This window comes from Roseovarius sp. BRH_c41 (assembly GCF_000961715.1).
GTDB lineage: Bacteria > Pseudomonadota > Alphaproteobacteria > Rhodobacterales > Rhodobacteraceae > Roseovarius.
On record NZ_LADY01000060.1, the window covers coordinates 57,672 to 115,342 of the forward strand.

At 61.0% G+C, this 57,671-nt stretch carries 50 protein-coding genes and 2 pseudogenes (2 of these 52 cut by a window edge); 28 read left to right on the top strand and 24 right to left on the bottom strand.

What is annotated here, in order from left to right; translation table 11 throughout:
- Together VR71_RS18730 and VR71_RS18735 are read right to left on the bottom strand one after the other, a co-directional pair.
- A protein-coding gene (locus tag VR71_RS18730; RefSeq protein WP_045686138.1) for a phage terminase large subunit family protein crosses the window boundary here: on the bottom strand, positions 1-538 show its 5' end (the start). The gene continues 1,505 nt to the left of window position 1, outside the view; 538 of the gene's 2,043 nt are visible here — the first part of the coding sequence; its start codon is at positions 536-538; the stop codon falls past the left edge of the window.
- Positions 486-1,019 carry a hypothetical protein gene (locus VR71_RS18735; protein WP_045686139.1) on the bottom strand — a complete coding sequence of 178 codons (534 nt, stop codon included), beginning with the start codon at positions 1,017-1,019 and terminating at the stop codon, positions 486-488. The genes VR71_RS18730 and VR71_RS18735 overlap by 53 nt, the downstream gene beginning before the upstream one ends.
- A gap of 117 nt (positions 1,020-1,136) precedes the next feature.
- Between VR71_RS18735 and VR71_RS18740 the strand changes: the two genes are divergently transcribed.
- Together VR71_RS18740 and VR71_RS18745 are read left to right on the top strand one after the other, a co-directional pair.
- Positions 1,137-1,367, top strand: coding sequence for a hypothetical protein (locus tag VR71_RS18740; RefSeq protein WP_045686197.1), 231 nt, complete (start codon positions 1,137-1,139; stop codon positions 1,365-1,367).
- A gap of 98 nt (positions 1,368-1,465) precedes the next feature.
- A complete protein-coding gene (locus tag VR71_RS18745) occupies positions 1,466-1,999 on the top strand; it encodes a DUF3489 domain-containing protein (protein WP_045686140.1) in 534 nt (177 codons plus the stop codon).
- A 195-nt stretch (positions 2,000-2,194) separates the two neighbouring features.
- On the opposite strand, the gene VR71_RS18750 is transcribed toward VR71_RS18745, so the two are convergent.
- Entirely contained in the window at positions 2,195-3,010 is an 816-nt protein-coding gene (locus VR71_RS18750) for a sterol desaturase family protein (RefSeq protein ID WP_045686141.1), read from the bottom strand.
- A gap of 185 nt (positions 3,011-3,195) precedes the next feature.
- On the opposite strand from VR71_RS18750, the gene VR71_RS18755 reads away from it, so the two are divergent.
- Positions 3,196-4,032 (top strand): AraC family transcriptional regulator, encoded by an 837-nt coding sequence (locus VR71_RS18755; RefSeq protein ID WP_045686142.1) that lies wholly within the window; start codon positions 3,196-3,198, stop codon positions 4,030-4,032.
- Position 4,033: 1 nt separating this feature from the next.
- Here the strand turns inward: VR71_RS18755 and VR71_RS18760 are convergent, their stop codons facing one another.
- The 4 genes from VR71_RS18760 to VR71_RS18775 all read right to left on the bottom strand — a co-directional run bounded on the left by VR71_RS18760 (position 4,034) and on the right by VR71_RS18775 (position 7,709).
- Positions 4,034-5,296 (bottom strand): TRAP transporter large permease, encoded by a 1,263-nt coding sequence (locus tag VR71_RS18760; protein ID WP_045686143.1) that lies wholly within the window; start codon positions 5,294-5,296, stop codon positions 4,034-4,036.
- Positions 5,296-5,865 carry a TRAP transporter small permease gene (locus VR71_RS18765; RefSeq protein WP_296430595.1) on the bottom strand — a complete coding sequence of 190 codons (570 nt, stop codon included), beginning with the start codon at positions 5,863-5,865 and terminating at the stop codon, positions 5,296-5,298. The genes VR71_RS18760 and VR71_RS18765 overlap by 1 nt, the downstream gene beginning before the upstream one ends.
- A gap of 61 nt (positions 5,866-5,926) precedes the next feature.
- Positions 5,927-6,907 carry a TRAP transporter substrate-binding protein gene (locus VR71_RS18770; protein WP_045686144.1) on the bottom strand — a complete coding sequence of 327 codons (981 nt, stop codon included), beginning with the start codon at positions 6,905-6,907 and terminating at the stop codon, positions 5,927-5,929.
- Positions 6,908-6,950: 43 nt separating this feature from the next.
- Complete coding sequence (locus VR71_RS18775) at positions 6,951-7,709, bottom strand: SDR family NAD(P)-dependent oxidoreductase (protein WP_012187095.1); 759 nt, start codon at positions 7,707-7,709, stop codon at positions 6,951-6,953.
- A 183-nt stretch (positions 7,710-7,892) separates the two neighbouring features.
- Between VR71_RS18775 and VR71_RS18780 the strand changes: the two genes are divergently transcribed.
- Positions 7,893-8,369, top strand: coding sequence for a TIGR02444 family protein (locus tag VR71_RS18780; protein ID WP_296430596.1), 477 nt, complete (start codon positions 7,893-7,895; stop codon positions 8,367-8,369).
- Here the strand turns inward: VR71_RS18780 and VR71_RS18790 are convergent.
- Both VR71_RS18790 and VR71_RS18795 read right to left on the bottom strand, forming a co-directional pair.
- Positions 8,350-8,943, bottom strand: a complete 594-nt coding sequence (locus VR71_RS18790; protein ID WP_045686145.1) for a UbiX family flavin prenyltransferase — start codon at positions 8,941-8,943, stop codon at positions 8,350-8,352. The two genes, VR71_RS18780 and VR71_RS18790, sit on opposite strands and share 20 nt — an antisense overlap.
- A 124-nt stretch (positions 8,944-9,067) precedes the next feature.
- Entirely contained in the window at positions 9,068-9,982 is a 915-nt protein-coding gene (locus VR71_RS18795) for a LysR family transcriptional regulator (RefSeq protein WP_045686146.1), read from the bottom strand.
- A gap of 127 nt (positions 9,983-10,109) precedes the next feature.
- Between VR71_RS18795 and VR71_RS18800 the strand changes: the two genes are divergently transcribed.
- The 14 genes from VR71_RS18800 (at position 10,110) to VR71_RS25590 (ending at position 25,838) form a co-directional block, all read left to right on the top strand.
- The gene (locus tag VR71_RS18800; RefSeq protein ID WP_045686201.1) at positions 10,110-11,519 is read left to right on the top strand and encodes a UbiD family decarboxylase; all 1,410 of its coding nucleotides are present in this window, start codon (positions 10,110-10,112) and stop codon (positions 11,517-11,519) included.
- A gap of 38 nt (positions 11,520-11,557) precedes the next feature.
- Positions 11,558-13,015 (top strand): aldehyde dehydrogenase family protein, encoded by a 1,458-nt coding sequence (locus tag VR71_RS18805; RefSeq protein WP_045686147.1) that lies wholly within the window; start codon positions 11,558-11,560, stop codon positions 13,013-13,015.
- 160 nt (positions 13,016-13,175) lie between these two features.
- The gene (locus VR71_RS18810; RefSeq protein WP_296430598.1) at positions 13,176-13,985 is read left to right on the top strand and encodes an AraC family transcriptional regulator; all 810 of its coding nucleotides are present in this window, start codon (positions 13,176-13,178) and stop codon (positions 13,983-13,985) included.
- Between the two features lie 99 nt (positions 13,986-14,084).
- Positions 14,085-17,036 carry a molybdopterin cofactor-binding domain-containing protein gene (locus VR71_RS18815; protein WP_045686149.1) on the top strand — a complete coding sequence of 984 codons (2,952 nt, stop codon included), beginning with the start codon at positions 14,085-14,087 and terminating at the stop codon, positions 17,034-17,036.
- Positions 17,033-17,860 carry an FAD binding domain-containing protein gene (locus VR71_RS18820; protein WP_045686150.1) on the top strand — a complete coding sequence of 276 codons (828 nt, stop codon included), beginning with the start codon at positions 17,033-17,035 and terminating at the stop codon, positions 17,858-17,860. Before VR71_RS18815 ends, VR71_RS18820 begins: the two co-directional genes overlap by 4 nt.
- Positions 17,848-18,357 carry a (2Fe-2S)-binding protein gene (locus VR71_RS18825; protein ID WP_045686151.1) on the top strand — a complete coding sequence of 170 codons (510 nt, stop codon included), beginning with the start codon at positions 17,848-17,850 and terminating at the stop codon, positions 18,355-18,357. Before VR71_RS18820 ends, VR71_RS18825 begins: the two co-directional genes overlap by 13 nt.
- Positions 18,350-19,885, top strand: a complete 1,536-nt coding sequence (locus tag VR71_RS18830; RefSeq protein ID WP_045686152.1) for an AMP-binding protein — start codon at positions 18,350-18,352, stop codon at positions 19,883-19,885. Before VR71_RS18825 ends, VR71_RS18830 begins: the two co-directional genes overlap by 8 nt.
- A 26-nt stretch (positions 19,886-19,911) precedes the next feature.
- Positions 19,912-20,715, top strand: coding sequence for an enoyl-CoA hydratase/isomerase family protein (locus tag VR71_RS18835; protein ID WP_045686153.1), 804 nt, complete (start codon positions 19,912-19,914; stop codon positions 20,713-20,715).
- A 23-nt stretch (positions 20,716-20,738) separates the two neighbouring features.
- The gene (locus VR71_RS18840; RefSeq protein WP_296430600.1) at positions 20,739-21,911 is read left to right on the top strand and encodes an ABC transporter substrate-binding protein; all 1,173 of its coding nucleotides are present in this window, start codon (positions 20,739-20,741) and stop codon (positions 21,909-21,911) included.
- A 20-nt stretch (positions 21,912-21,931) separates the two neighbouring features.
- Complete coding sequence (locus VR71_RS18845; RefSeq protein WP_045686154.1) at positions 21,932-22,816, top strand: branched-chain amino acid ABC transporter permease; 885 nt, start codon at positions 21,932-21,934, stop codon at positions 22,814-22,816.
- Entirely contained in the window at positions 22,809-23,837 is a 1,029-nt protein-coding gene (locus tag VR71_RS18850; RefSeq protein WP_045686155.1) for a branched-chain amino acid ABC transporter permease, read from the top strand. The genes VR71_RS18845 and VR71_RS18850 overlap by 8 nt, the downstream gene beginning before the upstream one ends.
- On the top strand, positions 23,834-24,574 hold the full coding sequence (locus VR71_RS18855; protein WP_045686156.1) for an ABC transporter ATP-binding protein: 741 nt from the start codon (positions 23,834-23,836) through the stop codon (positions 24,572-24,574). The genes VR71_RS18850 and VR71_RS18855 overlap by 4 nt, the downstream gene beginning before the upstream one ends.
- 4 nt (positions 24,575-24,578) lie before the next feature.
- Positions 24,579-25,277, top strand: a complete 699-nt coding sequence (locus VR71_RS18860) for an ABC transporter ATP-binding protein (RefSeq protein ID WP_045686203.1) — start codon at positions 24,579-24,581, stop codon at positions 25,275-25,277.
- Positions 25,278-25,709: 432 nt separating this feature from the next.
- Positions 25,710-25,838 carry a hypothetical protein gene (locus tag VR71_RS25590; RefSeq protein ID WP_367118663.1) on the top strand — a complete coding sequence of 43 codons (129 nt, stop codon included), beginning with the start codon at positions 25,710-25,712 and terminating at the stop codon, positions 25,836-25,838.
- 54 nt (positions 25,839-25,892) lie between these two features.
- Here the strand turns inward: VR71_RS25590 and VR71_RS18870 are convergent, their stop codons facing one another.
- From VR71_RS18870 to VR71_RS18900, 6 genes are all read right to left on the bottom strand, one after another.
- Positions 25,893-27,149 carry a site-specific DNA-methyltransferase gene (locus VR71_RS18870; RefSeq protein ID WP_045686157.1) on the bottom strand — a complete coding sequence of 419 codons (1,257 nt, stop codon included), beginning with the start codon at positions 27,147-27,149 and terminating at the stop codon, positions 25,893-25,895.
- 523 nt (positions 27,150-27,672) lie between these two features.
- A complete protein-coding gene (locus tag VR71_RS18875) occupies positions 27,673-28,329 on the bottom strand; it encodes an HNH endonuclease family protein (protein WP_045686158.1) in 657 nt (218 codons plus the stop codon).
- Between the two features lie 60 nt (positions 28,330-28,389).
- Positions 28,390-29,740, bottom strand: a protein-coding gene (locus VR71_RS18880; protein ID WP_296430601.1) for an IS3 family transposase whose coding sequence is annotated in 2 segments (ribosomal slippage) — positions 28,390-29,404 and positions 29,403-29,740 — 1,353 coding nt in all. Because the reading frame shifts where the segments join, the coding sequence is not laid out codon by codon here.
- A gap of 430 nt (positions 29,741-30,170) precedes the next feature.
- Positions 30,171-31,232: a hypothetical protein gene (locus tag VR71_RS18890; protein ID WP_045686161.1), complete on the bottom strand. Its 1,062-nt coding sequence runs from the start codon at positions 31,230-31,232 to the stop codon at positions 30,171-30,173.
- 502 nt (positions 31,233-31,734) lie between these two features.
- Positions 31,735-33,915, bottom strand: a complete 2,181-nt coding sequence (locus VR71_RS18895) for a molybdopterin cofactor-binding domain-containing protein (RefSeq protein WP_045686162.1) — start codon at positions 33,913-33,915, stop codon at positions 31,735-31,737.
- A 1-nt stretch (position 33,916) separates the two neighbouring features.
- A complete protein-coding gene (locus VR71_RS18900; protein WP_296430603.1) occupies positions 33,917-34,381 on the bottom strand; it encodes a (2Fe-2S)-binding protein in 465 nt (154 codons plus the stop codon).
- Between the two features lie 210 nt (positions 34,382-34,591).
- Between VR71_RS18900 and VR71_RS18905 the strand changes: the two genes are divergently transcribed.
- Positions 34,592-35,587: an AraC family transcriptional regulator gene (locus tag VR71_RS18905; RefSeq protein WP_296430605.1), complete on the top strand. Its 996-nt coding sequence runs from the start codon at positions 34,592-34,594 to the stop codon at positions 35,585-35,587.
- Between the two features lie 411 nt (positions 35,588-35,998).
- Here VR71_RS18905 and VR71_RS18910 read toward each other — a convergent pair whose 3' ends face one another.
- The 3 genes from VR71_RS18910 to VR71_RS18920 form a co-directional block, all read right to left on the bottom strand.
- Positions 35,999-36,814: an oxidoreductase gene (locus VR71_RS18910; protein ID WP_009817391.1), complete on the bottom strand. Its 816-nt coding sequence runs from the start codon at positions 36,812-36,814 to the stop codon at positions 35,999-36,001.
- Between the two features lie 144 nt (positions 36,815-36,958).
- Positions 36,959-37,450 (bottom strand): PaaI family thioesterase, encoded by a 492-nt coding sequence (locus VR71_RS18915; protein WP_296430607.1) that lies wholly within the window; start codon positions 37,448-37,450, stop codon positions 36,959-36,961.
- A complete protein-coding gene (locus VR71_RS18920) occupies positions 37,447-38,049 on the bottom strand; it encodes a TetR/AcrR family transcriptional regulator (RefSeq protein ID WP_045686165.1) in 603 nt (200 codons plus the stop codon). The genes VR71_RS18915 and VR71_RS18920 overlap by 4 nt, the downstream gene beginning before the upstream one ends.
- 85 nt (positions 38,050-38,134) lie before the next feature.
- Here VR71_RS18920 and VR71_RS18925 point away from each other — a divergent pair, with 85 nt between their 5' ends.
- Together VR71_RS18925 and VR71_RS18930 are read left to right on the top strand one after the other, a co-directional pair.
- Positions 38,135-39,247 (top strand): efflux RND transporter periplasmic adaptor subunit, encoded by a 1,113-nt coding sequence (locus VR71_RS18925; RefSeq protein WP_045686205.1) that lies wholly within the window; start codon positions 38,135-38,137, stop codon positions 39,245-39,247.
- Positions 39,247-42,366: an efflux RND transporter permease subunit gene (locus tag VR71_RS18930; RefSeq protein WP_045686166.1), complete on the top strand. Its 3,120-nt coding sequence runs from the start codon at positions 39,247-39,249 to the stop codon at positions 42,364-42,366. Before VR71_RS18925 ends, VR71_RS18930 begins: the two co-directional genes overlap by 1 nt.
- Before the next feature lie 101 nt (positions 42,367-42,467).
- On the opposite strand, the pseudogene VR71_RS18935 reads toward VR71_RS18930, so the two are convergent.
- The 3 genes and pseudogenes from VR71_RS18935 to VR71_RS18945 all read right to left on the bottom strand — a co-directional run.
- Positions 42,468-42,894: pseudogene (locus tag VR71_RS18935) on the bottom strand (transposase); the annotation flags it as partial.
- Positions 42,895-43,075: 181 nt separating this feature from the next.
- Complete coding sequence (locus VR71_RS18940) at positions 43,076-43,564, bottom strand: CAP domain-containing protein (protein WP_296430609.1); 489 nt, start codon at positions 43,562-43,564, stop codon at positions 43,076-43,078.
- Between the two features lie 151 nt (positions 43,565-43,715).
- A complete protein-coding gene (locus VR71_RS18945; protein WP_296430612.1) occupies positions 43,716-45,170 on the bottom strand; it encodes a hypothetical protein in 1,455 nt (484 codons plus the stop codon).
- A gap of 781 nt (positions 45,171-45,951) precedes the next feature.
- Here VR71_RS18945 and VR71_RS18950 point away from each other — a divergent pair.
- The 5 genes from VR71_RS18950 to VR71_RS18970 all read left to right on the top strand — a co-directional run bounded on the left by VR71_RS18950 (position 45,952) and on the right by VR71_RS18970 (position 52,632).
- Positions 45,952-46,800: a PhnD/SsuA/transferrin family substrate-binding protein gene (locus VR71_RS18950; RefSeq protein WP_045686168.1), complete on the top strand. Its 849-nt coding sequence runs from the start codon at positions 45,952-45,954 to the stop codon at positions 46,798-46,800.
- Positions 46,801-46,803: 3 nt separating this feature from the next.
- Positions 46,804-48,234, top strand: a complete 1,431-nt coding sequence (locus VR71_RS18955) for a HAMP domain-containing sensor histidine kinase (protein ID WP_045686169.1) — start codon at positions 46,804-46,806, stop codon at positions 48,232-48,234.
- Positions 48,221-49,468: a sigma 54-interacting transcriptional regulator gene (locus VR71_RS18960; protein ID WP_045686207.1), complete on the top strand. Its 1,248-nt coding sequence runs from the start codon at positions 48,221-48,223 to the stop codon at positions 49,466-49,468. The genes VR71_RS18955 and VR71_RS18960 overlap by 14 nt, the downstream gene beginning before the upstream one ends.
- Positions 49,469-49,634: 166 nt before the next feature.
- Positions 49,635-50,153, top strand: coding sequence for an arsenate reductase (azurin) small subunit (locus VR71_RS18965; protein ID WP_045686170.1), 519 nt, complete (start codon positions 49,635-49,637; stop codon positions 50,151-50,153).
- A 13-nt stretch (positions 50,154-50,166) separates the two neighbouring features.
- Complete coding sequence (locus VR71_RS18970; protein ID WP_045686171.1) at positions 50,167-52,632, top strand: arsenate reductase (azurin) large subunit; 2,466 nt, start codon at positions 50,167-50,169, stop codon at positions 52,630-52,632.
- Between the two features lie 113 nt (positions 52,633-52,745).
- Here VR71_RS18970 and VR71_RS18975 read toward each other — a convergent pair.
- Together VR71_RS18975 and VR71_RS18980 are read right to left on the bottom strand one after the other, a co-directional pair.
- Positions 52,746-53,117 (bottom strand): annotated as a pseudogene (locus tag VR71_RS18975) (DDE-type integrase/transposase/recombinase); the annotation flags it as partial.
- A 139-nt stretch (positions 53,118-53,256) separates the two neighbouring features.
- Positions 53,257-54,354 (bottom strand): Fic family protein, encoded by a 1,098-nt coding sequence (locus VR71_RS18980; protein ID WP_045686172.1) that lies wholly within the window; start codon positions 54,352-54,354, stop codon positions 53,257-53,259.
- Between the two features lie 845 nt (positions 54,355-55,199).
- Here VR71_RS18980 and VR71_RS25595 point away from each other — a divergent pair.
- Positions 55,200-55,532, top strand: coding sequence for a hypothetical protein (locus VR71_RS25595; RefSeq protein ID WP_045686173.1), 333 nt, complete (start codon positions 55,200-55,202; stop codon positions 55,530-55,532).
- 169 nt (positions 55,533-55,701) lie between these two features.
- Here the strand turns inward: VR71_RS25595 and VR71_RS18990 are convergent, their stop codons facing one another.
- On the bottom strand, positions 55,702-56,592 hold the full coding sequence (locus VR71_RS18990; protein ID WP_009817408.1) for a LysR family transcriptional regulator: 891 nt from the start codon (positions 56,590-56,592) through the stop codon (positions 55,702-55,704).
- A gap of 112 nt (positions 56,593-56,704) precedes the next feature.
- On the opposite strand from VR71_RS18990, the gene VR71_RS18995 reads away from it, so the two are divergent.
- Positions 56,705-57,671: the 5' portion of a TRAP transporter substrate-binding protein gene (locus VR71_RS18995; RefSeq protein ID WP_296430614.1), read on the top strand. The gene runs 32 nt beyond the window's last position; only the first 967 of its 999 coding nucleotides appear in the window; the start codon lies at positions 56,705-56,707; the stop codon falls past the right edge of the window.

Consider the following 57,671-nt stretch of genomic DNA (forward strand, 5'->3'; position numbering starts at 1 on the left):
CCGGAAACTCCTTGGACAGCATCGAGTTTCCCGCGTCGCGCGAGCGGGCCGGCTGTACCCGCTCCCGCAGCGCCGGGCTGTCTTCGATCAGCGGATCAAGCCGTCCGCGCGAGCTGCGCTTGGTCATCTCCACCGTCGGCAGCACCGCCAGCATCGGCCCCGGCGCATGATGGATGACAAAGCCGATCCAGTTGTTGCCGGCCTCGGTCGCGCCGACCTGTGCGGCTTTCATGAACGAGATGCGCTGTGCCGGGTGCCGCGGCGACAGCGCATCCATGATCTCGCGCAGGTAAGGAGCGCGCGCGGTGCGATAGCGCCCCGGTTCCGCCGAGGCCCGCGACGAGAGCCAGCGATGCGCATCCGCCCACTCCGACACCGTCAGGTCCGGATCGGGCCGCAGACCGCGGCGCCACGCGCGCAGCACGTCCTCGGCCCCGTCGAAGCCGAGGTCGAGCCCGTCCGTCAGATCGTGATCATCCCCTCCCTCATCCAAGCGAGACGCGAAGGTCGGCAAGGGCGTCGAGTTGCGCTCTGACATGGGTTTCCAGCACCCTCTGCAGGATCGCGACCTCGATCATCACCGGCGTGCCCGAGTGCTTCTCCCCCTCCGCTGCCACCTCGGCCGCCATCAGCGCCGCCACCCCGCCGGGCCAGGTGACCCAGGCGTCCCGCTCCTGCCGCGCCAGACGAAACACCAGCGTTTCAGCGCGGGCGCGATCAACCAGCATGCCCTTCCGCTTCTGGATCGCCAGCTGGCGTTCCTGCGCCTGGTAGACCGTCAGCGCGGTGCGGGCCTTGACATAGGAGGAGCTGTCGGCCGGTCCTGAGAAGCCGCTGTCGCCGGTGCTGCGCCGCTGCTGGTCCGGATCGGTCATCTCGGCCCGGCGTGAATCCGAGGCCGCCGCGTTGATCGATCCGTCGCCGTAGACCACCAGTCGCCCAGACCTGCGCGCCTTCTGGACCGCCCCGCGCGAGAGGCCGGAATGGGCGGAATACTCCCGTTCGCTCATCCCCTGCATGGCTTAGGCCGTTCCGGATAAAGCAATGATATTGCTTGTTATTCAGTTGATTATACTTCGTGACAGAGCGAGTCTGGATCCACGAACACGATGCAACTCACCCCCGGAGATCCCGCCATGGCCACCAGCCGCGCCCCAAAACAGAACGACAAGGCCCTTAGCGCCTTTCTTGCCGCCAAGGCCGAGATCGACACCATGCTCGAGCGCCTCAAGACCCTCAGCGAGGAGCATTTCGATGTGAGCCCCGAGGAGATCAACTGGGGCCATGTTGGCACCCTGACCCATTATGCGGGTCTGCTGCGCCAGATCACCGACAGCGCCTTCCGCGAGGGAGAATTCGACGAATGACATCTTCCGCCCGGCTCGCCGCGTGGCCCGCCTCCAGGGCGGGCTTCACCGGGTGGAAGGGCCGGCACAGGGCTGGCCCTCGGAAACCGGAGAGACAGATGCCCAAACTCACTGACACGCAAACCATCATCCTCAGCGCAGGTGCCCAGCGCCCCGACAACCTCGCGATGCCGTTGCCCAAGGGGCTGCACGGCGCCGCCGCAAGGAAGGTCGTCAGCATGATGATCGGGCGTGGCTGGCTCGAGGAAATCGACGCCAACATCCGCAAGGGCGCGCCGCTCTGGCGAGAGACCGGTGACGGGCATGGCACCACGCTGGTGGTCACCGACGCAGGCCTGCTGGCGATCGGGATCGAGCCGGTGGTGGTGAAGACCATGGCTGCGATCCGCATACATGCCGCCCAACCGCCTGCGCCCAAACCGCCGAACCCGCGCGCGGGAACGAAGCAGGCGATGCTGATTGCGTTCCTGGAGCGTCCCGAAGGGGCGTCCATGGCCGAGATCGTCGAGGCGACCGGCTGGCAGGCTCACAGCGCACGAGGTTTCATGTCGGGTGCATTGAAGGAGAAGCTGGGGTTGGTCTTGACCTCGGTGAAAGAAGATGAGCGGGGGCGGGTGTATCGCATCGGATAGCCTGACCAGGACTGGTCCGATGACCGTTTAGAGCCCACAGCGACTGGTGCCGCAGAAAGCGCGAACGTCTGGTTCTACACTATTTGCTCGTTGAGTGAGAGATTTCAGCGTCCGTCCTGGTCGGGACTGTTCGTGGTCAGCGACGGGCGCTGGACGCGATTTCTGCCGCGGCTATTTGGCGACCGCCGCTGCCAGTCACGGGTCAGTGCGCGCGGTGGACGTGTCGACACCGGGCAGCAGCACATCGAGATCTTCGTATTGGAGGCCCTTTTTCTGATGCGCGTCACTATCGCCGTTGAACATCGTTCCCCAGAACCCTCGGTCAAGATCGCTTGTCCCGAAAATCCAGTCTCCGATCGGGAAGGTGAGATTGAAATTCTTGGTCTGCATCAATCCCAGAACGTGATGGATATAGTGCATCCGCCGTATGGTGTTGATCAGCGGCACGTGCCGCAGGTAGGGGCTCTTTTCGTCGTCCAGATGCGACAGCGTATGAACGAATTCGTAGAACAGGTAATAGCCGGACATCGAAATGACGATCAGGTAGGCCGCGTTGGATGAGACCAGCCAATTGGCGAGCAGCGCGGGCGGAATCGAGAGCAGCACGAAGGCGACCGGCGCCAGCGGCGGGAACAGCAGCGCCCGCCATTCCTTGTGGCCCTTGTAGCCAAGATCGTGATGCGTGAAGAACTGGTGATGCGTGGTGCAGTGCCGCTTGTAGACCATCTTCAGCCCCGGCACGGGTCGGTGCATGATCCAGCGATGCGCCGAATATTCCGCCAGGTTGCCGACGAGAGCGAATATCGGGATCAGCGCCCATTCCCAAGGTGCAGGATTGTTCAATTGGCTGATGGAATAGGCCAGCGCGCCTAATGTCAGGACCAGAGTGAATCCAAGATGATAAAGGCCGTGATACCACGACGGCGTATCCGCGACGAATTGCTTGCGGTATTTGCGCTGGCGGTCCTGTTCGCGCGCGTCACGCTCGGGCGATTGGGTGAAATGGGGCATGGCAGTCCTCCGGTATGGTTGATTTCGCATTGGCCTCCAGTGTATCCCGCAGCGCCGGCGCGGTCGTTCTCACCGGGCGCGGGAAATTCTCATCTGGAACTTTTTTTGAACGAACGGACAGGTTTGCAGACCGGGTAGGCGCAACCATCTAGGAAAGCAGGTGCCAATTGGCCTAACCTTGCGCGATGAAGCATTCGATAGACCTGACGGAGGGCGCCGAGATCTTGGCCGGGCGTTTTGGCCGGGCGGCGCTGTTGTCGCTAAAGGATCGGCTGACCGCCCATGCCCATGCGCAGACCCATCTGATCATCAAGCTCGGTGGCCCCGACCAGTTTTTTGTCGTCGATGGCCAGACCGTTCCGCTGACGGCGGACCGCGCCGTGGTGGTCAACCCGTGGCAAGAGCATCACTATACGCCGACCGACACGGATGCGATATCGTCCTATCTCGCGCTGTACCTCAATCCGGGCTGGCTGCGCCGGGCCAGCGACCTGTTCGATGGCTGCGGCCTGCCGGGTTTCTTTGAACGCCCGTCGATCCGGGTTGACGAACGCGCGCAGGGGTTGGCGCGTGAACTGCGTGATCTTATTCACGCACTGGAGGGCCGCAACGAACGGGCCGAGGACGTGATCGTGGCGCTGATGACCCATTTCGTGCGGGCCGAAAATGCCGGGCGCAAGGCCGCGCAGGGTTTTGTCGATTACCGAATACGGCGGGCGGTCGAGCAGATGCAGGACAACCCTGACCAACAATACGATCTGGACGCATTGGCCCGCAGCGTCGGCCTGTCACGATCGCGCTTCAACGTATTGTTCAAGGATACTGTCGGCGTCGGGCCGGGCATCTATGGAAACGCGATCAGGATCGAGGCCGCGGTATCGGCATTGGCCGACCGGGCCAGCGCGCAGGATGTCGCGGCCGATCTCGGCTTCAGCTCGCCGGGGAATTTCAATCGGTTCTTCCGGTATCACACCGGCGTGTCGCCGGCGAAATTCAAACGGGCCCTGCAAGACATCGGCTGATTCAGTCGATCAACACCAGCGTCAGCGCGGGCCATACCGAGACCAGCAAAAGGATCAGCAGCGCCGCCAGAAGGAAAGGTGCGAGCGGTTTCATGATGCTCATCGGTTTGCAGTCCGACACCTGCGCGGTGACGTAAAGCGCGGTGCCGACCGGCGGAGTCAAAAGGCCGATCACGAGGTTGAGGCAGACGGCCACACCGAAATGGAACGGGTCGATCCCATAGCTCAGCATGGCGATCGGCAGCATGATCGGCACCACCAGGATCAGCGCCGCGATGGCGTCGATCACGGTCCCCACCAGCAACAGCATCACGTTCAGCAGCAGCATGAACACGATCGGATTCTCGGTCAGCGTCACCAGATAGGCCGCCAGGTTCTGCGGAATCTTCTCGTAGACGATGATCCAGCCGAACACGTTGGCGGTGGCGACCAGGAACAGCACCATCGACGAGCTGGCCAGCAGGCGCACCAACATGCCCGGAATGTGTGACGGATCGAATTCGCGGTGGAAGACCCAGCCGACGATGATCGCGGCGACAGACGCGACGGCGGCGGATTCGGTCGGCGTGGCGATGCCGCCCGCGATCCCGCCGATGATGACCACCGGGATGGACAGCGACGGCAACGCCCGCAGGATGTGGGAAAGCGCCATGCCCCGCGAATGCCTGGCTTCCTTGGGGTAAGCATAGAAGAAGCCCAGGATAACGACAACGAGGATGAAAGCAGCCCCCATCAGCAGGCCCGGAAAAATCCCGGCGATGAACATGTCGCCGATGCTGATCTGCGCCAGAACCCCGTAGATCACGAACAGCATCGATGGCGGGATGATCGGCGACATCAGACCGCCCGCCGCCGTCACGGCGGCAGCGAAATTCCGGTCATAGCCGCGCTTGACCATCTCGGGTACCATGACATGCCCCATCACCGCGATCTGCGCATTGGTCGAGCCGATGATGGCGGCCATGAACATGTTGGCGACAAGGTTGATATAGGCCAGCCCGCCGCGCAGCGACCCGACAAAGACGCTGGCAAAGTTGACCAGACGCCTGGTGATGCCGCCTTCGTTCATCAGCTCGCCCACCAGCATGAAGAGCGGGATCGCCAGCAGCCCGTATTTCTCCAGCCCACCATACAATTGTTGCGGATAGGACAGGAACAGCACGTCGTTGCCGCTGGCCCAAATGTAGATCATCGCGGTGATCGCCAGCACCAGCGCGATGGGCACGCCGGCAAACAGCAGCAGGCCGAAGGAAAGCGGGACCATTACGCGACCTCCCGATCGGACCCCAGCGGGTCGGTTTCAGGGCCGCCGAAAGCGGTCTGAGCCAGGTTGTTCAGCGCATGAACGAACGCGCCGACGGCAAAAATCGGAACGATGAGCCAGAGCCAGAATTTCGGCACGCCCAATGTCGTGCTGACTTCGGAATAGATGAAATTGAAGGTCGCGCCGGAAAACGCGCCGGTATCGAAGCCATGCCGGGCCAGCGTGATGGGATCGAACCAGTTCCAGGCCAGGGCGAACAGGACGCAAAAGAACACCAGCACGGCCAGGTCCGTTGCGATCAGGAGCGCGCGCGCCACAGGGCCGCGCAGCATGTCGGGCACAAAGGTGACGGCGACGCTCTGGCGATGGTGGATTGCCGCCGAAGCGCCGAGGAAGGTCATCCAGACCATCGACGTTATCGCCGCCTCGTCCACCCAGAACAGCGCCTTGGCAAAGCTGCGGGTGACGACGTTGAGCAGGATCAGCGCCGTCGTGACCGCACCGAGCGCGGCGCCGATCAACACTTCGATCCGGGCGATGCCGGCACTCAATTTACGCAGTATTTCCATGACGCCTGTCCCATCGACCGGTCGGAAGTTTACCCCGACCGGCCTTCTACCAGATTGCGGTTCAGAATGCAGCCGCTTCGGCGCGCAGCGCGTCGATCACGTCTTTCTGATCGGCCCAGACTTCTTCCCAGTGTGACGTGACATCGCCGAAAAACGCCGGGTCAACCTTGCGCACTTCGATGCCAGTCTCTTCGATCTGTGCGATCAGCTTCGGTTCGGCCTCGACGTAGTGATCCATCAGATCGGACAGGGCCGCACGCATGTGTTCGCGGACCATCTGCTTGTCCTCATCGGAAAGGTCCGCCCAGACCCGCCCGGACACCAGCCCGACCATCGGGAACATCGCGTGGTTGGTCAGCAAAAGATGATCGGCGCGTTCGTAGAACTTGAAGTTCACGACCAGCTCGGCGTCGATGTCCATTGCGTCCACTTGGCCGTTGGCCAGCGCGTCGTAGACATCGGGCAACGGCATTGGCGTGGGCGCAATACCCAGCAGGTCGTAGAAATCGCGGAACGGCTTGAACGGTGTGATCCGCATTTTCAGGCCTTCGAGATCGCCGAGGTTCTCGACCGGCGCGGTCGCCATCATCTGCCGCATGGCGGCCAGACCGTAGCCGATGCCGACGACGCCCATCGCCTGCGGAAGCCGGTCAAGCAATGCCTGCGTGGTGTCGCCCTTGAGTATCTTGGCTGCTTCGCCCGTGTCCTCGACAAGGAACGGCGTGTAGAGCGCGCCGAAGGCCGGGATACGGTTTGACACGTCGGCAATGGTCAGAAAGGCGAAATCCAGAGCGCCGGTCTGCAACTGCTGGACCATCTGTTCCTCGCTGCCCAATTGGCCGGCGGGGAACACCTCGACGCTGTGCGCGCCGCCCGATGCCTCGGCAAGATCCGCGGCAAAGGCGCGCGCGGCCTCGTTCCAGGCATGGCCCGACGGCACGATCGTGCCCAGTCGGAAATCCTTGGCCTCGGCGATGCCGACGCTCGAAAGGCCCAGTGTCAGGGCCGTCAGGGCTGCTTTTGAAAAGCGGCTGAAAGTCATTATCTTCCTCCTCCAGAATTCGTTTCAGATGCTGTGGGCATGTTCAGTGCATGACAGAGCCGCCGTCGATCACGGTGACTTCGCCGGTCATGAATGCGGCATCGTCCGAGACCAGGAACAGCAGCGGGCCGACGAGGTCTTGGGGCAGTTGATCGCGCTTGATCGCGCGGCTGGCCATCACCGGTGCACTCAGCTTTTCCAAGAGCTCGGGGCTGGCGACGACCTGTTCGGACAGCACCAGGCCGGGGGCCAGCGTGTTGACGGTGATCCCGTCCTCGCCCACTTCGCGCGCCAGGGCGCGGGTCATGGCAATCACGGCGCCTTTCGAGGTCACGTAATGCAGGAAATTCGGCGTGCCCTTGTAGGCGGTGCCCGACGCGATGTTGACGATGCGTCCGTATTTCCCGGCACGCATATGCGGCACGACGGCGCGGGCGCACAGGAACGGGCCCTTGACGTTGACCGCCATCAGCTTGTCCCATTCCTCGGGCGATATGTCCTCGAACGGCTTGGCGCGCAGCGAGGCCCAGATGGCCGCGTTGTTGATCAGAATATCAACGCCGCCCCATTTCGCGACGGTTGCGTCGACCATCGCCGCGACGCTGCTTTCGTCGCTAACATCAGTCTGCATGAAGTCCGCGGTGCCGCCCTGGGCCGAGATCCGCGATGCGGTGGGGTTTCCGTCGAGAATGTCGGCGATCATCACCTTGGCGCCTTCATCCGCAAGCGCCTGAGCATAGACGGCACCGATGCCCTGGGCCGCCCCTGTGATAATCGCAACTTTTCCGTCAAGCCGAGGCATCTGCCGCTCCTTTCGCATGAGCTTCCGGCAAACTACGGACCGCAAGCGTTAAAGAACAATAATCAATACTTAATATGTCTATCATGAACCGCTATGGCATATCCGTGATCATGGATTGCCGATCCCGGGCGCGTGCGCCATCCTATGGGACAGACGCAAATGCACCGGAGGCGGCGACGTCTTATGTCCGATCACGCTTTCTGGCAATATTCGCTGGACAGATATGGCCGCAAGGGCGTGCCGGAAATTTGCCTGTCGCTTCAGGACGAACGTGGCGCGGATGTGAACCTCGCGCTGTTCGCGCTGTGGCTGGCACAGGAGGGCCGCAGCCTTGGCCCGGACGCCGCCGAAAAATGCGTGGCCGCAGTGCGCGACTGGCACGGTTCGGTCGTGGTGCCGATGCGTGGCGTGCGCCGCTGGCTGAAGGATCGCGATGTCGAGGACACGGCGGCGCGGGACCGCCTGCGGGACGCCGTCAAGACCTGGGAAATCGAGGCGGAACGGATGGAGCAGGACATGCTGTTCCGGCTGATCCGCGACGGTTCGCTGGCGCTTGGTCGCGATGCGCGACCGGTTGCGGCACGCATGGCGGCCAACCTGGCGGCGGTCGGTGTGGTCCGCGCCCCGCAGGTGAACCGGCTTATCGAGCTGTGCCTTTGACGTCGCCATCCTTCCAGCGCCGCACCGTGCCGGTATCAAGGTCGAACTGGTCCAGCACGCGCCCGACGCTGTGGTCGATCATCTCGGCCAGCGAGGCGGGGTTGGCGTAGAAGGCCGGCACCGGCGGCGCGATCACAGCGCCGATTTCGGCAAGGGTTGTCAGGGTTCGCAGGTGGCCCAGATGCAGCGGCGTCTCGCGCACCATCAGCACCAGCCTGCGCCGTTCCTTCAGCACCACATCCGCGGCCCGCGTCAGCAGCGTCGAGGTCACGCCACCCGCGATCTCGGATGCGGACCTTATGGTGCAGGGCGCCACGACCATCCCAAGCGTCTTGAACGATCCGCTGGATATTGCCGCGCCGATGTCCTCCTGCTTGTACCAGACATCGACCAACGCCTTTATGTCGGCGATCTTGCGGTCGGTTTCGTGTGCGATGGTGATCTCGGCAGAGCGGGACATCACCAGATGCGTCTCGACGGGCATGTCGCGCAGAATCTCAAGCAGCCGGATGCCATAGATGACACCCGAAGCTCCGGATATTCCGACGATCAGGCGCGGCGCTGACGAAACCATGTCGATGATCCTCCCTTGACCCTGCGTGGCGTCCTTGACCCTGCGTGGCGTCCGGCGGCGTCGAAAGCAAGAAAGGCGTCGTGATACGGGGGATCACGACGCCCTATATGCCCCGAAAACGCCATCAGCCCACGAGATTGCCGAGGGAATATGAAAACTCGATGATGTCCTCGCGGATCTCGTCGATCAGGATCTGGGCCGCAGCGCTCAGCGGTCGGCTGGGATTGATCTGGTAGACAAGCCGCCGCGAGATCGCGGGCCGGATCGGATAGGCCTTGAGACGTCCGGACCTGAGCGCCCAATTGACCGCGATGGGCGGCAGGATCGTGACGTAATCGGTCGCGCAGACGAAATCCTCGATCAGCTTCATCTCGTCGAATTCCATGGACGGGGACAATGCCAGCCCTTCGCCATTCGCGGCCCGGTCGATGATCGTGCGCAGGCCATGCCGCTGCGACGGGATCACCAGTTTCATCGTTTCGATATCCTCAAGCCGCAGTCCCGCCTTGCCAGTGATCGGCGTGTCCGGCGCGGCGATCAGGCAGAAATCCTCCTTGACGATGTCCACGATGCGCGGATCCTGTTTGAGCGGCGGCATGTTGATGATCGCTAGGTCGATCCGCGACATGCGCAACTGGTCCTGAAGCTCGCCGGTATAGCCGCCCGTCACCTTCACGCTGACATCCGGGTACTTCACGGTGAATCTCTGCAGGGTTTCGCCAAGCGCGTTGTTGGCGGCGGAACTGACCACCCCGATGGAAACCGTACCGCGCACCGGCCCGCCGTCGCCCGATAGCGCATTCAGGGCGGTATCGAGATCGCGGGTGATCCTGACAAAATGTTCATAGGCCTCGATACCCGCCTGGGTCGGGATCATGCCCTTGGGTGCGCGGGTAAACAGCGGCTGCCCGATCTCCGCCTCCAGCTTCTGAAGCTGCTGGCTGAGTGCCGGTTGCACGACATTCAGCCGTCGCGACGCCCCGGTCAGCGACCCTTCTTCGTAGATCGCCAGCAGATACTGCATCTGTCTCAATTCCATCGCACTTGACCTTCAGTTTCGGATCCGCACTGCCCCATCACGAAACGCTATCGCTGAGATTAGCCAATATTAATGGTTTTGATTGCTCCGGGGCAATAGCGTCTGGCTGCCAATTGGGAGTATGAACATGAGCCGAAAACCGACTGCGCCGGGTTCCCGCCGGGACATGCATCTGCGGCAATGGCTCGGCCATCTGGAAACCACCGACCGGCTTGCCGTGACGAAAACCGGGCGAAAGCTGGCCTTTGAAATCGCGGGTCTGGCCAACCGGCATGACGGCAGCCGCGCCCTTGTCGCCCCTGCCCCCGATGGTCATGCCGACGGGGTCGTCATATCGGGCCTGCTGTCGCGCCGCGAATGGATGGCCGAGGCGCTTGGGGTCGAGCCAGGCGCGTTGCTGTCGGCCTTCGAGGAAGCGGCGCAGTCGCCACTGCCCGTGAACGAGGTAAAGGCCGCACCATGTCAGGAGGTCGTGCACAAGCGCGACATCGACCTGACCGCGCTGCTGCCCATCCCGACCCATAATGAACATGACAGCGGTGCCTATATCACCGCCGGCCTGATGATCTGTCGCAACCCGCGCACCGGCATCCAGAACGTCGCCATACACCGCCTGCAGGTCTCCGGCCCGCGCGAGTTGGGCGCGCTGCTGCTGCCCCGGCACACGCTGAGTTTCTTTACCACCGCCGAGGAAGCGGGCGATGATCTGGAGGTTGCGATCGTCATCGGCGCATCGCCTGCCTGTCTGTTGGCGTCGCAAGCCATCGTGCCGATGGATTTCGACGAGTTGACCGTCGCCGGTGCGCTTGGCGGTGCGCCGCTAGATGTGGTGCGCGGTATTTCGGTCGACCTGTTCGTGCCCGCGCAAAGCGAGATCGTGATCGAAGGACGCTGCCGCGCCAACCTGCGCCGCCCCGAAGGCCCGTTTGGCGAATTCCCGCAATATTACGGCGAACGCGCCGACCGTCATGTGATCGAGGTGAGCTGTGTGACCACACGGCAAAAGCCGCTGTTCCACACCATCGTCGGCGGAGGGCTGGAACACCTGATCCTGGGCGGTATCCCCCGCGAGGCGACGATCCTGAAGACCCTTCAGGATATGTTTCCCTGCGTGCGCGATGTCCACCTCGCCCCCGGCGGGACGTGCCGCTATCACCTTTACATCAAGATCAAGGCCAGCCACGCGGGCGAGGCCAAGAATGTCCTTCTAGGTGCGTTCGCCGCGCATTACGACATCAAGCATGCCATCGTCGTCGACGAGGATGTCGATATCCATGACCCCGAAATGGTCGAATGGGCGGTGGCCACCCGGTTCCAGGCGGATCGCGATCTTGTTGTCATATCAGGTTCGCAGGGCTCCAAGCTGGACCCGTCCTCCGACAATGGTTTCGGGGCCAAGATGGGACTGGATGCCACGGTGCCGCTCGACGCACCTGAATTCCGGTTCAAGCGAATTCGCGTGCCGGGCGAACAGGAGCTTGATCTGGACGCGGTGATCGACCCTGACGCCACACTCGCATCCCTGCTCGGATCCTGAGCGATTGCCCGCAGGCCAGAAGCACTTAGGAGAAAGACATGACAACGACTGACCTGATCGCGCGGCACATGATCGGCGGCTCCTATTCGGACGCGGGCGACAAGACCGCGTCGATCAACCCGGCGACCGGGGCGGTCGTGGGGCATGTCCGGGCCGAGGGTGCTGCGCAGGCGACAGCCGCCATTGCCGCCGCGCGGGCCGCATTCGACACCACGCTCTGGCCGCAATCACCCCGCGACCGGCAGATGCCCCTGCTGCGGTGGGCCGACGCGCTGGAGGCCGATCTCGCACGCCTTGCGGAATTGCTCACGTTGACCAATGGCAAACCGCTTGGCGCATCCAAGGGGGAATTGGGCGCGGCGATTTCGGAGATCCGTTACTATGCGGGCCTGACCCGCCACAATCCCGGCCACGCGATGGAAGTGGCGCCCGGCGAGTTTTCGGTGATGCTGCGCGAGCCGGCCGGGGTCGCGGGCATCATCGTGCCGTGGAACGCACCCGCCGTGCTGCTGATCCGGTCGCTCGCTCCGGCGCTGGCGGTGGGCTGCACGACGGTGACGAAACCCGCGCCGCAAACGGCGTTGTTCACCGCGGCCTGCATGGCCCCGCTGTTCGAGGATGCCGCCATCCCCGCAGGCGTGGTCAATGTGGTGTTCGAGGTCGGTCATGAAGCGGCGCAAACGCTGGTCACATCGTCCGATGTCGATGTCATCAGCTTTACCGGCTCGAACGCGGTCGGCCAGCGGATCATGGCGGACGCCGCGCCGACGATGAAGAAACTGTCGCTGGAACTGGGCGGCAAATCCTGCTGCATCGTGCTGGAAGATGCCGACATCGGCGCGGTGGCACCGAAACTTGCCGCCGCGGCCACGATCATCTCGGGCCAGCAATGCACCGCGGCGCGTCGGGTTCTGGTGCACGAATCCCGGCTTGATGCAGCGAAAAGCGCGCTTTCCGCCGCGCTTCAGGCTGTCTCCATCGGCGACGGCATGTCGGACGGCACGGCGATGGGGCCGCTGATCGATATCCAGTCGCGCGACCGGGTCATGCGTGATTGCGAAACGGTCTATGATACCGCCGACGAGGTCGTGCTGCGCGGCGGCCCGCTCGACGGTCCGAAGGGCAGCGCGTTCATGTCGCCGGCGCTGGTCGTGCATGGCGATCCGAACGCCGGTTTCGTACAGGACGAGATTTTCGGCCCGCTTGTGGTGCTTGAGACGTTCCGAGACGAGGCGGATGCGGTGGCAAGGGCAAACAACACCGTCTTCGGCCTGTCCGCATCTGTCTGGACCCATCGCGGCGATGCGTCATGGCGGCTGGCGCGCGCCCTGCGCAATGGCACCGTCTGGATCAACGACCACAACAGGCTTTTCGCCGAAGCCGAAACCGGCGGCTTTCGCCGTTCGGGCCTGGGCAGATTGCACGGTTTCGACGGTCTGCTTGATTTCTGCGAGCTCAAGCACGTTTACCAGAACGTCGGTGTCTTCGGTCACTGAGCGACCCGCCGGGCGCATTCAACCTTGATTCGCAGGTGTTTTGGCGCATATTATGTGGCCAGAACGTAAAGCGAGAAAGCGAGGAGCGCGTTACCGCCGCCTGATGTCCAACGCCCTGAGGATCAGAACCGGAAAATTCGGCCGTGTAGCGCTGCTCGACATGGATCGTCCACTTGTGCGTCACGCCCACCCGCATTGCCATGTCCTGCTCAAGGTCGAGGGTGCCGATACGAGTTTTCTCGTCGGTGACGAGGTTGTGCCGCTGACCGACGAAAGCGCGGTTCTGATCAACGCATGGACGCCGCATGCCTATGTGCATCGGCCCAATGCCCCGCGCACGATCATCCTTGCCCTCTATATCGAACCTTCTTGGCTGGCCGAGTTCCGTTCCAACTGGGTCGCCAGCGCCGGGTCCGGGTTCTTTGACAGAACCGTCGATGCGATCACGCCGCAGATCCGCAAGCAGGCCATGACACTTACCGCGAGCATGGTGCATGCCCCAACCGCCATCGCCGATCATGAGACGCAGCTGGGCGACCTGATGGTGTCGGTGATCGAACGGTTTACCGAATGGCGGTCAGTCGGGCCAAGCTTGCGCGACGCGGCGCAAAGCCAGGCCATCGACTGGCGCGTGTCCAAGGCGATCAGCAAGCTGCACAAGGTTGCCGGAGAGGTGTCGGACATCGACAGCCTCGCGCAGACCGCTGGCATGAGCCGCGCGAATTTCTTCCGGGTCTTCGAACGCTCGACCGGCGTGACGCCACGGGTGTTTTCCAACATGATCCGGCTGGAACGGGCGGTGAGCGCCGTGGTTTCGTCGGACCTCAGCTTCGGTGCGCTGTCCGATCAGCTGGGATTTACCGCACAGGCGCATTTCACCCGATTCTTCCGCGATCATACCGGCGTACCGCCCAGCAGCTTCCGGTCGATCTCGCGGCTTGGGGATACTTCTGATTTCCTCCGTATTTGAGACTCCTCGGTAAATTCTGCGACCCTTGGCAATCGGTTTCATCAATACCGCCCTCTAGTGTCCTGCCACGCCGCTTGACGGTTTGGGAGGAGAGGACGCATGCCAGAGGACGGGCTGCATCAGACGATGTTGCGGGTGGAAGACGCCCCGCTTCTGACCGGGCGCGGCCAGTTCTTTGACGATCTGCCGACGCCGCACGGAACCTTGCATGCCGCGATCCTGCGCAGCCCCCATGCGCACGCAAGGATCACCGACATTTCGACCGATGCCGCCCGCAGGTTGGCAGGCGTTCACGCGGTCCTGACGGGCGAGGATTACGCAAGCGTCGCATCGCCGCTGATGGTCGGGGTCAAGCTGCCCATCGAATGCTGGCCGATCGCGCAGGACAAGGTGCGTTATGTGGGCGAGCCGGTCGCGGTGGTTCTGGCCGAGGATCGCTACCTCGCCGAGGACGCGCTCGACCTCATCGACGTCAGCTATGACACGCTCGCCCCTGTCATTGACCCGCTGAAGGCCCTCGCGGACGACGCGCCGGTCCTGCATGACGAGATGGGCGGCAACCTTGGCGCCGACCGCCATTTTTCCTATGGCGATCCCGACGGCGCCTTTGCCGAGGCCGACCATGTTGTCGAGATTTCGGTGCGCTATCCACGCAATTCCTGCACGCCCATCGAAACTTACGGCGTGCTGACCCGCTGGGATCCGCACACGCGGTCCTATGATATCACCTCGAATTTTCAGGGGCCGTTCTCGATCCATCCGGTGATCGCGCGGGCGCTGAACGTGCATGGCAACCGTCTGCGACTGCGCACGCCCGAGGATTCCGGCGGCAGCTTCGGTATCAAGCAGGGCGTGTTTCCCTATATCGCGCTTCTGTCCGCCTGTGCGCGGCTGGCCGACCGTCCCGTCAAGTGGGTCGAGGACCGGCTCGAGCATCTCACCGCCTCGGTGTCTGCCACAAATCGCGCCATCACACTGCGCGCGGCGGTTACGGCAAAGGGGCGCGTGACCGCTCTCGACTACGATCAGGTCGAGGATGTCGGCGCCTATCTGCGGGCGCCGGAGCCGGCGACGCTCTACCGCATGCACGGCAACCTCTGCGGTGCCTATGACATCGCCAACCTGCGCGTGCGCAACCGCATCGTCATGACGAACAAGACGCCGACAGGGCTGAACCGCGGGTTCGGCGGCCCGCAGATCTATTTCGCGCTGGAACGGCTGATGCAGCGTATCGCCGTCGAGCAGGGTCTCGATCCGGTGAATGTTGCCCGCGACAACCTGATCCCCAGGGGTGCCTTTCCCTACCGCACCGCCAGCGGTGCTACCTACGATTCGGGCGATTATCAAAAAGCCTTCGACGCGGCGTTGAAGGACGGCCGCTATGACGCGCTGTGCCAAAGGCGCGACGCGGCCCGCGCCGAGGGACGGCTTTACGGCATCGGCCTTGCCGTGGCGGTGGAGCCGTCGGTGTCGAACATGGGATACCTTTCGACCGCCCTGACGCCTGCGGAACGGGCCAAGGCGGGGCCGAAGAACGGCGCGCAATCCTGCGCGACCATCGCCATCGACCCGGTCGGCAGCATCACGGTGCAGATCGATTCCGTGCCCCAGGGCCAGGGCCACAAGACCATCGCCGCCAGCATCGTCGCCGAACGGTTCGGGCTGGAGCCGGGCGCGATCACGGTCGTGGCGGCGATGGACACCGGCAAGGACGCCTGGTCCATCGCCGCCGGGAACTATTCCAGCCGGTTTGCCGCCGCCTCCGCCGGGGCGGTGCGCATCGCCGCCGACCGCCTGCGCGACCGGATCGCCGCAATTGCCGCAAGCCAGCTCAACGCGCGGCCCGAAGATATCGAATTCGGGAACGGCAAGGTTTTCATCGCGTCCAACCCGGAGGCCGCGCTCGCCTTTGCCCGCGTCGCCTCGACCGGGCACTGGGCGCCCGGCACCCTGCCCGAAGGCATCGCCGCGCCGATGCGCGAGACCGCGATCTGGACGGCGCCGGAACTGACCGCCCCGACCGAAGAGGACGGGATCAACTCGTCGCTGTGCCACGCGTTCATCTTCGATTTCTGCGGGGTGGAGATCGACCCCGTGACCCATGAAGCCCGCGTCGACCACTACGTCACGATGCACGACTGCGGCACCATCCTGCACGAAGGTATGGTCGAGGGGCAGATCCGCGGTGCGTTCGCCCAGGCGGTCGGAGCGGCGCTTTACGAGGAATACGCCTATGACGACGACGGCGCGTTCCTGGCGGGCACCCTAGCCGATTACCCGGTGCCCACGGTGCATGAAATCCCTGACCTGGCGATATTGCATACCTGCACGCCCTCGCCGCTGACGCCGCTGGGGGCCAAGGGCGTGGGCGAGGGCAATTGCATGTCCACGCCGGTCTGCATCGCCAATGCCGTCGCCGATGCGCTGGCACCGGCTTGCGGCAATGTCGATGTCACCCTGCCGCTTTCGCCTGCGCGTATCGCGTCGTATCTGCCGGACGAACCCGCAGCACCCGAAGGCATTGCGCTGCCACGGCCCAGCGCCGGCAAGGGGCTGTCCGGTGAGGGCGAGGCGCGCGTCGGTGCCGCACCGCAGCAGATATGGGATCTGCTGATGGACGCAGACCAACTCGCCGCGATCATCCCCGGCGCACATGGCGTCAAGCGCCTGTCGCCAACCCGCTTTCTGGCCGATGTCACGTTGGGCGTCGGGCCGGTCAAGGGGCGCTACCGGGTGCAGGTCGGGCTATCGGATCTGGACGCGCCCAACAGCGCCACCTTGACCGGCAAGGCCGGCGGCGCGCTTGGCACCGGCGAGGGGTCGGGCCGGGTCACGCTGACACCGGACGGATCGGGCGGCACGGTGATCGGCTACAGCTATGACGTCGCTGTCGGTGGCAAGGTCGCATCCGTGGGTGGGCGGCTGCTGGACGGTGCTGCGAAAATCGTCATTGGCCAGTTTTTTGCCGCCCTCGGACGAAGGGCCGGAGACGCACCACAGCCCGACGGCATCATCGCCCGCATGCGCGGCTGGATCGGGGGGAGGCGATGAAACCCGCCGCTTTCGATTATGTCCGCTGCGAAACGCTCGACGAAGCCTGCGAAGTCATCGCGCAAACCGGTGACGACGCCCGCATCCTTGCCGGGGGTCAGTCGCTGGTGGCGATGCTGAACATGCGGCTTGCCACGCCGGCGGTCCTGGTCGATGTCATGCCGGCCCCGGACGCGCGGAAAGTCGCGGCGGAAAATGGCACGCTGAAAATCTCTGCCGCTGTCCGGCAAGCGAGCCTGTTGGACGATCCCGACCTGACCTGGCGCAACCCGCTGCTTGCGAAAATGCTGCCTTGGGTCGGCCACCCCCAGACCCGTGCGCGCGGCACGATCTGCGGCTCGGTCGCCCATGCCGATCCTTCCGCCGAGATTCCGCTGGCCCTGGCCGCGCTGGACGGCACGGTGATCCTGCGGCGCGGGCGCAAGCGGCGCAGCGTGAAGGCGGCCGACTTTTTCCTCGGTATGATGCTGACCGACAAGGCCGATGACGAAATGATCGAGGCGGTGACTTTTGCCGATGTCCAGCAAGGCACCGGCACGGGATTTGCCGAGCTCGGCCGCCGCAAGGGCGATTTCGCCATCGTCGCCTGCGCCGCGTTGGTTTCGCCCAAGCGCGTCCGCCTTGCCGTCGGCGGCGTCAACGACACGCCGTTTGTCAGGGATTGGGACAACCTCTCGCCGCAGGACGAAGCCGAGGCGCTCAACGCGCTCGCCTGGTCGCTCGATGCGCGGGGCGACCTGCATGCAACCGCCCGCTATCGCCGTGATCTGGTGCGCCATCTGGGCGCGCAGGCACTCAAGGAGGCCCGCACATGCGCCGATTGACCGCCACCGAAAGGTACCTCGTCCGCTTTACCCTGAATGGCAAGCCCGCCGAGGGCACAGCCCACCCGCGCATGTTGCTCAGCGATTTCCTGCGTGGCGTCCAGGGTGCGACAGGCACCCATGTCGGCTGCGAACATGGTGTCTGCGGCGCCTGCACGGTTCGGATCGACGGCGCGATGGCACGCAGTTGCCTTACATTCGCGGTCCAGATCGAAGGCGCCGAGATCGACACGGTCGAGGCTCTGGCCCCTGCCCCCGCCAGATTGTCCGTCCTGCAGGACGCCTTTCGCAAACATCACGCGCTGCAATGCGGCTTTTGCACCCCCGGCATCCTGATGTCGCTCGACACGTTGCTCGCAACCGAACCGCAGGCCGACGCGGAACGCATCCGCGACGTTCTGTCGGGGCATCTGTGCCGCTGTACCGGATACCAACCGATCGTCGCTGCCGCACTGGACGCAGCACAAACCCTCAGGGAGGTGACAGACAATGCTTGACCTAGGTCGTTCCCTGATCGCAAGTGCTGCCCGCGATCCGGATGCGCTGGCAATTGTCGATGGCGATGTACGTCTGAGTTATGCCAATTGGCTGCGCCAGATTTCGGCGATTGTCCAAGGCCTTGCGGACATGGGCCTGCGCCATGGCGACCGGTTGGTGACGGCGATGCAGAACAACCATGCCGCCGCGAGCATCCACTGGGCCTGCCAAATGGCCGGTATCACGATCGTTCCGGTGAACTGGCGGGCGACAGCCGACGAAATCACATTCTTTACCGAGAACAGCGACGCCCGCGCCATTGCCTGCGACGGATCGAGCGTGGATGCCGTGCGTGCGGCAGCAACAGATCTGCCGTGCCTGACATACGAAACCAATGTCGACGGCGCGGTCAGGTTCGAGGATGTCGTCGCCGGTTCGGCACCGGACGCAAGCCCAAAGGCCAGCGCCGACGATTGGTCCATCATGCTTTATACCAGCGGCACCACCGCCCGGCCCAAAGGCGTGCCGCGCCGCCACCGTGCCGAACGGGCGGGGGCATTGGCGCATGTGGCGCAGAATCTGATGCCGATGAACGACGCAACGCTTGGGGTCATGCCGCTTTATCATACCATGGGGGTGCGTTCGCTTCTGGCGATGACATTGCTGAACGGCACCTTCGTCTGCCTGCCCCGGTTCAACTGTGCCGATGCGCTGGGGCTGATCTTCGATGAACGGATCGGAAGCCTGTATCTGGTTCCGACACTCTATCACGACCTTCTCGAACACCCCGACTTTGCGTCAACGGACCTTTCCGCTGTCAAACGTCTGGGGTTTGCCGGGGCGTCGATGACGGACGGGTTGCTCAAACGGGTTCAGGCCGCGTTTCAGCCGGAGCTTTTCGTTAATCATTACGGCTCGTCCGAGATCTACACCTTCTCGATCGAACAGGACGCCGTGTCCAAACCCGGCTCGGCGGGCAAGGCGGGACTCAATCAGGATTTGCGTGTCGTCAGGATGGGCGCGGGCGATCCCGCTGCCGTGATGACACAGGGCGAAGAGGGCGAGATCATCGCGACGCTTGCCGGAGACGAAGCGTTTGAAGGCTACTGGCAACGCCCGGACGCGAACGAAAAATCGCTTAAGGGCGGCTGGTACTTTACCGGCGATTGCGGGCATTTCGACGCCGAGGGCGATCTGTACGTGACGGGCCGCGTCGACGACATGATCATCACCGGTGGCGAAAACGTGTCGCCCGTCGAGGTGGAAAGCTGCCTGTCGATGCACCCGGCGGTCGAGGATTGCGCCGCCGTGGGTCTGCCCGATGAACGCTGGGGCAAGATCGTCACCGCCTTTGTCAAACGCCGCCACGCCGTGAGCACCGAGGAACTGGACGCGCATTGCCGCGACTCGGCATTGGCCAATTTCAAACGGCCCCGCCGGATCATTTTCGTGTCCGAGCTTCCCAAATCGCCGGTCGGCAAATTGCTGCGCCGGGAACTGGTGGCCGGAAATTACACCCCCGAACCCGAAGAGACCGCGGCCGGATAAGGCCGCCTGCTAGGAGAAGACGACCCATGACAAACCCCTATTCCGACCGACCGCTGCTGTCCAAACTCGACGGATTCCGCATCGAGGTGGACGCCGAAGCCGAACGCGGCGACATCGTTCTGGAACGCGCCCCGATGAACGTGATCTCGATGGATCAGCGCGATCAACTGCGCGCGGCGTTCGAGGCGCTGGATGCCGATGACGCGGTGCGAGTCATCGTGTTGCGGGCGGAGGGTGAGCATTTTTCGTCAGGTGGCTATATTCACGGCTTCCTCGATGCATCGCCTGAACATGTCAGCCAACTGGCCGACAATGTCGCGGCCCCCTGGCGCTGCGCCAAGCCGGTGATCGCGGCGAACAAGGGCTACACTTTCGGCGTCGGTTTCGAAATCTCGCTGGCCTGCGATTTCCGCATCGCCGCCAAATCCACCTTCTATGCGCTGCCCGAGCAGAAGCTGGGCCAGATCCCCGGCTCGGGCGGCTCGGCGCGGTTGCAGGCGCTGATCGGGCTGGCACGCACCAAGGACGTGGTCATGCGCTCGCGCCGGATCTCCGGCCAGCAGGCCTTTGACTGGGGGATCGCGGTCGAGCTGGTCGAGGATGACAAGCTGGAGGAAGCGACCGCCAGGCTGGTGAACGAGCTGCGCAGCTTTTCACCGATGGCGCAACGCACCGCGAAGAAGCTGCTCAACGACAGCGAAAACGCGACCGTGGCCACCGGCATCGAACTCGAAGGCCACTGCTACAGCCGCCTTCGCCAATCCGAAGATTTCGCCGAAGGCGTCAAGGCCTTTCACGAAAAGCGCAAACCGACATTCGTCGGCCGCTGAACAAACCAAAGGGAGGAATAACAGTGTCTATCAAGGGGTTTTTGCAGACTGCCGCAGTTGCGGCACTTGTCGCGGGGTCGGCCACGGCCCAGGACGGGCCGATCCGCGTCGGCGTGGTGACGCCGATTTCGGGCACCTATGCCGGGATCGGCCAGCAGGTCAGCTGGGGGCTCGACCTCGCTGCGGAGGAGATCAACGCGTCGGGTGGCATCATGGGTCGCCAGATCGAACTGATCTACGAGGACAGTGAGGCGAACCCGGCGGTCGCCGTGCAGAAGGCTGAAAAGCTGATGACCGCCGAGGATGTCGATTTCCTGACCGGCACCGTCAATTCCGGTGCCACGCTCGCGGTCGGCCAGGTGGCCGAGCGCGCAGGCAAGCTGCTGGCAACGACGGTGTCGTTCTCCGATGCCATCACAGGCGAGAAATGTTCGCCCAACGTGTTCCGCGTCAACGCGCGGGCAGGCCAACAATCGGCGGCCCTCGCCGCCTGGGTCGAAAGCGAGAAGCCGGGCGCCAAGGTGTTCTACCTCGGCCCAGACTACGAGATGGGCCGCTCGACCGTGGCCGCGTTCAAGAGCAACGCCGAACAGGTCGGCGCGGAATCGACGGGCGAGGTTTTCGCGCCGCTCGATTCCAAGGATTACAGCCAGTATTTCGGTCGTATCCGCGCCGCCCAGCCTGAAGTCCTCTATACTTCGGTCGCGGGCAACGACACCGTGCGCCTGTTCACGCAGATGCAGGATTTCGGTGTACGTGACGGTCTGACTATCCTCGGCGCGTCCGGCACCGTGACCAGCCAGAACATCGACGCCATTGGCGCCGCCGCCGAAGGGTTCATTACCGGGGTCGGCTATTCGACCCTGATCGACAGCCCGGAAAACAAGGCGTTCGTCGAGGCATTCAACGCTCGCAACGGGGCCGACCCGGACCTTTACGGCGCCGACAGCTATGGCCTGCTCTTTGCCTACAAGAAGGCGGTCGAAGCAGCGGGCGGCACCGGCACGGACGAGGTGCGCGCGGCGCTCGAAGGGCTTGAATGGGACACGCCCCAGGGCGTCAAGACGATCCGCGCGGGCGACCATCAGGCGATCCAGCCGATGTACGTGGTGCAGATCAAGGACGGCGCGTTCACCATCGCCCATACCATCGACGGCGATGCCGCCATCGGCCCGGACACATGTGAACGCTTCTAGGCAAACCGCGGAGAGAGCAAATGGCAGAGTATCTGCATTTCGTTCTGGCTCCGCAGATGCTCAACGGCCTGGCGCTCGGGGTCTCCGTGATCCTCGTGGCGCTGGGTCTGACGATCATCTTCGGTTTGCTGGATGTCATCAACATGAGCCACGGCGAATTCTATGCCGTGGGTGCCTATGGCGCGCTGGCGCTGGCCGCCTTCGGCGTCAACTACTGGGTGCTGATGGCGATGGTTCCGCTGATGATGATCCCGCTGGGGATCGTCACGGAACGCTACCTGATCCGGCGCGTCTATGACGGCGCGGACCGGCATGTCTCGACCCTGCTGCTGACCTTCGGTCTGGGGCTCATTGCCGAGGATGTGCTGAAGATCGTCTTCGGTCCGAACACGCAGCGGCCCGAGAACCCGCTGCCCGGTGCGACCGACCTGATGGGCATCTTCATTCCCACCTACCGGCTGTTCCTGATCGCCATCGGCGCCGCCGTCATCCTTGCCGTGGCCTTTGTCGTCTATCGCACACGGCTTGGTGCGATCGTGCGCGCGGCCTCTTTCGACCGCAACATGGCGGCCAGCCTCGGCGTGCGCGTCGGCTGGGTCTATTCCGGCGCGTTCGCCTTTGGCGTGGCGCTGGCGGGTCTGGCGGGCGTGCTGCTGGCGCCGATCTATTCGGTGTTCCCGACAATGGGGCGCGATTTCATCCTGATCGCCTTCACGGTCGTGATCGTCGGCGGCATGGGGTCGATCTGGGGCGCTGTGGTCGCGGGAATCGTGCTGACACAGATTCAGGCGATTTCCAGCCTCGTCATCTCGCCGGTCTGGTCCGAACCTATCGTGTTCGGTGTCATGGTACTGGTGTTGATGTTCCGCCCGCAGGGCCTGTTCGGAAGGATCGGCCATGCATGACCGTCTGGATATTTCGATGCGGGCCAACCACATCTTCCTTGCCGCCCTACTGGGAATCGTCGTGATCGGCACCGTTTTCGCTGCCGCAACAGGCGACGTATTCTATCTGCGCCTTGCGACCGAGGCGCTGATCCTGGGCGGTCTTGCCTTGTCGGTTGATATCCTGCTGGGCTTTGGCGGATTGCTGAGCCTTGGCCAAGCGCTCTATTTCGGGGTCGGTGCCTATGTGTCGGCGCTGGTACTGCGCGATGTGCCGTCCTTCTGGCTCGCCCTTGGCACTGCGACCGCAGCGTCGCTTGTCGCGGGTATCATTGGCGGGCTCATCGCCAACCGGGTGCGCGGGGTCTACTTTGCGCTCATCACCTTCGGCCTGGCGCAGGTCGTCGCCAAGATGGTCTACAACACCCGCGAGCTGGGCGCGTCCGACGGCCTGATCGGCGTGCCCGTGCTCGACATCCCGCTGGGGTTCGTAACCATCTCGGCGGCCAATCCGGTCGCGTTTTTCCTGCTGACGCTGGCGATCATCACCATCCTCTACGGCGCGATCGCCTATCTTCTGACCACGCCCTTCGGCCGGCTGGTCATCGCCAACAAGGCAAACGAAAAGCGTGTCCCGTTCTTGGGCTATTCCACCTGGTGGCCGCGCATGGTGTCATATGTCCTGGCGGCGCTGGTCGCAGGCATTTCCGGGGCGCTCTACCCGATGCTGCGCGGGTTCGTATCGCCCGAGCTGATGTTCTTTGCCACCTCGGGCAACGCAGTGATCATGGTCATTCTCGGCGGCGTCGGGACGCTGGCGGGTGCGCTTTACGGTGCAATGATCTTGACCTTCCTGAAATCCGTCGTCGGCAGTTACACCGAACACCACCTGATCGTCATTGGCCTGATTTTTATCTGCGCGATCCTGTTCCTGCCCAAGGGGCTGATCGGATTGGTCAAACCCTGGCTTGAAACTCGCCTGCGCAACAATGAACTGCGCCGCGCACCAAACGGGGAAAATCCACGAGGGAGAACGCCATGACTCCGATCCTGCAAACCGACAGCCTGGGCATATCCTTTGGCGGGCTCAAGGCGGTCGATGCCATCTCCTTCGATGCCCTGCCAAATCAGATCACGACCGTGATCGGGCCAAACGGCGCGGGCAAGACGACGCTGTTCAACCTGATTTCCGGTGCGCTGAAACCGGGCAGCGGCAAGGTCTTTCTCGACGGTCGCAACGTCACCCGCGCCGCCCCGGCCGAGGTGCAGCGCACGGGCCTCGCGCGGTCATTCCAGATCACCAACCTGTTCTTCGAAATGACGGTGCGCGAGAACCTCAGGCTTGCCGCGCAGGTGCTGGAACCACCGTCGCATCTGATGCGCCCGCTGCGCCGCACCGGGCGCGCGGCAAACAAGGTCGACGAGCTGATCGCGCGTTTCGAATTGCACGACAAGGTCCACGAACAGGTCGGTTATCTCAGCCATGGCGAACAGCGCCGGCTGGAGATCGCGATGTGCCTCGCGTGCGAACCCAAGGTGCTGATGCTGGACGAGCCGACCCAGGGGATGAGCCACGCCGACACTGAAGAGACCGAGGCGCTGATCCGCGGTCTGACGGATCACGTGTCGATCCTGCTGATCGAACATGACATCGGGATCGTCATGGCGGTGTCTGACCACGTCATCGTGATGCACCAGGGCCAGAAGATCGCCGATGGCACCCCAACCGAGGTGCGCGCAAATCCCGCCGTTCAGGCGGCCTACTTCGGACATGGATGAGCCAATGCTGAACATCGAGAACCTTCACAGCCACTACGGCCTCAGCCACGTGATCCAAGGCATCTCGCTCCAGGTCGGGCGCGGGGAAATTCTGGGCGTGTTCGGGCGCAACGGCGTCGGCAAGACGACGCTGCTCAAGAATATCGCGGGCTGGGTGAAACCCAGCTCCGGCACGATCCGGCTGGACGGCCAAAAGATCGGCGGCAGTGAACCCGACGCGATCAACCGCACCGGTCTTGCCATCATCCCCGAGGACCGGCGCATCTTTCCGGGTCTGACGGTGCAGGAAAACCTCGAACTGGGACTCATGGGACTCAAGGGCTCGAAACCGCGCTCGAAGCTCGATCCGGTTCTCGAACGTTTTCCGCGCCTGGCAGAGCGGTTCCGCCAACCGGCAACGACCCTCTCGGGCGGCGAGCAACAGATGCTCGCCATGGCCCGCATCATGGTGGCCGAACCACGCGCCGTGCTGATCGACGAGCCGTCAGAGGGGCTGGCCCCGATGATCGTCGCCGAGATATTCGCGATCCTGCGCGAGATGAAGGACGCGGGCTGCGCGATCGTGCTGGTCGAACAGAACATCCACGAGGCGCTGTCGATCTGCGACCGCTTCGTTCTGATCGAACGCGGTGCCATCGTCTTTGAGGGCAACGCCGGGGAAAAGGCCGCAGAGGAAGAGCTCCTTCAGCGACTTTCGGTCTGATCTGCCCCATCGGCTCCGAACGCTTCAATCACCTGCCGCAAAGCGTTCAACAGCTATCGGTCGCGCCGGGCGATTTTAGGGTCTGGAAATGAGCAATAGGACGACGGATGCCGCGCTAGACCTGAATGCCGGATTTGCTTGGGTTCCTGCACCCTAAGCCGAAGCCGTGCAGTTTTTCGGTGTCTGGACAACTGATGAAATCCGACACGACGGTCAAACCTTCCTCTAACACTGGACCCTCACATGCTATGTCTCCGTCGGCACCGATGACATACCGCGCGCGAAGCAATTCACTCGGCGTTCCAGCCTGCTCTTGGGTTCGAGATGGAGGAAGATTCGGAGGGCCTGAGCTGCGCGCTTCCCGAGCGTTCGGGCCAGCCTGCCGTTTTGCCCGACTTCTAGGTCAAAACGCCCTTCGACGGACGCCCGGCATTGGCCGACCTCAACGCGATGATCGCGTTCCGCGACGCCTATGGGCCCAATTTCTACGTGGGCTATCTTCTTGACGCCCATGGCAACAAGAACCCGCTGTTTTCCCACGAGCCCGGACGAGATGGGTAAGCCGCCATTCGGGCATGGATGACGAAGGCTCAGTTTGTCCCGCATTGCCACCATTTATGCCGCCAGCCTTTCCGCCTTCAGTTCGGCAAAGGTCTCACCAGTCACGACCAGCACGGCATTGGCACCTGTGAACTGCTGCCAGCGCTCGATGGCCACATCGACGTAAACCGGGTTCAACTCGATCCCAAAGCATACCCGTCCGGTGGTTTCCGCCGCGATCAGCGTGGTGCCGGATCCCATGAAGGGTTCAAACACGGCCTGACCCGGGCTGGAATTGTTCAGGATTGGGCGCCGCATGCATTCGACTGGCTTTTGGGTGCCATGCACGGTGGCGGCGTCCTGGTCCCGATTGGCGATCTGCCACAGCGTCGTCTGCTTCCGGTCCCCGGCCCAGTGACCCTTGCCGGTTTTCTTGACCGCATACCAGCACGGTTCATGTTGCCAGTGATAGTCGCCGCGGCTGAGCACAAGACGCTCCTTGGCCCAGATGATTTGCGACCGGACAGTGAAACCCGCCGCGACCAGGCTTACCGCCACGGTGGCTGCGTGCAATGCACCGTGCCAGACATAGGCGACGTCGCCCGGAAACAGTGCCCAAGCTTCGCGCCAGTCGGCGCGATCATCATTCAGCACCTTGCCGCTGCGCTTTGTCCTGGCGGCACCCGCCTGGTTGCGCCAGCTTGGATCATACTCCACGCCATAGGGTGGATCAGTCACCATCAGGAGCGGGCGCACGTCCCCCAGAAGCCGACCAACCACATCGGCGGATGTGCTGTCGCCGCATATCAGCCGGTGCGATCCAAGCTGCCAGAGGTCGCCCGCCACCGACACCGGCGTAATCGGCGGGTCCGGAATGTCATCCTCGCCCTCGACGGATCCCTCCAGCGCATCAGGATCGCGCAGCAGGGCGTCCAGGTCTTCGTCGGCGATCCCGAGCAGCGACAGATCGAAATCCTCGGCCAGCAGCCCCGCGATTTCTTCGCGCAGCATCGCCTCGTCCCACTCGCCAAGTTCGGTCAGTTTGTTGTCAGCTATGCGGTAGGCCCGGCGCTCGGCCTCGTCCAAGTGGCTGAGCCGGATCACCGGAACGTCCTTCAGTCCCAGCATGGCGGCCGCCAGTACCCGGCCATGCCCGGCGATCAGCTCGCCATCATCGGCGACCATGCAGGGCACGGTCCAGCCGAACTTAGCCATGCTGGCCGCGATCTTGGCCACCTGGTCCGTGCCGTGGATCTTGGCGTTGTGGGCATAGGGGCGAAGCCGGTCGAGAGGCCAAGTCTCGATCTCGCCTGGCGCGAAGACAAGGTCCATGGGAAGGGTCTCTGATCTGGGGCAGGGCGGCCGGACGTACGCTCGGCCGTGAGGGCCAGCGGCAGGATCAGGGTCCGCGATGTCGGGAAATGAAACGCGCCCGCGAGGGGGCCCCTCCGGGCGCAAATCTTCGATGATCAAGGGGTAGGTCAAGGGGGGCAGTTTTGTCAAACGAAAAATACACTGGGATTCAATGACTTCGCAGCGGGTGGCTTTCGCTGGCTGGCTTGCGGCAAGGTGGCTTCCGCAAAGTGGATTCCTTGGATTCCGCAAAAGAATCCATCACGCCAAGGTCGTGATTCCGCAAGCCTTTGATAACGAGTCTCTTTTTCCATGATTGCCCGGCAGGTGGATTCCGCCTGGATTCCCCGGTTAAAGTGCCTGTCGCTAGCGAAATGCCGCGCTCAGCCCCCCCGTATACGTTTAGGGCCGGGGAGGAACCATTGGGAGGGGGGGTAGCTTGAGGTGGGGCGCCTAGTGCAATCATTGCTGCACCCAATAGATGACGCATCACTAAGGTGGCTCAGGGCGATATCGGGGTCGTCTTCCAAACATCCTTAACCAGTGAAATCAAAAGCAAATGCCTCTTTTCAATAGATGCTGCGTTCCAACTTGTGAAAGCTTCCAGTTTGGTATTGATCCTTGAAATTGACGAGTTCTGTCCGACCTCGGTCAATCCAACTAGACTACGTGTGAGATAGCTTCCGCTTTTGCGATACTCTTCTATCTTGTCAGCATAGAAATCATTGCCCGCGACAATATTGATTGGCTTTTCGAGTAAGGTCAGATTGCCCAAGCGGTTCTTGAAGTCGTCATAGTCAGCGAGAGGGTTTTCGTTTGTCCAGCTATCTCGAAGCGCAGCATTCGGTCTGTCAGGGAGAATGTGCTCAATTTCCAATTTCGCAAAGGGCTCTAGGCTGCCACGTGTATTCACACCGCTGAAGGCCATTTCAACATGTTGAGACAGTCGCGCCAGAAAATATCGGGTTCGATACTGCTGCATAGAATAAAGCGTAAAGCGCTTGAGAGCATCAGTTAGCTCCTGTGACTTCGCAGCCATGCTTTTCTCAAAACGCTCCGCAACAAAACTATCCAATTTCACCTTTTGCAGTATCGGATCGTTCTCGCCAGAAATTTCACGTAGCTCGTCAGCCCACAAGGAGAAACTGTCTGTCGTCATATAAAATGGGACATCAGAGCGGCTTGAACATTGGAGGCTCTGGTTCGGTTGCGTGATTGATTATGCGGCTTGTTTTTGATGTTGCAAGCGGCGCTGTCGGATCGTCAGTTTCTTGATCTTCTCCCTTTCTCTCAGAATGGCTTTGTCCCGTCCAAAGTAGACGTCGGCGGGTGTGACGTTATTCAGGCTCTCGTGGTAGCGCTGGTTGTTGTAGTAGTCGACGAAGGCCCCGATCTGTCGCTCGAGATCACCGGGCAGGTAGTAATTCTCCAGCAGAACACGGTTCTTCATGGTCTGGTGCCAGCGTTCGATTTTGCCCTGGGTTTGTGGGTGGGATGGCGCCCCGCGAACGTGGTCCATTTTCTGATCGGTCAGCCACGTGGCCAGATCGCCAGAGATATAGCAGGAGCCGTTGTCGCTGAGCAGACGGGGTTTGTGTCGGACCACGGCTTGGTCGCAGCCCGATGCCTGAAGCGCCAGCTCGATCGTGCTGGTCACATCCTCGGCCCGCATGTTCGTGCAGAGCTTCCAGGCGATGATGTAGCGGCTGTAGTCGTCGAGGATGGTGGACAGGTAATACCAGCCCCAGCCAATGATCTTGAAGTAGGTAAAGTCAGTCTGCCACATCTGGTTGATGGCGGTGGTCTTGTCCGTGAACTCATCGGCGGCCTTGATCACCACGTAGTCCGGCGCAGCAATCAGATCAGCGGCTTTCAGGATGCGGTAAACCGATGATTCAGAGACAAAATATCGCTTCTCATCGGTATATTTAACGGCCAGCTCGCGTGTGGTCAGTGCCTCATGCTCCAACGCAAACTCGATCAGATCGTCACGGCGGACATCAGGGATGCGGTTCCAGACCGACTTTTGACGTGGCGAACGATCTGCCAGGGAATCAAAGCCACCTTCGACATATCGGTCATACCATCGGTAAAATGTGGTGCGCGGGATGCCCAGCATATCAAGGGTCTTCTTGGTTGGCAGATGCGACCCTTCAACTGTGCGAATGATCTCCAACTTCTCGGTTGCTGGATACCTCATTCCTCGAACTCCCCAGCCCCTGTCATGCTTTTTTGAGCAGACGGTTTTCCAAGGTGAGGTCGGCCACGCATTCCTTCAGGGCCATGGCCTCAGATCTCAACTCCTTCACCTCAGGCGATGTCGCTTGACGCGCCGTGTCGCCGGAAAGACGACGCTTTCCAGCCTCAAGGAATTCCTTCGACCAAGTGTAATACAGGCTGTCAGAAATGCCCTCACGACGACATAACGCCGAGATGCTTTCCTCCCCGCGCAATCCGGCCAAAACAATGCGGATCTTCTCCTCCGCCGAGTAGGTCTGGCGGGTCTTGCGGCGGATGTTTTTGACCAGCTTGTCAGCTGCGTCTTTCGATGTTCCGGGCTTCTTGTTCATCTTCGCTCCTTAAAGGCTACGATGAACCAGAAACCCTCCGTTATTCAAATCCTCATATCTGTCCCATAGGTGCTGACGTCAGACAGTTCTGACCAACAAGCCGCCGGGGATTTTCTAATATTCCGCACCGTACAGCCGCGCGCCAAGCGCCCTGATTTATTTGCCCAGAATATCAATGCTCACTTCCTGCGCACTGCGGCCGTTCGTGTTCTTCGCAGCGAACTTCCGCTTCCCGCCCCTTGTGAAGGCGACCTGTGGTTCGACGTGCCCGGCCCTGAGCGGCCGTTCATCGCCGGTAGCATGTCGCATTGCAGCGCCACTGAACTGGCTACTGGCGCCCAGGTTTTCCACAGTATCGCGCGTCAATAGCCGACGTTATTCTGACTAACTCCGCTCTTCACCTATGCGGCAGCAGGACAGTTGTTTCACTTCAAGTCAAAACGCGCGCCTTCCATGCTGCAAAGCTCTCTACCGGCCTATTTTTGACAAGCGTATATGCGGCTTGATGCGCTGTTACCCCGGCCGGGTCGAGATCGGTCTCGGGAACTGGCCATCCGAGCTTAGTCCCACAACTGAAAAATGCCTCCACATCAGCTCTTTCCGCTTGGGGTATTGAAAAACGCATGGGGCTGTCGCTTTGCGCTAGAATCCTATCGTGAATTATCTTCATCCAGGCTTGGTTCCGCGCGCAGTTATGTTGTTCATAGGGTTCGCTATCGATCGCATCGAGAACCGCCTTGGCCAGCAGCAAAAGCGCTGACGCGCGGTCAAGGTCGGGTTGTTCCACAAGCCATTCCACAAACGGCACAAGCCCGGCCGCGCCGCTTTCCGACCACGCGACAGTGATGCAGACCTCATGCCACATGTCAGGGCCTTGCACGCGCAGCCAATCCGTCAAAGCGGCATCTGCCACCGGGCTAACGCGCTCTTGCGACCATCTTTGCTTCTGATCTATCATGCTGTCCCGTTCTGTGGCGGCTTGCGCAACCGTCTCGACTCGCCGTGAAAGCCGCCCTCGCCAGTTCGACCGGATTGCATCGGCCGCCTCCCGCTGTTTGCGGATCATGATGCGGCGTGCTTTTTGGAATTCGACGTCCCCGAATTCGGCAGCTGCCACGAAAAACTCCAAGCGACCCAGTTTTTTGATCGTCAGGGACTTCATGTGGTCGCGCAGGAACACATCCAGTGTCAGTCCATCAAGAGCATCGGCCCCCAACTCGTTCACAAACAAGAAGAGCGCCACCAGAGGGTCCGCTTCCAGGCTCGTTTCAGATCCGACCCTCGTCTTCAGGCGACCGCCTGCGAATACCGGAATTCTATTTGTTGTAACAATCACGCCGTCGGCGTAGATCTGACGCGGCGCCAATTCAAGAGATTTCAGCTCGCGCTTAATCAACGCCTCCGCCTTCGACTGGCGCAGTGTGAGGAAAAGAGCCCATGAAAGAAAGATCGAGATGAATAGCACAAGGCCAGATACAAGGATATGGATCATTTTCGGACACTGCATTCCAACATGAACGGGGAACTTATGTGGTGTTTCTGTCAACAATGTGACACCATCGACTTGCGGGTTCTGCCGACTTCGCCTTGGTGCCGCTCTACCCGCGAGCGGCCGCTGTCCGCCCCGATTGCGATTTTTTGGTCAGACCGCACAGGTCAAAACAGGTAGGTTACGACGGCTGCGCCCTCCCGCAACCAAATCTTATGACGATGTCAAATAGATATAGCCCGACCTAAACAGTCGGGTTTTTGCTTGCGCATTTTGTGTCAACGCCATGCCAACGTCTTGCAAGCGCCGTACCAACCTTCGCGGCGAGCTGATCTCCGAATGCGATGCGTCCGCGGCGCCAACAGCAACCCAAGAATCTTTGCGACAGAACCGTTTTGAGCGGTCCCTTGACGAATTGCGGACAGCGGAAATTCGTGACGGAGATACGTGCGATGGAGTGATAAAAACGCGGCCCCGATAATCTTGGGGCCGCGCTCGCATATCCTCAGGCAAACTCAATGTGATCCGACATCGGAAGCTCGATCAGCCTCGGCCCCCCTGCACGCGCTATGGCATTGGCCAGTGCGGGCCCCGACGGGGGTGTCCCAGGTTCGCCGACGCCAGAGGGTGCCTCGGTGGACGGAATAATCTCCACCTCGATCGCGCCGATGTCCGATATGCGCAGTGGTTCGTAATCCGGGAAATTGAACTGATCCACCTGGCCGTCAGTCAGGGTAATCTTGTCGCGCATGACGTGGCCGATACCGTACCCGATGCCACCTTCCATTTGTGCCCTGATCACGTCCGGGTTCACCGGGACGCCGCAATCGACCGCGCAGAAGACCTTCTCGATCTTCACAGGCGCAACGCCGCCGCCGGACACCTCGGCAATTTCAGCCACGAAAGAGCCGAACGAGTGGTGTACGGCCAAGCCGCGCGCATGCCCATCAGGTGCTGTGCCCTGTCGGCTGGCCATCTCGGCCACCTTGCGCAGGACACCGGCCATGCGGACTTGTGCGGGCGTGTCGCCCGGCAGCATGGACAGGCGCAGATCCAACGGATCCGCAGCGGTTTCTTCGGCCACCATGTCGATCATGGATTCCATCACATAGGCGGTGTGCGTATGCCCTACCGAACGCCACCAAAGGACGCTTGTCGCCTTTTTATGGTCGGTCAACCCCACAGCCATACCCGGGATGAAATAGGGCGTGTCTGCCACGCCCTCGACCGAAGAATGGTCGACACCGTCATGAATCATCATCTGCGCCATCGGGGTGTCTTTCATGATCGACTGGCCGGCGATACGGTGATCCCAGCCGACGATCTTGCCGCCATCGTCGATCCCCACCCGGACGCGATGGGCGAAGGCTGGGCGGTAGTAGCCACCCTTGATGTCGTCCTCGCGCGACCAAACCAGCTTCACCGGTCGGCTGCGGTCAGTCAGGCCGAAGGCCATCGCGCACTCGAGGTTGTAGTCCGCAGTCGGGTTGGCGCGCCGCCCGAAGGAGCCGCCAGCCAGAATCGTGTTGATCCGGATTTTATCCATCGGCAGTTCCAGTACCTGGCTCAACGTATTGTGGCCGAATGTCGGGAACTGCGCCCCGTCATGCAAGATTACACCGCCGTCATCGGTAGGTTCGATCGTGCAGGTTAGCGGTTCCATCGGCGCATGGGCCAGAAGTGGAAAGTAGAAGGTCTTGTCGATGATGTGCGCGGCACCGTCCACCAGGGCGGCGGTCTTGGCCTGTTCCCCTTTGGCTTGATAGGTGCTGTCTGCGTTCACGGCGGCGATCAGCTCTTCGCGGATCACGTCAGAGGACCGCGTTTCGGCTTCGGACGCATCCCATTCGATGCTGAGCGCATCTCGCGCCATCATCGCCTGCCAGGTGGTTTCGGCATAGACTGCGACGCCCGATTTGTCCGGCATCGCCTTCGCCATGACAAAACCCTTCATCCCCTCGGCGTCACCCGCGTCGAAAGAGGCCAGTCTGGCACCCATCTGGGGCGCTCTGGCGATGACGACCACAAGCTGGTTGTCCAACTGCATGTCCATTGCGAACTTGCCCGAGCCGTCAATCTTAACCGGCGTGTCCTTGCGTGTAACGGCCTTTTCCTTACCGATCAGGCGCCATTCTTCGGGCCTGCGCAGGCGCGGTTCTGCGGGAGCTTCCAGCTTGGCGGCGGCCGCCACAAAATCGCCAATCGGGGCGGCTTTACCGCTTCCGGTGATCTGGCCGTCCATAATATCCAAGCTGGCCGCATCGACATCCCAGGCATCAGCGGCAGCCGCGATCAACATTTCACGCGCGGCGGCACCGGCGTTACGATACTGCCCGAAACTGTTTGCCATGGCCGTTGACCCACCAGTGCCCTGGAACGCCCCGAAAAGAAGGTTATTATAAAGCGTCGGGTTGGACGGGGCAAATTCGTAGTCGATCTGCTCCATTGTCATGCCCAGTTCTTCGGCGACCAGCGTGGTCAAACCGGTCGATGTTCCCTGTCCCATTTCGAAATGCTTGACGATGGCGGTCACGCGGCCATCCTGAGCGATGCGGACGAACGGATTGAACTGCATCGCGTCCGATCCGGCGGCCAGGGTGCCATCGGGCCGGGCTCCGACAAGCAGAACGGCGGTGGCGGCTGCGGCCCCTTTGAGGAAGCCGCGTCGGGATGTGGTCATGGTCATCTCAGCCCTCCAATATCTCGGCCGCACGCAGAACGCCGGCGCGAATGCGCGGATATGTGGCGCAGCGACAGACATTGCCCTGCATGTATTGATCAACTTCCTCTGCCGTCGGCCTGGCATTCTCCGACAAGAGACCGGCCGCCGACATGATCTGGCCGGACTGGCAATAACCGCACTGTACCACGTCAAGTTCGGTCCAGGCTCGCTGGATGGCGGCACCGATGCGGTCGCCGCCGATGGCTTCGATCGTGGTGATCTCAGCCCCTTCGACATCCTCGACATAGGTCTGGCACGATCGCGTCGGCTGCCCGTCGATATGTACGGTGCAGGCCCCGCAAGCAGCGACCCCGCAGCCGAATTTCGTTCCTGTCAATTTGAGGACATCGCGGATCACCCACAAAAGCGGGGTTCCGTCTTCGGCATCGACCATGACGGTCTGGCCATTGAGTTTAAGTTCGCGCGTCACGTTCATCTCCGTGTTCAGTATGGCTGAGAATACTGCGCCCTGCCGTATCGCAAGGCTCTGGTACATAGTCGCAATTTTGGCGCGGATCGTCACTTGCATATGACGCCAAATCTATAACATAAGATGACAAAAGCTGATCGTTGCGCCTTCGAGCCGAGGTGCAAGGCTGGTAAGAAGATGTCTCGATACGGTCCAGAGAAGGGAACGCCGATGTCCAACTCCCGACAGTACAACATTGCTGCGCATGTCCGTCAGACCTGCAATATCCTCGGTCTGTCGCCTGCTCGGGTGCTGGCCCGCTGCGGGCTGGACGCAGGTTTTTTGGATTCGACAGACACCGGCGTAGACGCATCAACCTACTTCGCGCTCTGGACTGCGTTTGCTACCGAAAGCGAGGATTCTGAGCTGCCGCTGACACTGGGATGCGGCGTATCACATGGGCCGTTTCAGCCGGCACTTCTGGCGTTCTCGGCAAGCCCCGACATCTATACCGGACTGAAACGGCTTGCCGTGTTCAAGCCGCTCTGCGCGCCGATACGCCTGGAGCTGAGCGAAACGGACACATGCTTCTCCGCCGCCTTTGCTACGGAAGACGACCATACCATGCCGACCGTCATGGCCATGACCGAGGTGGTATTTTTCCTCGATCTCGCCCGAACCTTCACTGCGCATTACGTCGTACCTCAGGTTATTCACCTTCCCGATCCGACACATGTAACGCCAGCCTATCGGGACTATATCGGCGCGCCAATCGAGAAAGGTCGCCTGCCGGGTATTATCTTCACGATGGAGGATGCTCGCAGACCACTGATTTCGGCCGATACCGATTTCTACAGAATCGTTGAGCAGGACCTTCTGGTCAAGCTTGAGAATTTGACGGGCGGCAACCAGATCAGCAACCGCGTCAGGCGAGTTCTGACCGAAATGCTTCCCGCCGGGACAGTTTCGGCAGGCCAGGTCAGCGCGCGGCTCGGAGTGAGCAAACGCAGTCTACAACGCAAGCTGCGGGACGAAAGCACGTCGTTCCAGGCCGTGCTGAACGAAACGCGGGCATCGCTGGCCCTGACCTATCTGCGGGATCAGAAACTGAGTGCGGAGGAAACCAGCCATCTCCTCGCTTACCGAGATCCGAACTCGTTCTATCGCGCCTTCCAGGTGTGGACGGGCATGACGCCCGCAGAAGCAAGGAACGCGCCAATCAACTGATAGGCAGGAAATCCTGCGGTCTGCGCGGTTTTGGTGCTCCTTCGACAGCCGTTCGCAACTGTCAGATTTGACGGATACGGTCAAACGGCTCAGAGAGGTTTTCCAACCGCTTGGGCCATGGCGGGTGCTCTAGATGAAGAGTACCCGTTGTACTACACAGGATCAAATGAACGTGGAGTCCAAGCCTGTCCGAATACGGTCGCCGCAGGAAGGACGCCATAAACGATGGCGGCCAAAGCGACGATCTGGGATAGATTGGAACGGCCTGTATCAAACCAGGCAATACGGCACGCACGCACCATTGGACCGGCACCAATATTGATACCCACCATGGCCATCATGGCAGTCCCAGGGTAATCGCCCCACTTTTAACGGGGTGCGATGTCCTGCTGTCCTCGACGTTTCCAGGGTTCATACAGGTAGCCCGATCTGCTTGCGCAGACTTTTGTCGAATGCGGAGGTGGGGACGAAGCGCCGCAGGAAACTGACTCGCCGCGCCATTCTTCCTGCTGCGTATCGCTTCTTCGGATTGGCGTCGGTCGCGGCCTTTAGTACAGTCTTGGCGACGATTTCCGGATTATCGCCTTTCTCCATCGCCTTGCGCACAGTCACATTCATGCTTGCACGGCCTGCATCGTAAATATCAATCTGATTGTCTGGGCTGGTGAGGCTCTCTTCGAACGATGTGCGAGTATAAGCGGGTTCGACCAGCGTCACGCGAATGCCAAATGTCCGCATTTCATGATCAAGTGACTCGGAATAACCTTCGACCGCATGCTTGGTGGATGCATAGAGAGCGAAGTAGGGCGCGGGGATGAACCCCTGTACCGAGCTTACGTTGACGATCCGCCCCCCCTTCTGGAGACGCATCGTCGGCAAGACTGCGTTTGTCACGCGCAAAACACCGAAGACGTTCACATCGAACAGTGCCTGAGCTTGAGTGATCGAGGACTCCTCCGCGCCGCCCAATAGTCCCACCCCGGCGTTGTTGACCACCAAATCAACGCGCCCGGCCTGTTCCAGGATCTTTGCGACAACACTCGTCACTGATGCGTCATCGGTGACGTCGCAACTCAGCATGGTGATGCCATCAGATATATCGGCGATGACCCGGCGACTGGTTCCGAATACGCGGTATCCCGCAGTTTGAAGGGCCTTGGCGGTCGCTTTTCCAATACCTGAGGATGCGCCTGTCACCAGCGCGACTTTCTTGGTGGTCTCATTCATGGGCTTACCTCTTTCGGTTCTCGTGGGTCTCGTCCGGAATAGTGCCGTTCGCCCCACACTCTTTGGGTTGGGATTTGCTTGGCTAACACCGCCGGGGCATCTCTTCGGGGTGTAGCGTGGGTGCGTTGGACGACGATTTGGACATCATGGCCTGCTGCGCACGATCAGGCATGTCGACGTCCCATGTGCATGGAGCCTGCCTCCGGCGTCCTCAACTCGACCTTCTAGAGTGATCACCATCTGGCCACGCGACAGAACTCGGCCAATGACTTTCATTTCGCCCGACTCTGCAAGAATTGGTCGGATGAATTTCGTGGTCGTTTCATGTGATGGACAGGCTTCGCCCGGTGCGAGAGTGGTTTGTGCCGCAAGGGCCATGGCAGTGTCGAGCATCGTCATGATCCAGCCGCCGTGCATTGTCTTCATCGGGTTGCTGAAACGTGCTTCGGGTCTAGCCCGAAGAGTGACCTCGCCTTCCTGAGGCGGCAGCAATGTGAAGGGCATCACATCCGCCATCGCAGGAGGGCGGATACTGCCGTTCGCCCAAGCTGAAACCAACTCAAACCCGGTGTATTCCATCGGTTCAGATGGCGAGGTCGATTCGGTGTCGGCTTCAACCGATCCCTGCGATATCACTGGTTTGCTCCTGTTTCAGTATCCCTGCCGGCCACTTTCAGAGCGTTGGCGGCAGCCGCTTGGAGAAATCCTGCCGACAGTGCCTTGTCATTGACGGCCCGTGAGAGAACCAGTGCTCCGACCATGGTCGACAGGACGGCCATAGACGTCGCACTTGGCTTCTCGCCGCACGGCTTGCCCGCCAGGTTGTCGAGGATGTCGAGATGTCTTTTGATTCCGGTTTCGAACGACGCTTTCACATCGCTGCCCTGTCTAGCCGCATCCGAGCCGAGCGCCACGATCGGGCAACCGTCCATCTTTTCCTCGCGATGGCCCATGCTGAGATAGAATGCGAGGACGGCGCCAAGCGGGTCCTCGGGATTCGCCTCGACTGCGGAAGACCAGTGCCGCGTGGCGCTCTCGAATGCGCGGCTGGATGCCTGCACCGCCAGGTCTTCCTTTGACGCGAACTGCTTGTAGAAGGCACCCTGGGTCAGGCCGGCGCCCTTCATCAGGTCCTTAAGGCCGATGCCGTCAAAGCCATTCTCCCGGAAAAGGCGGCTCGCCACGTTGATCACGTTCTCGCGGTTTTCTTCAGCCTGTTTGCGGCTCACTCGCATGGCTACTCTCCATTAAAGATTGCGTTCGTAATCTATATACTATATAGAGTGTGAGTGCAATCTATTTTGAAGCAAGGCGATGGTCATGAATAAGAAACGCGTCATTGTGCTGGGAAGCATCCTGATCGCTGTGTTGGGGGCGGCTGGGTTTGCCACGCTTGCCATTCCCACGCAGGAAGCCTCCGCCGAGAGCGACCCGCGGCAGATGCCGCCGATTGTCAGGCTGACGAAAGCGGTGCCTATGGATGATGCTGAACTCAGCTTCACAGGGATTATTGCGGCACGAGTGCAAAGTGATCTCGGTTTTCGCGTGTCTGGAAAAATCGAGGAACGATTCGTGAACACCGGTCAGAAAATCTCCGTCGGGCAGCCGCTGATGCGGATCGACAAGACCGATCTGCAGCTCGCACTCATCGCAAAACGTAACGCTGTCGCCGCAGCGCGCGCTGTTCTGATGCAGGCCCGTGCAGATGAAAAGCGCTATGCGACTCTGTCGGACAATGGCTTGGCTGCAAGCTCGCAGCGCTACGAACAGGCAAAAGCCGCGCTGGATACCGCAGAGGCACAGCTTGCCGTGGCCGAGGCCGAAGCACAGCTTGCTGAGAACCAGGCATCATATTCCACCCTTGTGGCAGACGCGGATGGTATTGTGATTGAAACGGTCGGCGAGCCTGGCCAGGTCGTTGCAGCCGGGCAGCCCGTGATCCGGATTGCACAGACCGGCCCTCGCGAAGCCCTGATCGCACTTCCCGAGACAATACGGCCAGACATCGGTTCTGTGGCAGAGGCCCGCGTATATGGCACCGAGGCACGCAGCCACTCCGCACATCTGCGGCAATTATCGGACTCGGCTGATCCCCGGACCCGCACCTACGAGGCTCGCTATGTGCTTGGTGGTGAGGCAGCGACAGCACCTCTTGGCGCGACGGTCACCATCCGGGTTGCAAGGCGGACCGGCCAGCCGACGATACAAGTGCCACTGGGGGCTCTGCTGGATGATGGCACCAAGATCGGCGTTTGGATGCTGGACCGAGCGACATCGACCGTGCATTTTCGTCCCGTTAAGCTTGTGCGTTTAACCAGCGAGCATGCCGTTGTCTCCGGTCTGGAACCGGGTGAGCCGATAGTTTCACTGGGCGCCCATCTCTTGCAAGAAGGGACCTCTGTCAGACCCGAAACTGAGAGCGGAGATAATTGATGAACCTCAATCTCTCCGCGATCGCCGTTCGCGAACACGCCGTCACCCTTTTCATGATCCTCCTGCTCGTGGCCGCCGGGGCCTTTGCCTTCCTCAAACTGGGGCGGGCAGAAGATCCCAACTTCACCATCAAGACGCTCACGGTCACGGCGGCATGGCCCGGTGCGACAGCGCAGGAAATGCAGGATCTTGTCGCCGAACCGCTGGAGAAGCGGTTGCAGGAGCTGACATGGTATGATCGGGTCGAGACGACAACACGTCCCAGTTATGCCTATATGACGGTGACGCTGAGAGACGACACGCCGCCATCTGCCGTCGAAGAGCAATTCTATCAAGCCCGCAAGAAGCTAGGGGATGAAGCCCGCAACCTGCCACAGGGTGTCTTTGGTCCCTTCGTCAACGACGAATATTCGGACGTGAGTTTTGCACTCTATGCGCTAGAGGCCAGGGGCATGCCGATGCGAAAGCTGGCCCGGCAGGCCGAAACAATTCGCCAGGACGTGCTGCATGTGCCGGGCGTCAAGAAGATTAACATTCTCGGAGAGCGCGCTGAGCAAATATTTGTAGAGTTCTCGTATACCAAGTTGGCAACGCTCGGCGTTTCGGCTCTGGATATCATTGCGGCCCTGCAACGGCAGAACACCCTTACACCAGCGGGCTCCATCGACACGCAAGGCCCTCAGGTCTTCATTCGGATCAACGGCGCTTATGGGAGTATCCGGGAGATCGCCGACACGCCGATCATCGCAGCGGGGCGGACGCTGAAGCTTTCCGACATCGCCGAAGTCCGCCGTGGCTATGAAGATCCTCCGACCTATGTGATCCGGCATCAGGGTGAGCCCGCGATCATGCTCGCAGTGGTGATGCAGGAAGGCTGGAATGCCCTGGAACTCGGAAAAGCGCTTGAGGACAAAATCGGGGCCATTGAGCAGACGCTGCCGCTGGGGTTATCGCTTCAGAAGGTGAGTGATCAAGCGGTAAACGTAAGTCACGCCGTCAACGAGTTCATGTTGAAATTCGCGATGGCCCTCGGCGTGGTGCTGCTGGTCAGCCTGCTCAGCCTAGGCTGGCGCGTGGGCATCGTCGTTGCCGCCGCCGTCCCGCTGACGCTGGCCGTTGTGTTCCTCGTCATGCTGGAAACTGGAAGGTTCTTCGACCGCATCACTCTCGGGGCCTTGATCCTGTCCTTGGGACTTCTCGTGGACGACGCGATCATCGCCATCGAAGTCATGGTGGTGAAAATGGAAGAGGGCATGGATCGCATCAAAGCGGCCGCCTATGCGTGGAGTCACACTGCAGCGCCGATGCTGTCAGGAACACTGGTGACGATTGCGGGGTTCCTGCCGGTGGGCTTTGCCCGCTCGGCGGCGGGGGAGTACGCCGGCAACATTTTCTGGATTGTGGGGTTCGCTCTTATCGTATCCTGGATCGTTGCGGTCGTTTTCACGCCTTATCTTGGCGTCAAGATGCTACCCGAGATCAAGCCTGTCGAGGGTGGCCACGCAGCGATCTACAACACACCGAATTATCGGCGTCTGCGGCGTCTGATCACTTTTGCCGTGCAGCACAAGGTCCTGACTTGCGCCATCGTCGGTATCGCCTTCGCGTTCTCCGTCGTCGGCATGGGGGGCGTCAAGCAGCAGTTCTTCCCGACTTCTGACCGCCCCGAAGTGCTGGTGGAAGTCCGTCTGCCGGAAGGCACCAGCATTGAGACGACGACCGCCACGGTCGAGACGCTCGAAAACTGGCTGGACGAACAGCCCGAAGCTGCGGTAGTCACCAGCTATGTCGGCCAGGGCGCTCCCCGGTTCTTCTTTGCAATGGCACCGGAACTTCCCGACCCGGCCTTTGCCAAGATCGTTGTACTGACGCCGGATGCGGAAGCCCGCGAAGCGTTAAAGCACCGCCTCCGAGAGGCTGTGGCGCAGGGGCTTGCGCCTGAGGCCTATGTGCGTATCACTCAACTCGTGTTTGGGCCGTATACGCCCTTTCCGGTGGAGTTCCGGGTCATGGGACCTGAGCCCGCGCAGCTCTACGAGATATCAGAGAAGGCCCTCGATATCATGCGGGACGTTCCGGATGTGCGGCAGGCCAACCGGGATTGGGGCAACCGCACACCCGTGCTTCGCTTCGTTCCAGATCAGGATCGCCTGAACCTTATCGGTCTCTCGCCGGTGGAAGTAAGCCAACAGTTGCAATTCTTCCTGAGTGGCATCCCGATAACATATTTACGCGAAGACATCCGCAATGTCCCCATCGTGGCTCGTAGCGCCGGGAACGCGCGACTGGACCCGTCGCATCTGGCAGATTTTTCCCTGATAAGTCGAGACGGTCGACAAATTCCACTCGACCAGATTGGCCATGCCGAAGTGCGCCTGGAGGAACCGATCCTGAAGCGTCAGGACCGCACCCCGGTTATTACAATCCGCTCGGACATCAATGAGGCAACTCAGCCTCCGGAGGTCTCGAAGGAGATCATGACAGCCCTGCAGCCGCTGATTAAATCCCTTCCGGCCGGTTATCGCATCGAACTGGGAGGATCGATGGAAGAATCCGTGAAGGCCAACGCCGCTTTGGCGAAAGTCTTCCCGATCATGATTGCGGCGACGCTCATCGCAATCATGTTGCAAGTGAGATCTTTCTCGACCATGGCCATGGTCGTGCTGACGGCACCGCTTGGGCTTGTTGGAGTCGTACCTGCCTTGCTGGCTTTCAACCAGCCCTTTGGGTTCAATGCCATTCTGGGCATGATTGGGCTGGCCGGTATCCTGATGCGCAACACACTGATCCTGACTGAGCAGATCAAGGAAAACCGGGCCGCCGGTCTGGACGACTATCACGCGGTGATCGAAGCTACAGTACAGCGTGCCAGACCTGTGATCCTGACCGCACTTGCGGCCGTATTGGCTTTCATCCCTCTGACGCACTCGGTCTTTTGGGGGTCCATGGCCTATACGCTCATTGGTGGAACGGCCGTCGGCACGGTGCTGGTCCTGCTCTTCCTTCCCGCCCTTTATGCCGCATGGTTCCGGATCACGCCGATCATTGATGATAACTCTGAGAGGCGAGTGGGCAAAACTTGGGGGTCATGCGGCTGCTCTTTGGTACGCGCCGGTTAGCCGACCGTCAAGAACGGCGGCACGGACAGGGGCTACGCGGTGGGCTCCCTTGGGCGACCATCTCATGCGGCGACGCTTACAATTTCGGCCGTCGCCTCAAAATGAGCCTGACGCGCGTTGATGGTTTGTGCCCTATGGCGGACAAACAGATCGCGGGATCGACAGACCGTGGCACGCGCCTGCTGTCGGGGTGACTTCGGCTCGACAAATTGCATGGTCGGGCGGCTGGCTGCTTTAGCCATGGCCTCGGCGTCAGCCGCATCATTCTTATGGGTTTGACGAACGGCTTGACGTAGGCAGACACCACCAACCTGACGGTATGCCCCAGAGCATTTATCTCACGCGCCCAATAATGGGCTGTGGCACAGGTCTCCATAGCAACCATGCAGGGTGTCAGATCTGCGAAAAACCCAACACCTGACCCCGTGACAGTTTCTTGCGAATAGCAACGCTGCCGTTGGCCGTGGCACCGTGAACTTGGAAAACCCGCTTTGCCAAATCCAGCCCAACGATGGTAACTTCTGTCATGGATCCTTCCTCTTCCTTGTGTGATGTGACCCACATCACCTTGGCACATTGCGATGCCGTCGGGAGGGGGTATCCACCCCATCAGGTCTCAGGTCTCCGTGACACTCAACAACCTGCCCAACCTGCAGGGCCGGGTGCTATATCTCGATTACGACCTAGGCCTGGTCGACGCGCCCGCAGGTCAACGCACGCCCCCATTCATCACCCAGTGCATTCTTCCGTCGCGGCCGAGAGCGACCGCAACACCCAGCTCATTCGTGCGCCCATCAAGGATGTTTTTCCTATGCGATGACGACTGCAACCAGGCTTTGAGTACTTGTACATGGGTCGAGTATCCAAGCGCCACATTCTCTGTAACGAAACGAAAGTCATAGCCTTTTGTGATGACGCGAGCGCCTAGCGAACTGCCACCTGTGCCAATATGGCTAAGCCGGTTGTGACTGGCGTTATCGCAGGCATGCGCCTGCGCAACCTTGGTGAGCTGGGATGACATCCGAAAGTCTGGTAGATGGAAATGGGCGCGTTCCTGATTGATTTGAAGCATGAGCTGACGTGCAAGTTCGATGTAATTCGGCGGCACAGTGCAGGCCATAGTTGGCATCACAGCAAATAGAACAAGGATGACGGACAGGACCAGAGACCGCGTGCAGGAAGTCATGCTACCCATCATGCTTCATTTCCCGCCCCTGCGCAAATGACTCGGTGTGCGGGTTGGGCCGGAAACTATCCCTCCACAGCGCCAGAACTCCGGCACCGTACCAGTGTCTGACGCGCGTGCCGCCACGATATCACGAACACCTAGGCGCACCTGCTTTTCGTGTTCACAGTTTCAGGCGAAGGCGATGAAACGGGCCTCGCCACGATCCACGAAGACCGTACAATCCGCTCAGTGCCCCCAGCAGCAGCCAGATTGCTCCGGGCAAAGGAACGTGCGGAACCTTGTCGCCACCCTCTATGTTACCATCGCCGTTGCCGTCAGGAGTGTTGCGGTCGTTACCCCCAGAAAAGGTGCCAAAATTATGGCCGCCAAAGCTGATAACGTCAGGCCTGCTATCGGTATTGCCAATGTTGGAAATCAACACCGGCTTGAACTCATCTGAGCCAGGGAATGACGGCTCCCAAAAAGAGTCCAGGAAATCCTCGCGCATCTCCGACATGCCCAGCACGCCGCACTCGGCCAGAGTGTAGCTATCGTCGTCTTCGTTGGAAAAGACACAGATTGGAGCTTCAAGCAGCGCATCTCCCAAGCATCCGCTCACTTTGTTGGGCTGGTCGGGAAGATTGGAATCGGCGGCCAGACTGACGCGTGCGCGGTTCGTACTCGTGGTCAAGTCGGAATCAAAAATCCCTGGAATGTAGACCCTTTGCAACTTCCCCTGATCATCGAAGGCGACATAGACATCTTGGGTCTGCGAGAAAAAGCCAGTCACCGCTCTCAGCCGACCCAGAAACACCCTTTCGGGAATGTCACGCATGCGGCAACCCTCCAACGCACTTGCTGCCACGCGGGTCTCGGGATCGGGACGCGCAACAAACTCAACCCGCAAGCCTGAAACCGGAACGGGCCATTCTGGTTGAGACGGTGCCGTATTAGCCACAGTCAATGCCTCGGTTCCTTGCGTCCCGATGCTGTCTGGTTCGTCACTTACGGGGACATCCGCACTGTCCAGATCTGGCATATCCACATCTGACATATCCAACTCCGGAGCACCCTTATCGTTCAGTCGCACTTCCAGTGTGACCAGACAGGCATCCAGGCCAGCCATATCCGGCGAAGGGATCTGGTCCGTAATCAGCCGTCCGGTTCCCGCCGATGTCGCCTGCAGGCTTGGGCTGTCACCACGGCTTAATGCCCCGGCCAGTATCCGGGCAGTATCGCCTGTCAGCCACAGGCTGTCTGTGCTGGCTTCCAGTGCAGTCACGATGTTAAGTATCTGGTCGCCGATCTGCAGTATCACGGGCTTTGCCGCGTCGGGCGAGTATTTCAATTGGATGCGAAACGCGACAGGTGAGTCGGGACGCGCAACGGCCTGTATGGAGCTGGCCGGACTGCGCATCACATCAGAATATGCAATCGCAGTGCCATCGGGCGCGAGATACAGCGACTCGTCAATCCTCAGAGGCTGACTTGCAACACAGGACAGACCATTGCGCGTGCTCAGAAGGCTGACATTGTCTCCATGAGTATCAAGAAAGCTCTGCGCAATTGGACCTCCACGCCGGGCGGCGGGATCGGACAGAATGACCGTCGTTGCATTGGCTGGCACAATCGTCATCAGGAATGCGCCTACGCTTAAACTGTAAATTGACGCTTTGAAATCCCGTGCCATTTGCAGCCGTTACCCATTCGTCTCAGTTCGGTTTCCCCTAAGCGGATCGCTTCCAAAGGTTCAAACTTCTGAGCTATGGTGACTCCGCACAAAGACTTCCGAAAGGGTTATGCAGATTTGGCCGCGTATTGAGGTCAAGTTGGAAACAGTGCCTATCACTGCCTGATTTTGGCCACATTTATGACGCGTCGAAGCCTAACTTTGACCGATTGCCAAAGCGGCACCCTGTCGTATATCGCTACGAATCAGCCGATCCAGCAACGAATTGACACCGATTTCAGATTCCGTCAGTCCAGCCATGGATTTCCCTCCATCTGGCAAGAAACGTCTCTTGGCGTTCATTAGCAATCTGCACGGCCCGGCGCACTTCATCCCCTGTCATACCCTGGGTCACTCATGGTCACCATGATCGACGGCCGTGAACTTTGGCGCTTTGACCTCTATCCAAAATGAACTCCAGAGGTGCTTGTTTTGTGTATAACGATGAGGATCAAGACGCAGACAACCCGCCAACGCCGCTTGCAACATCAAAAACAAGCCGCATAATCGATCACACAAACGAACCAGAGTATCCAATGCTCAAGCCGCTCTGGTGTCCCATTTTATATAACGATGGACAATTCCGAACGCGGCGAAGGCGCGGCCCAATTGTCGGCGCGGGTCAATCAATCGGCCATCTGATCGGTAGCGGCAGTCTGGATCCCGGCCAGGGGAGGGGCCTGAGATCATGGAGTATTCAATTAGCCGACGCACGTTTGTCGGAGCGGGACTTGCAGCATTCATTGCTGGCCGTGCATGGGCGCAACCGGTGTTTCGCCTAGGGCTGACACCCGTGTTTCTCGACAACGATGCTGCCGTAATTGATGGCCTGCGCCGTGCCTTGTCTCGCGGGATGGGGCGCGAGATCGAATTGGTTCAGCGCCGCACCTATCAGGAAATCACCGGTCTCTTGCTGGAACGCAGTGTCGATGCGGCATGGCTTTGCGGTTATCCGTATCTCCAGCACGCCGATTTGCTGGATCTTGTTGCCGTGCCTGTGTGGCGTGGTGGCCCGCGATACCAGTCTTACCTTATTGTGGGGGCCGAAGATGGAGCAGAAAGTCTGACCGACCTGCGCGGTGGCACTCATGCATTTTCCGACCCGGATTCGAACTCTGGCTACCTTGTGACCGCGACCGATCTGCGCCGGATGGGGGAACAGGTCGAGGGCTTCTTCAGCCGATCCATTTTCACCTTTGGCCACCGCAATGTGGTGCGCGCGGTGGCGGATGGCTTAGTGCGATCCGGCAGCGTCGATGGCTATGTCTGGGAAGCGCTTGCAGTGATCGAGCCGGGTCTCACTGCGCGCACACGCGTGATCGCCCGGTCGGAATGGTTGGGCTTTCCCCCGGTCTGCGCGCGGCGCGACAGCCTTGCAACCGAACAGGTTCAGGCCCTGCAAACCGCGTTGATGAGCCTCGCTGAGACGGAGGAAGGCCAAAAGGCGCTCACCTCGCTGCAACTCGACGGGTTTCAGAACGCGACGGCGGGTCTGTTCGACGGAATCGCGGACCGCATGGCCGATCTGGAACCCTGAGTCATGAAGTGGTTTGCCCCCAGCCCCCTGTCGATCAAGCTGCCGCTTCTTGCGGCGGCTATGATGGTCCTTGTGGGCACGGTGGCATCCCAACTGGTCCTGCGGTCGCTGGCGCAGGTTCAGGACGCACGGATTCAAGAACTCGCGCGGATGCATGTCGAGGGATTGTCAGTGGCTCTCGGACCGCTTGTCCTGCGCCATGACATATGGGAGGTCTACGACACGCTCGACCGGGCGGCCCAGGGGAGCGAGGGGCGGCGGATGGTCCTGACCGCCGTGGCCGACGAGCGCGGAAAGGTTCTGGCCGCGACCGACCCCAAGCGTGTTCCCATGGACAGTGATATCGCAGCGCTTACCGCTGATGCGGTGGCGCTGGATGACCTGTCGGTGGATGGCGCGTCAAACGTCCTCAGCCTGCTTGCGCCCTTGACCTATCAGGGACGCACCGTAGGGCAGATCGCGACGGAACTGGACGTCGCTGACCTTCTGTCGGAACGCAGGCAGGCGCTGCTCTACTTGATTATGGGCAATGCGATTGCCATCGGCTTTCTGTCGATGACGGGGTTCCTGGCGATACGAAGGATGCTGCAGCCGGTCACGACGCTGGCACGCCAGATGACCGAGACGAAGGGGGAGCCGCATCCCATCCCGGCCGCGGACATTCCGCGCGGCGATGGCGAACTGGCGCGGCTGGCGCACACCTATAACTCGATGGTCGGCGCCGTGGCCGCCAAGGCCGAAGCCGAGCGGAGGTTGGCGGAACGGGAACGGTTCGTCGCGCTTGGGCGCCTGTCCTCGTCGTTGGCGCACGAGATCAACAACCCGCTTGGCGGGCTTCTGAATGCGACGGATACGATACGCAGCTATCCCGATCGCCCTGATGTGGTGCGGCAGTCCGCCGACCTCCTGGATCGGGGCCTGCGCCATCTGCGTGACGTGACCCGCGTGACGCTCGACCAGAACCGGATTGATCCTGAAAGCCGGGGTCTGTCCGCTGATGACTTCGAAGATCTAAAACTGCTGATCCAGCCCGAGGTAGCACGGCAGCGGCTGGATCTCGACTGGTGCGTCGACCTTGCGGCACCAACCGTTTGCAGCACACCGGCCGGGCCGGTGCGCCAGATCGCGCTGAACCTGTTGCTGAACGCCTGCGCGGCGTCCGGCCAATCCGGGCGCGTTGGCCTGCACGTTTCCCTGCAGGCAGACGCGTTGACACTTCAGGTCACGAATACCGGGCCCGACATGCCGCTGGCCGCCTTGGACAGGCTGCTCGCGGATGGTCCCCTGTCGCCCGGAGGGGGCGTCGGGTTGCGGCTGGTGCGAGAGCTCGCCAGGGGGCTGGGCGGCTGTGTCGGTCATGCGCGGCCAGACGATGTGACGCTTATCACGGTCAGCCTGCCAATGTCCCAAGGAGCGGCGAATGCTGAGGAATAGATACATCGTCCTTGTCGAGGATGACGAGATCATGGGCGCATCGTTGGCGCAAAGGTTGGAGTTGGAAGGCGCGCACGTGCTCTGGCTCAAGCAAATGGGGCGGGCCATTGGCGCGATCCGAACTCCGAAAAAGGTGATCGACGCGGTCATCTGCGATATCGGCCTGCCGGACGGGTCGGGTGAGGAATTGTTTTCGACACTGGTGCGCACCGGCACCCCGCCCCCCTTTCTGTTCATCACCGGGCAAGGCGGCATAGGCCAAGCCGTTCGGCTGATCAAGTCGGGCGCCGCGGATTACGTAACCAAGCCTTTCGACATGTCCGTGTTCCTGGAACGGCTTGGCCTGCTACTGGGAGATCGGGAGAATCCGGTTCGGAATGAGGACTTTCCAGCCTTGATGGGGATCTCTGTCGCGGCGAGGACGATCGAAGCCATGATTGCGAAAGCGGCGACTGAAAGCCATCCCGCGCTGATCCGGGGCGGTCCGGGCACGGGCAAGGATCTGGTCGCCCGGCGCATTCACGACCTTTCCGACCGATCGGCCGCACCCTTCGTCGCCGTCAACCTTGCCCGCGAAGCCAGCGCCGAAGACGCCTTGTTCGGTGACGGGGCTGGCTTTGACAGGGTCGGCGAAGGCACCCTTTTCATCAACGCCATCGGAAAGGCGGGCCCACAGATCCAGTCGCGGTTGCTGGACCGCATCGACCAGGGGTTCGACGGACGGCTGATCGCAGCCGGTGGTCACGATCTGGAGGCGCTGATCGCCCAAGACCAGTTCAACGCTGAATTGTTTTACCGTCTGGTGCGCACCGAAATCCCAATACCTCCGCTCAGTACCCGGCCCGATGACGCGGTTTGGCTGATGCAGCAGCTTTTTCGCAAACTGGCCCCGCGCCATGGGCCTGAAATCGAAGGGATAAGTGCGCTTGCCGAAGAGGCCGTGCGCGGCCATGGCTGGCCCGGCGGCGGACGCGACCTGCGCGCGAGATTGCTGCGCGGCCTGACCATGGCGGCAGGGCCATTGCTGCAACCGTCCGATCTGTTCCCCGAACGGCTTGCTGATCCCGATGACATGATGTCGCTCGCCCAGGCCCGCGATGCAGCCGAACGGGTGCAGATCATCGCCGCCCTGGATCGGACCGGGGGGCAGATCGGAGAGGCAGCAAAACTCTTGCGCATCGCCCGAACGACGCTTTGGGAAAAGATGCAGAAACTCGACCTGTCTGGCTCCTGAAGGGTCGCACCGTATGTTCGGATTTCCGAACACGGAATTTTCTCATTGAAATTCATCGCATTGCCGCAACGCAGCAGGTCCGTGGACGGCGTCGCAAGCCGTAACTGGGTTCCGTACGATACTGGTCATCATCCAACACTTGATGAGCCAGGGAGGAAACCAGCCAATGAAGTGCACCAAATTGGTCGACGCGGGGCGTCGACAGTTCATGAGAGGCGGCATGATGGCCACGGCAGGCGCCGTTGCGGCCACCGTCATGACGCCGGAACAAGCCAAGGCACAGGCGCTTGCCCGTGTCGATTATCCGGCCAACCGACTTGCCAATATCGCCGATCTGACAGTGAACGAACCGATGGACGTGGCCTATCCTGACGCCGACAGCCCCGGTGTGCTGCTCAAGCTCGGACAGGCGGTCGAGGGCGGGGTCGGGCCGGACAGCGACATCGTGGCGTTTTCGGTCCTGTGCCCGCACAAGGGCTGGCTGATGAGCTACGCCGCCGAGGACAAGACGCTCAACTGTCCCGGGCATCATTCGCGGTTCGATTGCGAATCTGGCGGCCAGCAAATCTGGGGCCACGCCACCAGCAACCTCGCCCAGTTCCTGCTGAGCGTGGACGACAACGGTGACATCCATGCGAACGGCGTAGACGAGTTGATCTACGGCCGCTTGTCCAACGTGCTCTGAGGGAGAGAGATAAATGGCTTACAAAAGACAGATCGACCGTCTGCCGATCATCCCCGCGGACGCTGACGAATTCAACGTGACCTGCCACTACTGCATCGTTGGCTGCGGCTACAAGGCGTACACTTGGCCGATGAACCGTCAGGGCGGCACGGCGTCAAGCCAGAACAAGTTCGGCGTGGACCTGAGCGAACAGCAATATCAGGAAACCGAGGCGTGGTATGCCCCATCGATGTACAACGTCGTCCGCCAGAACGGTCGAGATGTGCATCTGGTGGTTAAGCCTGATACGAATTGCGTCGTCAACTCGGGCCTCGGGTCCATCCGCGGCGCACGCATGGCGGAAAACCGGCCTTCTAAAGTGACCGGCACGCAACAGCAGCGCCTGTCTGACCCCTTGGTCTGGCGCAATGGCGTCTGGCAGCCGACGTCCTGGGACGATGCGCTCGACCTCGTGGCGCGGGTCACGGCCAAGGTCGTCCTGCAGGGTTCGGAGGACGACATCGTTGTCTCGATGTTCGACCATGGCGGCAGCGCCGGCGGTTACGAAAACACCTGGGGTACCGGCAAGCTCTACTTCGAGAGCATGAAGATCAAGAACTGCCGCATCCACAACCGCCCCGCCTATAACTCCGAGGTCCATTCCTCGCGTGACATGGGCGTGGACGAATTGAACTACGCCTATGAAGACTACGAGCTGACCGACACGATCTTCATGGTCGGCGCAAACTCGATGGAGACCCAGACCAATCTTTACCTGAACCACATGGTCAAGGGCCTGCAGGGTGGCGCGAAGATGATCGTCGTCGATCCGCGTCGGACGCTGACCATCGCGTCGTCCGAGCAATATGCCGGGCCGGAAAACGTGCTGCACCTTGCAATCGCCGAGGGCACGGACATGGTCCTGTTCAACGCACTGCTGACGCATATTGTCGATCAGGACTGGATCGATGCGGACTTCATCGCCGCTTCGACCTTTCAGAGTGGCGAAGCGGTCGCGCAGGACGAGGCGCACCCCGCGGGTCTGGGCAGTCTGGACTACGCGATGCAGACCTGCCGCACCTCGCTTGACGAGGCCGCGGAAATCTGCGGCGTGCCAGCTGCCGACATCCAGAAGGCTGCCGAATGGATCGCGCAGCCCCACGAGGACGGCAGCCGCCGCAAATGTGTGACCTGCTATGAAAAGGGCATCATCTGGGGTAACGACAACTATCGCACCATCGGGGCCTTGGTGAACATCGCGCTGGCGACTGGCAATATCGGCCGCGAAGGCGGTGGCGCCTGCCGTCTTGGTGGCCACCAGGAGGGGTATTTCCGCCCGGCCGACGGCCATGTGGGGCGCCCGGCCGAGTATGTCGACCAGTTCCTGATCCGTGGCCTGGGCGGCGTGCATCACATCTGGGCCTGTGACCACTACAAGACGACGCTGAACGCCTCCGAATACAAGCGTGTTCACAAGAGGCGTTCGGATATGGTCAAGGATGCAATCGACATGGCCGCGGGTGGCACCCGCGAACAGGTCGTCGATGCCATCGTCTCGGCGATCAATGCGGGCGGTCTCTTCGTGGTGGACGTGGACATCATCCACAGCCAGATCGGCCAGAATGCCCATGTCATCCTGCCCGCCTGCGAAGCGAGCGAGATGAACCTCACCTCGATGAACGGCGAGCGACGTCTGCGGTTGTCCGAAAAGTACATGGACCCTTTCGGCAACTCTCTGCCCGATGCGCTCATCGCGGCGAGGATGGCCCAACACATGGAGCGTGTGCTGCGCGAGATGGGCGAAGACGCCTATGCCGACCAGTTCCAAGGCTATGACTGGGAGACCGAAGAAGACGCCTTCATGGACGGCTATGGCGCTGCTCATACGGCGGTGACCTACGAGCGTTTGCGCGAAGCTGGAAACAACGGCGTGCAGGAACCGGTCACGGGCTATGAGAATGGCCAGCTTGTCGGCACGACGCGCCTTTATACCGATGGCGTGTTCACACGGCACGGCCGCGAGGACGGCAAGGCGCTGTTCTGCGCGGCGGGTTGGCGTGGATGGCAGGCTCCGGGCAAGGCGCGCGAACAGGCAGCGCACCGGTTCTGGATCAACAACGTCCGCGCCAACATCTTCTGGCAGAACCAGTTCCTCGACCAGAACAACGATTTCGTGCAGGACCGCTATCCGCACCCGTTCGTCGAAATGCATCCGGATGACATGGTCGACCTAGGGCTGAACCCCGGCGACCTGCTCGAGATCATCAACGACAACGGGGTGACGCAAGGCATGGCTTACCCGATGCCGACGCTCAAGCAAAACACGGTGGCGATGGTGTTTGGCTCGCCCGCGGGTAGCCAAGGTAACGTCGTGAACGCTGGCGTGAACGAACTGGTGCTGCCGGATTACAAGCACTGCTGGGGCGACATCCGCAAGATCTCGGATGCGACGGCCCAGACACGGAACATCTCGTTCAAGTCACACGAGATCATGCTCTGAGACATGAGATGCGGGTCCGCTCCGGATACCGGGGCGGGCCCTTTCCTTGGGCGGGGAAACGGTTCTGTTGCAAATTTTCAGATGATTTGAGAGTAGGCTTGCGCTGGACATAATTATGCTGCGAGCTGAGCAAACTGCTGGAATGCGGTCGCGCCTTTGGCTTTGAATTGGCCCTTGCGGATCAAGTGCGTGGTCTCGATGCCCTCGAGCGTGGCCGAGGCGGGATGAAACGCTTTGAAGCCGAGGGTGCGCTCGGTGACGCCCTTGATAAACGGATGATCCTGCTCGAGGATATTGTTCAGGTATTTGACCTGCAGGATCTTGATGCTCTGCCCTGTTCCAGTGCATTTCAGGATCACGTTCACAGCCTCCAACCCCGCCAGATTGGCACCGCTTTTATTGATGACGACACGGTCGGGGACGCCGTTGGTGCCAATTGCGCGCCGGAAGAAGCGCCGTGCCGCTGGCTTGTCACGGCGCTCTGCCCGACAAGACCTGGTTGTGGAGTCGTTCTTTCGCCTCCCAAGAATGCATAATCCAACGCTTCTTTTCCGTGTGGTCATTGCCAAACAACTGAGCCCAAACTGGCGGGCTGCTGTCAAGGCAGTGTGTCCGCAGACACGCTCACAGGGTGAGCTCGTAGCTTGTGCTGCGGCCACCAGCCTCGCCTTTGCGAAGAAGCCCCAGATCCAGCAATGCCGCGATATCGCGGTTCGCGGTGTCTTGAGAGCACTTTGCGATGGTCGCCCATTTGGACGATGTCATCTTGCCCTCGAAACCGTCAAGCAGTCGGTTCAGAATCTTGATCTGGCGCTCGTTCAGCGCCAGCGCTGCGGCGCGTTCCCAGAACTGGGCCTTGGCGATGACTGCTGCCAAGACACCATCGGCGCCATGGATTGCCCGGCGTAGGCAGGCAAGAAACCAGGTCAGCCAATCCGTCACATCCGTCGGGCCCTTCTGGGTGCGCTCCAGCTCATCATAATAGTCTGACCGCTCGATCCGGATCTGCGCCGACATGCTGTAGAAACGCCGCGGGCTGGCCTCGGATCGCGCAAGCGCCAGATCAGCGATGGCGCGGGCGATGCGGCCGTTGCCATCCTCGAACGGGTGGATCGTCACGAACCACAGATGCGCCAGAGCCGCCTTGATCACCGGATCGGTGGCCAAAGGTGCGTTGAACCATGTAAGGAAGACGTCCATTTCCGCGGCGATCCTGTCGGCCGGAGGGGCCGCGAAATGCACGCGCTCTCGGCCGATCGGTCCCGACACTACCTGCATCGGCCCCGAACTGTCGTCGCGCCAATCACCGACGCGGATCCGTGTCATGCCGCTGCGTCCGGTGGGGAACAGGGCGGCATGCCAGCCGAACAGACGCTCCGCCGTCAAGGGTGCGGTGTAGTTCCTGGTCGCATCCAGCATCACCTCGACGATGCCCTCGACGTTGCGGTCGATCGGGGGCAGGGCCCCGATATCGATACCAAGGCGTCGTGCGAGCGATGACCGGACTTGTGTGGCGTCCAGCGCCTCGCCTTCGATCTCGCTGGTCTTGAGCACATCCTGTGTGAGCGTCTGCAGCACTGCTTCTTCGCGCAGCTTGAACCCAAGGGATTCCATCCGGCCAATCAGGCGGCCCTGATCGTGCCGCACTGCCGCCAGCGGTGTCGCGATGCTGCTGTCGCGCCAGGTCAGTGTCGGCCAGTCTGGCCTCTCCCAGATGTACATCGCAAACTCCGCGCTATATGCGGCGATTATGCAGTTCATTCGCCGCATCCGCAAGATTTAACTCCGCAAAAAGTGCGGAGATTGGCGCGGCTATTCTCCGCATGAGGTCTTTGAACAACGGCCGAGCTTGATCGGAAGCCATCACTGGCTAAAAATGGCATGGACTTCGTTCATGCGAATTCCCTCAGCCATTTCCATCTGTGGTGCCACATGTACATGGATCAGCGCACTTCGAACGTTCATCGTCTTTTGGCTGATCATGTTCGCAGCCCCTCCCTCCGTCACATTCGTGATCCGCATTTTCTGACTAAGCTTGCCTTGCAGATCGTGAAGTCTGAATTGATGCGGTGGATGCCCCCACCGGCCGGCATCGTATACCATGACGTGTGTGGATGCCCCCTGTTTGGCAAGCGTTATCTTCGATTTTCGGCGGGGTCTTCGATCGGACGTGTGTCAGGCCTCTGAGTGTGGCCTTTCATGACGCCACGGGCCGGTATGCTGTTCGGAAGGCTGGGGTCACATCGATTTAGAGAGCTGTCAGCGCTCGTGCCCCGGGTCTGAATTTTCCTGCCTTGAACTTCGAAGTCCGTATCGCGTACTCCTCGACGATCGCTCACCCTAGCCTTGCGGCCATGTCGTGCCCTTTCCCCTTTCAGTTTCAGGTCACGCCATTCGATAATTCTCCTGCTTTGTTGTAACTGCCCAGATCATCCGGGCCATCTTGTTTGCTAAGGCAACGGCAGCAACCTCTTCGGCTTGCGCGCGACAAGTGCGGCCAGCCTGTTTGGACCGGGCCTGCGGGGGGGCGCCGTTGGCGTAGTCTGGAATCTGAGAGGAGGCTTGTCATGCGGCCTGCTTCCGTGGTGTTGCCCGCGACATCGGTTTTTGGCCCCGCGGAAGATCTCGATGATGCGCCTGGGGCCGTAGCAACAGGGGCACGGTTCGCGCAGGGTGAGTGGGATGATCTCGGCGTCGGGTCCCGACTCGGCGGTCTGTTCGGGGTGCTGGATGTGGTCACGGGTTGGCTGAAGAACAGGTTACTGAAGCCTGCCTCGATCACAGTGGCACCGTCCAGCGCGCCCTCGACATCGCCATCGTTGCGCAGGCGGCTGTTGCGAAACTCGTCTGTCCGGGCGTCGGTCAGTTCCTGCCACATCTCGGCGGAACTGGCGGGATAGGCGGGGGCACCTGCCCGGTGGTCCGGCCGCGATCAGCGTGGTGCCATACCTCATGAAGAGCTCGAACACCGCCTAGCCAGGTCTGGAAATGTTCGCGATCGGTCGGCGCATGCATTCGACCGGCTTCTGCAAGCATCGTCTTCTATGTATGCTGTTGAGCTCCTTGAAGTCAGTGATTATCCGACTGCTCAAGAAAATCAACAAAGTGTTGGGTCGGGAGGCGCAGGTTTTCGGATGCCCAGACAGCCTCCGTGACCATTACGTCGTCAATGTCAGAGATCGGCAAGGGCACCAAACCGCCAGTGGCGAAGTCGTAGATGCTTTCGGTCAAGATGGTGATGCCCATTCCGCAGGACACAAGACCAAGAATTCCAACGGAGTTGAAAGCCTCCTGCACGATGCGCGGCTGAAAGCCAGCCTTGCGGCAATGCGGAAAGAGATAGTCGTAGAAATGCGCCCAGGCTTCGGTCGGCCCATGCACGAAATCCTCATCAGCCAATTCGGCCAGCTCAACAGAGGAACGCGATGCCAGGCGATGGCCTTCCGGCACGATGCAGATCGGACGGTCGGTCTGCACTACGCGGCTGCGAAACCCTGGTTGTCGCACCGGCCCGGTAACAAATCCAATATCGAGCTTGTCGTCCCTCAACTGCTGAAGTTGTGCGGTAGTAACCCCGTGATGCGGGCGCACGGTGATGCCGGGGTGCCTTTGATGAAACTGCTTGAGCAATTCGGGCAGTGCATCGGCGATGGCGAAATCAGTATAGCCCACCCGCAGCGCACCGGCCTCGCCGATGCTGACCCGGCGCGTCAGGTCGATGGTGGCCTCCACTCCGTTTAGTACGCGCTGACCGCCCTCGCGAAAGGCACGGCCCGCATCGGTCAGGCGGACGAAGTTCTGTGAACGGTCGAACAGCGTGACGTGCAACTCCGCCTCGAGGTGCTGGATCGTGCGGGTGAGGGCAGGTTGCGATATGTGAAGATGTTCCGAGGCGCGTCGGAAATTCAGGTCCTCGGCGAGGACCAGAAAATAGCGGATATGGCGCAGACCAATTTTCATGATACCTTTTATGCATTAGAAACTAATCAATTGATATTATACTTGCAGGTCCGGCCCGGCTACCCTGACCGGATAACAAAAACAAAAATTCCACATGCAACCGGGAGCGATCATGTCACATTCACCCTTTCAGATCTTCGCCGGGCCCTTTGCGGCCCTGACCCTCGTCGCGGGCACGGCCTCGGCGCAAGATGTCACTATCAATCTCGGCTATGCGGCCTCCGAGACCAGCACCTATGCCGTGCTCGCCGACAAGTTCGAGGAACTGGTCGAGGAATATACCGAAGGCAGCGTCGACGTGAAGGTGCGCTGCTGTGGTCAGCTCATGGGCGAGGACGAGGCATTCAAGGCGATGCAGCTTGGAACCGTGGACATGTTCGTTATCACCGGTAACAACATCTCGCCGCATTTTCCGCTGATGGATGCGTTCGTTCTGCCCTACATCTTTCAAAACAAGGAGCATGCTTACCGCGTGCTCGAAGGTGAGGTCGGGCGCGATTTCGCCGCGCAGCTTCAGGCGGCGACAAACGTGCATCTGCTGACCTACGGTTTTGTCGGGGATCGCGATTTCTACAATTCCAGAAGTCCGATCACCTCGGTGGAGGACATGGAGGGGCTGAAGGTGCGTGTCCCAAAAAACCAGGTGATGATCGACACCTACGAGGAATTCGGCGCGGCACCCATTCCGCTGCCCTGGGCCGATACGCCGACTGCGCTTCAGACCGGCACGGTGGAAGGGGCGGATAACGGCACCTCCTTCATCAAATCGCAGAAGTTCTACGAGATCATGCCCTATTTCACGGTTCTGGAGCATTTCACCTATTTCTCACCGCTCTTTGCCAGCGACCGCGTGATGAATAAGCTCGATGAGGCGCAGCGCGACGCGGTGATGCGGGCGGCCGCCGAGGCGGGTGTTTATCACCGCAAGGAAATGGCAGAGCAGACCGACGAAATCCGCGTCTTCCTGACTGGCGAGGGCGGCATGGAAACAACCGAAGTCGACCTCTCTGGCTTTATCGAGGCGGGCCTGCGTGTGCAGGATCGCTATGCCGCCGACAAGGGGGATGCCTTCATAGCCC

Coding starts and splice junctions, on each gene's coding strand:
- VR71_RS18795 (WP_045686146.1), bottom strand. CDS start 9,982: ATGGAATTGAGACAGATGCAGTATCTGCTGGCGATCTACGAAGAAGGG.
- VR71_RS18970 (WP_045686171.1), top strand. CDS start 50,167: ATGGCTTACAAAAGACAGATCGACCGTCTGCCGATCATCCCCGCGGAC.
- VR71_RS18980 (WP_045686172.1), bottom strand. CDS start 54,354: ATGTACATCTGGGAGAGGCCAGACTGGCCGACACTGACCTGGCGCGAC.
- VR71_RS18770 (WP_045686144.1), bottom strand. CDS start 6,907: ATGACTTTCAGCCGCTTTTCAAAAGCAGCCCTGACGGCCCTGACACTG.
- VR71_RS18800 (WP_045686201.1), top strand. CDS start 10,110: ATGAGCCGAAAACCGACTGCGCCGGGTTCCCGCCGGGACATGCATCTG.
- VR71_RS18780 (WP_296430596.1), top strand. CDS start 7,893: ATGTCCGATCACGCTTTCTGGCAATATTCGCTGGACAGATATGGCCGC.
- VR71_RS18955 (WP_045686169.1), top strand. CDS start 46,804: ATGAAGTGGTTTGCCCCCAGCCCCCTGTCGATCAAGCTGCCGCTTCTT.
- VR71_RS18945 (WP_296430612.1), bottom strand. CDS start 45,170: ATGACGATTGTGCCAGCCAATGCAACGACGGTCATTCTGTCCGATCCC.
- VR71_RS18905 (WP_296430605.1), top strand. CDS start 34,592: ATGTCCAACTCCCGACAGTACAACATTGCTGCGCATGTCCGTCAGACC.
- VR71_RS18815 (WP_045686149.1), top strand. CDS start 14,085: ATGCCAGAGGACGGGCTGCATCAGACGATGTTGCGGGTGGAAGACGCC.
- VR71_RS18850 (WP_045686155.1), top strand. CDS start 22,809: ATGCATGACCGTCTGGATATTTCGATGCGGGCCAACCACATCTTCCTT.
- VR71_RS18820 (WP_045686150.1), top strand. CDS start 17,033: ATGAAACCCGCCGCTTTCGATTATGTCCGCTGCGAAACGCTCGACGAA.
- VR71_RS18960 (WP_045686207.1), top strand. CDS start 48,221: ATGCTGAGGAATAGATACATCGTCCTTGTCGAGGATGACGAGATCATG.
- VR71_RS18760 (WP_045686143.1), bottom strand. CDS start 5,296: ATGGTCCCGCTTTCCTTCGGCCTGCTGCTGTTTGCCGGCGTGCCCATC.
- VR71_RS18805 (WP_045686147.1), top strand. CDS start 11,558: ATGACAACGACTGACCTGATCGCGCGGCACATGATCGGCGGCTCCTAT.
- VR71_RS18845 (WP_045686154.1), top strand. CDS start 21,932: ATGGCAGAGTATCTGCATTTCGTTCTGGCTCCGCAGATGCTCAACGGC.
- VR71_RS18740 (WP_045686197.1), top strand. CDS start 1,137: ATGGCCACCAGCCGCGCCCCAAAACAGAACGACAAGGCCCTTAGCGCC.
- VR71_RS18940 (WP_296430609.1), bottom strand. CDS start 43,564: ATGATGGGTAGCATGACTTCCTGCACGCGGTCTCTGGTCCTGTCCGTC.
- VR71_RS18835 (WP_045686153.1), top strand. CDS start 19,912: ATGACAAACCCCTATTCCGACCGACCGCTGCTGTCCAAACTCGACGGA.
- VR71_RS18925 (WP_045686205.1), top strand. CDS start 38,135: ATGAATAAGAAACGCGTCATTGTGCTGGGAAGCATCCTGATCGCTGTG.
- VR71_RS18830 (WP_045686152.1), top strand. CDS start 18,350: ATGCTTGACCTAGGTCGTTCCCTGATCGCAAGTGCTGCCCGCGATCCG.
- VR71_RS18920 (WP_045686165.1), bottom strand. CDS start 38,049: ATGCGAGTGAGCCGCAAACAGGCTGAAGAAAACCGCGAGAACGTGATC.
- VR71_RS18870 (WP_045686157.1), bottom strand. CDS start 27,149: ATGGACCTTGTCTTCGCGCCAGGCGAGATCGAGACTTGGCCTCTCGAC.
- VR71_RS18965 (WP_045686170.1), top strand. CDS start 49,635: ATGAAGTGCACCAAATTGGTCGACGCGGGGCGTCGACAGTTCATGAGA.
- VR71_RS18790 (WP_045686145.1), bottom strand. CDS start 8,943: ATGGTTTCGTCAGCGCCGCGCCTGATCGTCGGAATATCCGGAGCTTCG.
- VR71_RS18745 (WP_045686140.1), top strand. CDS start 1,466: ATGCCCAAACTCACTGACACGCAAACCATCATCCTCAGCGCAGGTGCC.
- VR71_RS18890 (WP_045686161.1), bottom strand. CDS start 31,232: ATGATCCATATCCTTGTATCTGGCCTTGTGCTATTCATCTCGATCTTT.
- VR71_RS18855 (WP_045686156.1), top strand. CDS start 23,834: ATGACTCCGATCCTGCAAACCGACAGCCTGGGCATATCCTTTGGCGGG.
- VR71_RS18895 (WP_045686162.1), bottom strand. CDS start 33,915: ATGACCATGACCACATCCCGACGCGGCTTCCTCAAAGGGGCCGCAGCC.
- VR71_RS25595 (WP_045686173.1), top strand. CDS start 55,200: ATGCGGCCTGCTTCCGTGGTGTTGCCCGCGACATCGGTTTTTGGCCCC.
- VR71_RS18860 (WP_045686203.1), top strand. CDS start 24,579: ATGCTGAACATCGAGAACCTTCACAGCCACTACGGCCTCAGCCACGTG.
- VR71_RS18810 (WP_296430598.1), top strand. CDS start 13,176: ATGGATCGTCCACTTGTGCGTCACGCCCACCCGCATTGCCATGTCCTG.
- VR71_RS18775 (WP_012187095.1), bottom strand. CDS start 7,709: ATGCCTCGGCTTGACGGAAAAGTTGCGATTATCACAGGGGCGGCCCAG.
- VR71_RS18910 (WP_009817391.1), bottom strand. CDS start 36,814: ATGAATGAGACCACCAAGAAAGTCGCGCTGGTGACAGGCGCATCCTCA.
- VR71_RS18950 (WP_045686168.1), top strand. CDS start 45,952: ATGGAGTATTCAATTAGCCGACGCACGTTTGTCGGAGCGGGACTTGCA.
- VR71_RS18735 (WP_045686139.1), bottom strand. CDS start 1,019: ATGCAGGGGATGAGCGAACGGGAGTATTCCGCCCATTCCGGCCTCTCG.
- VR71_RS18875 (WP_045686158.1), bottom strand. CDS start 28,329: ATGACGACAGACAGTTTCTCCTTGTGGGCTGACGAGCTACGTGAAATT.
- VR71_RS18755 (WP_045686142.1), top strand. CDS start 3,196: ATGAAGCATTCGATAGACCTGACGGAGGGCGCCGAGATCTTGGCCGGG.
- VR71_RS18750 (WP_045686141.1), bottom strand. CDS start 3,010: ATGCCCCATTTCACCCAATCGCCCGAGCGTGACGCGCGCGAACAGGAC.
- VR71_RS18990 (WP_009817408.1), bottom strand. CDS start 56,592: ATGAAAATTGGTCTGCGCCATATCCGCTATTTTCTGGTCCTCGCCGAG.
- VR71_RS18825 (WP_045686151.1), top strand. CDS start 17,848: ATGCGCCGATTGACCGCCACCGAAAGGTACCTCGTCCGCTTTACCCTG.
- VR71_RS18765 (WP_296430595.1), bottom strand. CDS start 5,865: ATGGAAATACTGCGTAAATTGAGTGCCGGCATCGCCCGGATCGAAGTG.
- VR71_RS18930 (WP_045686166.1), top strand. CDS start 39,247: ATGAACCTCAATCTCTCCGCGATCGCCGTTCGCGAACACGCCGTCACC.